The 42,066-nt window shown below is 32.6% G+C and carries 33 protein-coding genes and 1 pseudogene; 24 read left to right on the top strand and 10 right to left on the bottom strand.

All coding sequences use genetic code 11. The features are described from left to right. Positions 1-192: 192 nt before the first annotated feature. Entirely contained in the window at positions 193-1,566 is a 1,374-nt protein-coding gene (locus HMPREF2864_RS02350; protein WP_070544867.1) for an aspartate kinase, read from the bottom strand. 192 nt (positions 1,567-1,758) lie between these two features. Here HMPREF2864_RS02350 and HMPREF2864_RS02345 point away from each other — a divergent pair, with 192 nt between their 5' ends. Genes HMPREF2864_RS02345 through HMPREF2864_RS02330 form a run of 4 tightly spaced genes read left to right on the top strand, consistent with a single transcriptional unit; the run spans position 1,759 to position 5,877 of the window. After that, positions 1,759-3,036 (top strand): homoserine dehydrogenase, encoded by a 1,278-nt coding sequence (locus tag HMPREF2864_RS02345; RefSeq protein ID WP_002459219.1) that lies wholly within the window; start codon positions 1,759-1,761, stop codon positions 3,034-3,036. A 5-nt stretch (positions 3,037-3,041) separates the two neighbouring features. After that, complete coding sequence (gene thrC, locus HMPREF2864_RS02340; protein ID WP_002459218.1) at positions 3,042-4,103, top strand: threonine synthase; 1,062 nt, start codon at positions 3,042-3,044, stop codon at positions 4,101-4,103. Continuing rightward, positions 4,103-5,020, top strand: coding sequence for a homoserine kinase (gene thrB, locus HMPREF2864_RS02335; protein ID WP_060795599.1), 918 nt, complete (start codon positions 4,103-4,105; stop codon positions 5,018-5,020). The genes thrC and thrB overlap by 1 nt, the downstream gene beginning before the upstream one ends. Before the next feature lie 47 nt (positions 5,021-5,067). Further along, positions 5,068-5,877 carry a Cof-type HAD-IIB family hydrolase gene (locus HMPREF2864_RS02330; protein WP_002459216.1) on the top strand — a complete coding sequence of 270 codons (810 nt, stop codon included), beginning with the start codon at positions 5,068-5,070 and terminating at the stop codon, positions 5,875-5,877. 199 nt (positions 5,878-6,076) lie between these two features. Here HMPREF2864_RS02330 and HMPREF2864_RS02325 read toward each other — a convergent pair whose 3' ends face one another. Further along, positions 6,077-6,391, bottom strand: coding sequence for a hypothetical protein (locus HMPREF2864_RS02325; RefSeq protein ID WP_002459215.1), 315 nt, complete (start codon positions 6,389-6,391; stop codon positions 6,077-6,079). A gap of 178 nt (positions 6,392-6,569) precedes the next feature. Then, positions 6,570-8,015: an amino acid permease gene (locus HMPREF2864_RS02320; protein ID WP_070544866.1), complete on the bottom strand. Its 1,446-nt coding sequence runs from the start codon at positions 8,013-8,015 to the stop codon at positions 6,570-6,572. 220 nt (positions 8,016-8,235) lie between these two features. Here HMPREF2864_RS02320 and HMPREF2864_RS02315 point away from each other — a divergent pair, with 220 nt between their 5' ends. The 5 genes from HMPREF2864_RS02315 (at position 8,236) to HMPREF2864_RS02295 (ending at position 12,578) form a co-directional block, all read left to right on the top strand. Then, positions 8,236-9,741: a catalase gene (locus tag HMPREF2864_RS02315; RefSeq protein WP_002459213.1), complete on the top strand. Its 1,506-nt coding sequence runs from the start codon at positions 8,236-8,238 to the stop codon at positions 9,739-9,741. 79 nt (positions 9,742-9,820) lie between these two features. Continuing rightward, on the top strand, positions 9,821-9,970 hold the full coding sequence (gene rpmG / locus HMPREF2864_RS02310) for a 50S ribosomal protein L33 (protein WP_002459212.1): 150 nt from the start codon (positions 9,821-9,823) through the stop codon (positions 9,968-9,970). A 160-nt stretch (positions 9,971-10,130) separates the two neighbouring features. Next, positions 10,131-10,400 (top strand): 30S ribosomal protein S14, encoded by a 270-nt coding sequence (gene rpsN / locus HMPREF2864_RS02305; protein WP_002459211.1) that lies wholly within the window; start codon positions 10,131-10,133, stop codon positions 10,398-10,400. 163 nt (positions 10,401-10,563) lie between these two features. Then, positions 10,564-11,541: a GMP reductase gene (guaC, locus tag HMPREF2864_RS02300; protein ID WP_002459210.1), complete on the top strand. Its 978-nt coding sequence runs from the start codon at positions 10,564-10,566 to the stop codon at positions 11,539-11,541. 11 nt (positions 11,542-11,552) lie between these two features. Continuing rightward, positions 11,553-12,578, top strand: coding sequence for a CAP domain-containing protein (locus tag HMPREF2864_RS02295; RefSeq protein WP_070544865.1), 1,026 nt, complete (start codon positions 11,553-11,555; stop codon positions 12,576-12,578). Between the two features lie 213 nt (positions 12,579-12,791). Here HMPREF2864_RS02295 and lexA read toward each other — a convergent pair whose 3' ends face one another. Continuing rightward, positions 12,792-13,415, bottom strand: a complete 624-nt coding sequence (gene lexA, locus HMPREF2864_RS02290) for a transcriptional repressor LexA (protein WP_002459208.1) — start codon at positions 13,413-13,415, stop codon at positions 12,792-12,794. Between the two features lie 142 nt (positions 13,416-13,557). Here lexA and sosA point away from each other — a divergent pair, with 142 nt between their 5' ends. The 7 genes from sosA (at position 13,558) to sbcC (ending at position 21,884) form a co-directional block, all read left to right on the top strand. After that, positions 13,558-13,791, top strand: a complete 234-nt coding sequence (gene sosA, locus HMPREF2864_RS12205) for a DNA damage-induced cell division inhibitor SosA (RefSeq protein WP_002459207.1) — start codon at positions 13,558-13,560, stop codon at positions 13,789-13,791. A gap of 262 nt (positions 13,792-14,053) precedes the next feature. Continuing rightward, a complete protein-coding gene (locus HMPREF2864_RS02280; RefSeq protein WP_002459206.1) occupies positions 14,054-14,290 on the top strand; it encodes a DUF896 domain-containing protein in 237 nt (78 codons plus the stop codon). 110 nt (positions 14,291-14,400) lie between these two features. Next, the gene (tkt, locus tag HMPREF2864_RS02275; protein WP_002459205.1) at positions 14,401-16,389 is read left to right on the top strand and encodes a transketolase; all 1,989 of its coding nucleotides are present in this window, start codon (positions 14,401-14,403) and stop codon (positions 16,387-16,389) included. 258 nt (positions 16,390-16,647) lie between these two features. Then, on the top strand, positions 16,648-16,890 hold the full coding sequence (locus HMPREF2864_RS02270) for a YneF family protein (RefSeq protein WP_002459204.1): 243 nt from the start codon (positions 16,648-16,650) through the stop codon (positions 16,888-16,890). Between the two features lie 171 nt (positions 16,891-17,061). Further along, entirely contained in the window at positions 17,062-17,529 is a 468-nt protein-coding gene (locus tag HMPREF2864_RS02265; RefSeq protein ID WP_012990854.1) for a CcdC family protein, read from the top strand. 199 nt (positions 17,530-17,728) lie between these two features. Further along, positions 17,729-18,853: an exonuclease subunit SbcD gene (gene sbcD / locus HMPREF2864_RS02260; protein ID WP_002459202.1), complete on the top strand. Its 1,125-nt coding sequence runs from the start codon at positions 17,729-17,731 to the stop codon at positions 18,851-18,853. A gap of 4 nt (positions 18,854-18,857) precedes the next feature. Continuing rightward, positions 18,858-21,884 carry an exonuclease subunit SbcC gene (gene sbcC / locus HMPREF2864_RS02255; protein WP_070544864.1) on the top strand — a complete coding sequence of 1,009 codons (3,027 nt, stop codon included), beginning with the start codon at positions 18,858-18,860 and terminating at the stop codon, positions 21,882-21,884. 130 nt (positions 21,885-22,014) lie between these two features. Here the strand turns inward: sbcC and mscL are convergent, their stop codons facing one another. Next, positions 22,015-22,371, bottom strand: a complete 357-nt coding sequence (mscL, locus tag HMPREF2864_RS02250) for a large conductance mechanosensitive channel protein MscL (protein ID WP_037540403.1) — start codon at positions 22,369-22,371, stop codon at positions 22,015-22,017. Between the two features lie 204 nt (positions 22,372-22,575). On the opposite strand from mscL, the gene HMPREF2864_RS02245 reads away from it, so the two are divergent. The 3 genes from HMPREF2864_RS02245 (at position 22,576) to menI (ending at position 27,865) form a co-directional block, all read left to right on the top strand. Then, positions 22,576-24,216, top strand: a complete 1,641-nt coding sequence (locus HMPREF2864_RS02245) for a BCCT family transporter (RefSeq protein WP_002459199.1) — start codon at positions 22,576-22,578, stop codon at positions 24,214-24,216. Positions 24,217-24,470: 254 nt separating this feature from the next. After that, positions 24,471-27,176, top strand: coding sequence for an aconitate hydratase AcnA (gene acnA, locus HMPREF2864_RS02240; protein WP_070544863.1), 2,706 nt, complete (start codon positions 24,471-24,473; stop codon positions 27,174-27,176). A 215-nt stretch (positions 27,177-27,391) separates the two neighbouring features. Then, a complete protein-coding gene (gene menI, locus HMPREF2864_RS02235; RefSeq protein WP_070544862.1) occupies positions 27,392-27,865 on the top strand; it encodes a 1,4-dihydroxy-2-naphthoyl-CoA hydrolase MenI in 474 nt (157 codons plus the stop codon). A gap of 160 nt (positions 27,866-28,025) precedes the next feature. Here the strand turns inward: menI and HMPREF2864_RS02230 are convergent, their stop codons facing one another. Next, a complete protein-coding gene (locus HMPREF2864_RS02230; RefSeq protein WP_002478237.1) occupies positions 28,026-28,322 on the bottom strand; it encodes a HesB/YadR/YfhF family protein in 297 nt (98 codons plus the stop codon). 376 nt (positions 28,323-28,698) lie between these two features. Next, on the bottom strand, positions 28,699-29,307 hold the full coding sequence (gene plsY / locus HMPREF2864_RS02225; RefSeq protein WP_002459195.1) for a glycerol-3-phosphate 1-O-acyltransferase PlsY: 609 nt from the start codon (positions 29,305-29,307) through the stop codon (positions 28,699-28,701). A 205-nt stretch (positions 29,308-29,512) separates the two neighbouring features. Between plsY and parE the strand changes: the two genes are divergently transcribed. The 5 genes from parE to mprF all read left to right on the top strand — a co-directional run bounded on the left by parE (position 29,513) and on the right by mprF (position 39,820). Further along, positions 29,513-31,507, top strand: coding sequence for a DNA topoisomerase IV subunit B (gene parE, locus HMPREF2864_RS02220; RefSeq protein WP_161510815.1), 1,995 nt, complete (start codon positions 29,513-29,515; stop codon positions 31,505-31,507). Beyond that, positions 31,504-33,906: a DNA topoisomerase IV subunit A gene (gene parC, locus HMPREF2864_RS02215; protein WP_060795605.1), complete on the top strand. Its 2,403-nt coding sequence runs from the start codon at positions 31,504-31,506 to the stop codon at positions 33,904-33,906. The genes parE and parC overlap by 4 nt, the downstream gene beginning before the upstream one ends. 211 nt (positions 33,907-34,117) lie before the next feature. After that, positions 34,118-35,575 carry a glutamine transporter AlsT gene (locus HMPREF2864_RS02210; RefSeq protein ID WP_037542944.1) on the top strand — a complete coding sequence of 486 codons (1,458 nt, stop codon included), beginning with the start codon at positions 34,118-34,120 and terminating at the stop codon, positions 35,573-35,575. A 310-nt stretch (positions 35,576-35,885) separates the two neighbouring features. After that, positions 35,886-37,109, top strand: coding sequence for an AI-2E family transporter (locus HMPREF2864_RS02205; RefSeq protein ID WP_002459191.1), 1,224 nt, complete (start codon positions 35,886-35,888; stop codon positions 37,107-37,109). Positions 37,110-37,297: 188 nt separating this feature from the next. Next, positions 37,298-39,820 carry a bifunctional lysylphosphatidylglycerol flippase/synthetase MprF gene (gene mprF, locus HMPREF2864_RS02200; protein ID WP_002459190.1) on the top strand — a complete coding sequence of 841 codons (2,523 nt, stop codon included), beginning with the start codon at positions 37,298-37,300 and terminating at the stop codon, positions 39,818-39,820. A gap of 195 nt (positions 39,821-40,015) precedes the next feature. On the opposite strand, the pseudogene HMPREF2864_RS02195 reads toward mprF, so the two are convergent. The 3 genes and pseudogenes from HMPREF2864_RS02195 to HMPREF2864_RS12385 form a co-directional block, all read right to left on the bottom strand. After that, a pseudogene (locus HMPREF2864_RS02195) lies at positions 40,016-40,390 on the bottom strand (transposase); the annotation flags it as partial. 309 nt (positions 40,391-40,699) lie between these two features. Beyond that, positions 40,700-40,957 carry an SdpA family antimicrobial peptide system protein gene (locus HMPREF2864_RS12390; RefSeq protein WP_002459188.1) on the bottom strand — a complete coding sequence of 86 codons (258 nt, stop codon included), beginning with the start codon at positions 40,955-40,957 and terminating at the stop codon, positions 40,700-40,702. A 140-nt stretch (positions 40,958-41,097) separates the two neighbouring features. After that, positions 41,098-41,343 (bottom strand): SdpI family protein, encoded by a 246-nt coding sequence (locus tag HMPREF2864_RS12385; protein ID WP_037540376.1) that lies wholly within the window; start codon positions 41,341-41,343, stop codon positions 41,098-41,100. Positions 41,344-42,066 lie beyond the last annotated feature (723 nt).

The following is a 42,066-nucleotide window of genomic DNA, read 5'->3' as shown; positions in this document are numbered from 1 at the left end:
AGGCACCTCGTTAATTTAGTTTAGTGAAGTTTATGAAATTATACGAAAGTGCCTTATTTTTTAAAGTATGTTGATGTAAAATTATATATAAATACGAAGTATTCAATAAAAAAGAAGCAGTCAGATGAGTTGAATTCAATTCATCTGACTGCTATTTTTTGAGATTTATGTCCCAGCCTGTTTTGTCTTTGTTTAAACGTTATCGATGCATTTTCCGTGATAACAAAATTCATACGTTGCATGTACGGCTTTTTCAGCATCTTTAACTGAAATACCAAACATCATCGATATTTCAGAAGCACCTTGATTAATCATTTTTAAATTGATGTTAGCTTGTGCTAATGCATGCGTGATTTTATTTGCTGTTCCTACGGTCTGATTTATTCCTTCTCCTACAATCATTAAAATAGCTAAATCATGATCTACACTTAATTCATCAACTTCACACTTCTTACGTATTGCGTTTAGAACGTCTTCTTCTTTACCTTTAAGTTGATGTGAACGCATAATTATGCTGATACTATCGATGCCAGATGGCATATGATCAAATGAAATATTAAAGTCTTCTAATATTTGTAATATTTTTACAGTAAATCCAATTTGACGATTCATTAAATATTTTTTGATATTAATAACTGTAAAATCTTTATCACAGCTTATCCCACTAATGACATTATTTGCACTGATATCTCGGTCATGTTTGATAAAAGTGCCTTTATCTTGTGGACGGTTTGTATTTTTAATCACGACAGGTATGCGATGTTTGTAAAGTGGCTGAAGTGCTTCGTCATGGAAGACACCAAACCCTGCATAAGACAGTTCACGCATTTCTCGATATGTGATTTCTTTAATAAGCTCTGGATGTTTAATAACATTAGGATTGGCTTTAAAAATTCCAGAAACATCAGTGAAGTTTTCATAAAGTGATGCATTAACTCCACGTGCGATGATAGCACCTGTTATATCCGAGCCTCCTCGTGGGAATGTGACAATATAGCCATGTTTAGAAACACCAAAGAAACCAGGAATAATGATTTTTCCTTTAATGTTACGTAATTGTGCAATTCGCTCATAAGCTTGCTCCAATATTTGGGCTTGTTGCGGTAAATCAGTGACTAGAATTCCTGCATCCTCAGGAGATAAATACGTGGTAGGTACCCCTTGCGTATTATTATAATCTGCAATGAGCTGTGCATTAAAATTTTCTCCACATGACAATAATGCATCATAGAGACGCGGTGGACGATTTTTTAATGAATGAATTAATTTTTCTAATGTCGTATCTATTGATTTGAGTATCTCGGTCGACATTTGAAGTTCATTAACAATGTCAGCGTATCGTTGCACAATTTGACGCTTCTTATCTTGATAATCTAAACCACTTGTTACTTTTTCATATAGTCGAATTAATAAATCTGTCGTTTTAATATCATTTTTATAACGTTTACCAGGAGCGGAAACAATGATAATTTTTCTTTCGTCATCAGCATTAACAATGTTTAATACTTTTTTTATTTGAGATGCATTAGCGACGGAACTACCTCCAAATTTAGCTACTTTAACCAATGGAACCAACCTTTCTAAAAAATCAGAAAATTCTATTTAATTTTCTGATAGCACGTGATAATATATAGCTATATATTTGGAGTGAAGTTTTAAACATTGAAATAATAAGAATTGATTTATATAATATACTATTATATAGTATTTTTCAACAGTACAAATGTATTTTAGAAAAAGACAAAAGGGGGATAAGTAATGAAAGAATTAAATATTGCGTTATTAGGGCTTGGTACAGTTGGCTCAGGTGTAGTTAAAATAATCGAAGAAAATAGGCAGCAAATTAAAGACACAATTAATAAAGATATTATTATTAAACATATTTTAGTCCGCAATAAGGCAAAGAAGCGTCCTATAAACTTTCAACAATATCATTTAACTGAAGATGTACATGAGATATTAAATGATGACTCAATTGATATTGTTATTGAAGTAATGGGTGGCATTGAACCAACAGTTGATTATATAAGTAGAACACTTAAAAGTGGTAAACATGTGATTACTGCAAATAAAGATTTGCTTGCAGTTCATTTGCGTTTACTTGAAGATTTAGCAGAAGCTAACGGTGTAGCGCTTAAATTTGAAGCAAGCGTTGCAGGTGGTATTCCAATTGTAAATGCAATAAATAATGGATTAAATGCCAATAATATTTCAAAATTCATGGGCATATTTAATGGTACCTCAAATTTTATTTTAACTAAGATGTTTCAAGAGCATACATCTTTTGAAGAAGCATTAAATGAAGCGCAGCGTTTAGGCTTTGCTGAAGCAGATCCTACAGATGATGTAGAAGGTATTGATGCAGCTAGAAAGGTAGTTATAACTTCATACTTATCATTTAATCAAGTGATTAAATTAAATGATGTTTACATAAAAGGTATTAGTGAGACAACACTTGATGATATTCTTGTGGCTGACAAGTTAGGCTATAAGATTAAATTGATAGGTAAAGGCATTTATGAACATGGAAAAGTACATGCGTCTGTTGAACCAACATTGATACATAAAAGTCATCAATTAGCCTCTGTAGACAATGAATACAATGCTATTTATGTTATAGGTGATGCTGTAGGAGACACGATGTTCTATGGCAAAGGTGCAGGTAGTTTAGCGACAGGTAGTGCTGTAGTAAGTGATTTATTAAATGTGTCGTTATTCTTTGAATCTAATTTACACACGCTACCTCCTCATTTTGAACTTAAAACAGATCAGACTAAAGAGTTAATGGATCATGAGCATTTAGTTACACTACAAGAAAAATATAGTTACTTTGTTGTGGTTAATAGTAGTGAAACATTAGACAAAATAAAAGAAATAATCAAGTCTAATCTGCCTTTTCATAAATCTTTTGACATTATAAAAAGAAATGATACTACATATGCTGGAGTTATTACAGGTGTTGATGTATCACCAGAACAATCATTAAAGCAAGCAGGTATTGATATAATCAAAGTTTATCCTGTAGAAGGAGTTTAAATATTATGAAAAGATGGCAAGGATTAGTAGAAGAATATCGGTCTTATTTACCGGTTAATGAAGAGACGCCTCAACTTACACTAAATGAAGGAAATACACCATTAATTCATTGTGACTATCTGTCACAAAAATTAAATATAAATCTATACGTAAAGTATGAGGGAGCAAACCCTACTGGTTCGTTTAAAGACCGTGGTATGGTTATGGCTGTGACAAAAGCAAAAGAACAAGGGAAAAAGATTGTGATATGTGCTTCGACAGGAAATACATCTGCTTCTGCAGCTGCATATGCTGCTAGAGCAGGCTTAAAAGCAATTGTAGTTATTCCAGAAGGTAAAATAGCACTCGGAAAATTATCACAAGCTGTCATGTATGGTGCTGAAATAGTGTCAATTGAAGGTAACTTTGATGAAGCGTTAGAAATTGTTAAAGAAATTGCGAAAGATGGTGAAATTGAATTAGTTAATTCAGTTAATCCATTCCGCATTGAAGGACAAAAGACGGCATCATTTGAAGTTATTGAGCAATTAACAAAAGCTCCAGATATTTTAGCTATACCGGTTGGTAATGCTGGTAATATTACAGCATATTGGCAAGGATTTAAGGAATATCATGATAAGCATGGTGTAACATTACCACGTTTATTTGGTTTTCAAGCAGAAGGTGCTTCTCCTATTGTTCAAAATAAAGTCATTAAAAATCCAGAAACAATAGCGACTGCGATTCGTATAGGAAATCCTGCGAGTTGGACTAAAGCAACCGCTGCATTAAATGAATCTCACGGATTAATTGATAGTGTAACTGATGAAGAAATTTTAGAAGCTTATCAAATTATGACTTCAAAAGAAGGCATATTTAGTGAGCCGGCAAGTAATGCATCAATTGCAGGATTAATTAAATTACATCGTGCTGGACAGTTGCCAAAGAATCAAACAGTTGTAGCTGTATTAACAGGTAATGGACTTAAAGATCCTGATACGGCTATATCACTTCTAGATAATCCGATTCAACCTTTACCTAATGATAAACGAAGTATTATTGAATATATCAAAGGGGTTCTTAAATAATGGAGGACTATTTACATTTAAAAGTGCCTGCATCTACTGCTAATCTCGGTGTGGGTTTTGATTCAATTGGCATGGCGATTGACAAATATTTACATTTATATGTATATAAAATTGCAGGTGAAAATTGGCAGTTTCATTATTTAAATAAAGAGTTAGATAGCTTACCTAAAAATAAAAATAATTATATTTATCAAGTTGCGCAAGAGGTTGCAGAACGTTATCAGGTTAAGTTGCCGGCATTAAGAATTGATATGAGAAGTGATATTCCTTTAGCGCGAGGTTTAGGTTCATCTGCTTCTGCTTTAGTAGGTGCATTGTACATTGCTAATCATTTCGGGAATATACAGTTGTCCAAATATGAACTTTTACAACTAGCAACCGAAATGGAAGGTCATCCAGATAATGTTGCGCCAACTATTTATGGAGGATTACTTGCGGGGTATCATAATCCAGAGACTTTAGAAACTGATGTGGCACATATTAACATACCTAAAGTTGACATTATTTTGACTATTCCACCATATGAGTTAAGAACTGAAGATGCAAGACGTGCACTTCCACAGTCTTTTGGTCATAATAATGCCGTTCAAAGTAGCGCTATTAGCAATACAATGATTTGTGCATTAATACAACATAATTATGAGCTTGCTGGAAAAATGATGATGCAAGATGGCTTTCATGAACCGTTTCGTCAGCAACTGATTCCAGAATTTGCAAAAGTTAAAGAAATTGCGCTAGCATATCATGCATATGCTACGGTTATTAGTGGTGCAGGGCCCACGATTTTAACACTTAGCAGAAGGGAATATAGCGGTGAAATTGTGAGACAATTGCGCCGAGCATGTCCACATTGTATTTCTGAGCTCTCCTATATCAATGAAACAGGAGTATTTGAAGAAATTGTGTTTCAACATTAATTTTATTGTAAAATAAAATTGAGATAGAGAAAGGAGAGACAACTTTTATGACTACATATCAAGTGGTTGTGATGGACATGGATGATACTTTATTAACACGAGACAATAAGGTTGATCCAATTACGAAGCAATATTTAATTGATATTCAAAATCAAGGAATTAAAGTAATATTAGCTTCTGGGAGACCAACGGAAGGGATGTTACCGACAGCGTATGAATTGAAGTTAGACATGCATAAAAGCTATATCATGAGTTATAATGGCGGACAAACGATAAGCGTTGCTGATGAATCTGTCGTTGCTGAGCAGTCAGTTCGCAAAGAGGATTTTGATGCTATAGTGGATTATTGTCGTCAAAATAACTTTTTTGCTATGACTTATCAAGATGGATACATTATTTATGATGACGACCATGAATATATGAATATTGAATCAGAAATAACTGGATTACCTATGAAACGTGTTAATGATTTAAAGCAATATATACAGCAAAATGTTCCGAAAGTGCTTGCAGTTGATTATGAGGAACATATTACAAAAGCACGACAACATTTAGCAGGGTCGTTTAATGATAATGTTGACGTAACTACGAGCAAACCATATTTTTTAGAATTTATGGCTAAAAATGTGTCGAAAGGTCATGCTATTTCGTCATTTTGTGATAAATCAAATATTGACCTAGCTCAAGTTATCTGTTTTGGCGATAGTCCGAATGACATGTCAATGTTTAAAGTAGTAGGTCATGCCGTAGCAATGGGAAATGCTACTGATGATTTAAAAGCAATCTCAGATGAAGTTACATTAGATAACAATGCTAATGGTATTCCACATGCGTTAAAACAACTACTAAACATATAAAGCAATAAGATTATCATGTTTAGTAATAATAAATGGTCTGGGACATCATTATGTATTAGGCTATGAGTTAAATATTGACAGTAGTTAACTGGATTGAAAATACGCTTATACCAAGCTTTTTTCAATCCTAGTCAAGCTTGATGGAGCGGAACAAAATTCATTATGAATTTTGTTCCGCTCCATTTGTGATTTATTAAAATTATTTAGCAGTATGCGTCCATTCATTCTTCCCTCTGTAACGTTTGATGTGTGCATAGACCTGATCTGCAGCGTAATCAAGGTTTGTATAAACTGTTATGGTAAATGCAGACTGATTCTCTTCAAAGGGTTCTTCTAAAAACACTTCTTTTAAATGATTGAATAAATTATTCATCTGATTATGATCTAAACTAGGGTATTCTCTTAAAGTACGTTTGATTAAGCGTCCTTTGCTATCCTCTAGGGATTGCACTACGATAACAAATCTTTCATCTTTCTTCAATACATCATCGAATAAATTAGTTTGTCCTATCATATAATCCACCTCGAAACCTTAGTCTTTAACTACATTATACATAATAAAGCCTTTTCAGAAAATAATACATTTAAAAAAGCGCAACACTTTTAATGTATAAGCATACAAAATTAGCGTTGCACTTCGACGATATTTATTAAAGATATAGTAAATTAATGTGTATTATTACTATGATATATTAGTTAATTTCATGTTGTGATAAATCCATATCTTCCAATTTGACATATTTTGTTTTTCTAATCAGTTTATGAATAAAGAAAATGATTGCGAGTACGATAAGTGGTAAGAAATTGATAAATACACCACTGAATTGGCCAGCCATCAATTTGCCGAATGAACTACCGAATAACAGGAAGATCAACATCAAGAATACAATAATTGGTCCAAGCGGATATAAAGGAGAACGATAAGGCAATAATGTTGAAATATCTTTTCCTTGTTTTTTAATTGCACGACGCAATCTTACTTGTCCCCATGTACTTGTACCCCAAACTAAAATAACCATTGAGCCAATGATATTAAGTAAACTAAATACTGCATTGGCATTAAAATTAGCATAAATAATAACTAAAACAATGAAAATATATGTCGTTATTAATGCACGCAAAGGTAATTTGGTAGTTGGATTTAACTTTCCTAAAAATTTGGGTGCTTGGCGATTATCACTAAGTGAATACAACATGCGACTTGTAGTATATAAACCAGAATTCGCTGCTGATAACAATGAAGTTAAGATAACAGCATTGATGACTGATGCAGCAAAAGCAATTCCAATACGATCAAAGACAATCGTAAACGGACTTTGTGCGACTGATTCATGTTCATTTAATAGCAATGAATCTGTATAAGGAATAATTGCTGAAATAACAAAAATTGACAATACATAAAATAATAATATTCTCCAAAAGACTTGCTTAACAGCTTTAGGCATCGTTTTACTTGGATTATCAGATTCACCAGCGGTAACAGCAACGACTTCAGTACCTCCAACAGAGAATCCAGCTACAAGTAGTACGCTAAGAATGCCTGTGATGCCACCTACAAATGGTGCATTACCTTTTGTAAAGTTATCAAAACCATATGCATGTCCACCAAGTATGCCAAATATCATGAGAAAACCAATAATTATAAATACAATAATTGTAATTACTTTAATTAATGAAAGCCAAAACTCAGTTTCTCCAAAAGCCTTAACCGTAAATATATTAAGTAATAAAAGTAATGTGATGAATATTAAACTCCAAGTCAATGGACTGAAGAAATGGAATACATTCCAGTAATGTATAACACTAGCTGCAACCATAACATCGACACTCGAAACTAAAGCCCACATAATGTAATATAACCATCCCATGGTAAAGCCGAGTGATGGGTCAATAAATCTCGTAGCATATGAACTAAATGAGCCAGATACTGGATAAAAAGTTGCGAGTTCTCCAATTGAAGCCATTAGAAAATAAAGCATAACTCCAATTAATAAGTAGGCTAAAATTGCACCACCAGGACCTGCTTGAGCAACGACACTTCCGGTTGCTACAAAGAGACCAGTTCCAATTGCGCCACCGATGGCTATCATAGATATGTGTCTGGAACTAAGACCACGTTTCATATTATTATCTTCCATATGAGTTCTCCCATCTATTTTATAAATATACACATCATTTTAATCCTTTTAAATCAAGTATTCAATAGATTTTGAGAATATTCCGCATAAATATTTTAAATTTTCTGATATTTAATAACGGAGATATACAAGTTTGATAATGATTAAATTGTGGGTATGTTAACTATAAGCTAAATTATAATTATTATAATGAAGCATTAGTCTTGAAAGGAGCATATCTATGTCAAAAGAGGATAAAAAATTAACTGATCTTTTTGGGCACCCCGTTTCAGATAGAGAAAACAGTATGACAGCTGGTCAAAGAGGTCCACTTATGATGCAAGATATTTATTACTTGGAACAAATGGCACACTTTGATCGTGAAGTAATTCCAGAACGCCGTATGCATGCGAAAGGATCAGGGGCGTTCGGAACGTTTACAGTTACGAATGACATTACGAAGTACACATCAGCTAAGATTTTTTCAGAAGTCGGTAAACAAACGGATATGTTTGCACGCTTTTCAACGGTAGCTGGTGAAAGAGGGGCAGCAGATGCTGAACGAGACATTCGTGGGTTTGCGCTTAAATTTTATACTGAAGATGGAAACTGGGATTTAGTGGGGAATAATACACCGGTCTTTTTCTTCAGAGATCCTAAACTCTTTGTTAGTTTGAATCGTGCCGTAAAAAGAGACCCTCGTACCAATATGCGTAGTGCACAAAACAACTGGGATTATTGGACAGGGTTACCTGAAGCATTACATCAAGTGACAATACTAATGTCTGATAGAGGCATTCCTAAAGATCTTCGGCATATGCACGGCTTTGGATCACACACCTATTCGATGTATAATAATGAAGGTAAACGTGTTTGGGTGAAATATCATTTTAGAAGCCAACAAGGTATTGAAAATTTAACCGATGAAGAAGCGGCAGATGTGATTGCACAAGACCGGGATTCATCACAAAGAGATTTATATAATGCTATTGAAAATGGAGATTATCCTAAATGGAAAATGTATATTCAAGTGATGACTGAAGAACAAGCAAAAAATCATAAAGATAATCCATTTGATTTGACTAAAGTTTGGTATCATGGTGAATACCCATTGATTGAAGTCGGCGAATTCGAATTGAATCGTAATCCAAATAATTATTTCCAAGATGTAGAGCAAGCTGCTTTTGCGCCAACGAATATTGTACCTGGTTTAGATTTTTCACCTGATAAAGTATTACAAGGAAGATTATTTTCATATGGAGATTCACAACGTTACCGTTTAGGAGTTAACCATTGGCAAATTCCAGTGAATCAACCTAAAGCTGTCGGAGTAGAGAATCTATGCCCGTTTAGCCGCGATGGACAAATGCGTGTCTTAGATGATAACCAAGGTGGCGGACCACATTATTATCCAAATAATCAAGGCGTATACGCTTCTCAACATGAATATAAAAAGCCACCATTCCCAACAGATGGTGATGGTTATGAATATAATTATAGGGAAGACGATGATAACTACTTTGAACAGCCAGGAAAACTATTTAGATTACAATCGGATGAAGCAAAGGAAAGAATGTTTATAAATACAGCTAATGCGATGGATGGCGTAACAGAAGATGTTAAAAAGCGACATATTCGTCATTGCTATAAAGCTGATCCAGACTATGGAAAAGGCGTCGCCAAAGCACTAGAAATTGATATCAATACAATAGATTTAAATGATGAAAACGATGAGACACATGAATAGCTAGAAGATATTGCATCCTTGTAAAAGTTGTGTTAAAATTTTAAATCGTAAGTATTCCTAACAAGAAAGGGTGTTTAACGTGCGCGTAAATGTTACATTAGCATGTACAGAATGTGGCGATCGTAATTATATTACTACTAAAAATAAACGAAATAATCCTGAGCGTATCGAAATGAAAAAGTATTGCCCAAGATTAAAAAAACACACATTACATCGTGAAACGAAATAATCACTTACCTTTAAATACGACAATTTAAAGTTTGACATAAGAGCTGTGGAATGCAATCCATAGCTCTTATTTATATAGTAAAAACTTATTCTTGATTTAATTAGAAAATATGCTAAAATATAAAACGTAATAATTACGATTTAAGGAGCGTTTTTAATATATGGCTAAAAAATCTAAAATTGCGAAAGAACAAAAAAGAGAAGAATTAGTTAATAAATATTATGAATTAAGAAAAGAACTAAAGAAAAAAGGTGATTATGAGGCTTTACGTAAATTACCTAGAGATTCATCGCCAACACGTTTAACGCGTAGATGTAAAGTAACAGGCCGTCCTAGAGGCGTGTTAAGAAAATTTGAAATGTCTCGAATCGCATTTAGAGAACACGCGCATAAAGGACAAATTCCTGGTGTTAAAAAATCAAGTTGGTAAATTTTCAAAAGTACAACTCAAGTCCATTTACATTGACAATAAAAAATTGTAAAGTATATGAGGGTAGAAAATATGAATGATTATCAAGTGTTTTGATTTAATCATTCGTGATTTACCCTCAGTTTTTTATTTTTATACTTAATTATAAGGGGCTTATAAATAAATGAAAATTTTTGATTATGAAGATATCCAATTAATTCCGAATAAATGTATTGTTGAAAGTAGATCTGAGTGCGATACTGCAATTCAATTTGGCCCACGTAAATTTAAATTGCCAGTTGTGCCTGCTAATATGCAAACAGTTATGAATGAAAAATTAGCACAATGGTTTGCTAAAAATGAGTATTTTTATATAATGCATCGTTTTGATGAAAAGTCTAGAATACCATTCATTAAAAATATGCATGATCAAGGATTATTTGCGTCTATATCAGTTGGTGTTAAAGCACGTGAATTTGACTTTATTGAGCAATTACAACAAGCTGATATCGTGCCTGAATATATAACGATAGACATTGCTCATGGACATTCTGATTTAGTTATCCGTATGATTAAACACATCAAGCAACATTTGCCACAAGCTTTTGTAATTGCTGGAAATGTTGGTACACCTGAGGGCGTAAGGGAATTAGAAAATGCCGGTGCAGATGCGACAAAGGTTGGTATTGGACCAGGAAGAGTGTGCATTACCAAAATAAAAACTGGATTTGGAACTGGAGGCTGGCAACTCGCTGCACTCAATTTGTGTAGTAAAGCAGCACGTAAGCCGTTAATTGCTGATGGAGGCATTCGCACGCATGGTGATATTGCAAAATCGATACGTTTCGGAGCTTCAATGGTTATGATAGGTTCATTATTTGCTGCACACGAAGAATCTCCAGGAGAAACAGTTGAGTTAGATGGTAAACTGTACAAAGAATATTTTGGAAGTGCTTCAGAATTTCAAAAGGGTGAACGTAAAAATGTTGAAGGTAAAAAAATGTTTGTCGAACATAAAGGCTCATTAGAGCATACACTTGTAGAAATGCAGCAAGATTTACAGAGCTCTATTTCATATGCTGGTGGCAAAGATTTAAAATCTTTAAGAACTGTCGATTATGTAATTGTTCGAAACTCAATATTCAATGGGGATCGAGATTAAATTTTTGGTAGGTGAAAACCATTAAAAAATTTTTAAGCATTAGTTTAATTTTACTATGTATTATTATTATCTTTCCAATTAGAGAAAGTTCTCTAGTCGTACACATGCAGCAAGACGTCAGAAGTTTTATTGATCAACAAGTATTCAATAAAGAAGATGAAAATGAAGAGACACTTAAAGTACCTCAAGAACAACCTTTTGCTGTTAATAATGTTCAGTTAAATATGAAAAAAGGTAATGTAGAAGAAAAATATGGTAAAGCCAAAAGAATAACCACAAATGAATATGGTACAAAATGGTATGCATACTATGATGGCGATTATCAAAGATTTGTAATGATTGCATATTTAGATAATAAAGTGCACGCTTTGTATACAAATCAAAACATAATAACTTCTAAGTCTAAGATTAAGTATGGGACACCCAAGCAAGTTGTTAGACAAAGGTTGGGTCAACCTATAACTGAAATGGATAAACAAAGGTTGCGTATTGCAATTAAAAATAGTGAATATGATGTCTTTCATTCAAATCATGTGTATACAACGATATTTTATGATAAACATGAACAAAATGGTGTAACAGCATTAATGCAAGTTAGTGATAAAATGGAAAAGTGTTTAACAAAACAATATGCAGCACCGTCTAAATCATTAGCTAAAAGTTATGAAATGCAAAATGTAGATTTAATTAATTCAGAAAGAAAGCAACATCAATTAGCTACTTTGTCATATTCAAGCAACATTTCAAACACGGCACGCAAACATAGTGAAGATATGGCGAAGCATCATTATTTTGATCATACGAATTTAGACCAAGAGTCACCATTCGATCGGTTAAAAGCAGATCACATTGAATTTAATGCGGCCGGTGAAAATCTGGCTTATGGTCAAGTTAGCAGTATTTATGCCCATCAAGGATTAATGAATTCATTAGGACATCGAAAAAATATCTTAAATGAACATTTTAACACGGTTGGTGTGGGTGTAGATTTTAATGATGAAAGGCAGCCTTATTGGACAGAAAATTATACGGGTTAAGCGTTTAATAATGACTAGTAATGGGTAAAATTTCTGTGAAGGAAGTCGATGAATATGACATCAAAACAGAATAATAATCAAAAAGAGGATATTTTGGAAAAAGTAAAAGATATCCTGCATAAAAGTAATCAAAAAGAAGCTAGGCACTAGTTGCTTAGCTTCTTTAACTTTATATAAGAGAATTACTAACAATAAAATGTTTTATTGACACAATTAAAGTTCACGGTACAAGCCGATAACTTTACCTAAAACAGATACTGAATCAAGGTAAATTGGCTCCATGGAACTATTTTCCGGTTGTAAACGATAATGATGCTTTTCTTTATAGAATCGCTTAACAGTAGCCTCATCTTCGTCTGTCATAGCTACAATTATGTCCCCATTTTCTGCAATGGTTTGACTTCTAACTATTACTTTGTCTCCATCAAGAATGCCAGCTTCAATCATACTTTCACCAACTACATTTAAAATAAAAATGTCACTATTATGTGTAGAGGTTAAATGCTCAGGTAATGGAAAATACTCTTCAACATTTTCAACGGCAGTAATAGGAATACCAGCAGTTACTTTACCAATGACAGGTACGTGAATAGTCCCTTCCATATCGATAGCGGCATCATTATGCTCTGATACAATTTCAATAGCTCTTGGTTTTGTAGGGTCTCTGCGGATATAACCTTTTTCCTCTAGTCGAGATAAATGTCCATGCACCGTAGAACTTGAAGCTAATCCTACAGCTTCTCCTATCTCACGAACACTAGGCGGATAACCTTTTGTTTGAACAATATGCTTAATGTAATCATATATTTCACTTTGACGTTTTGTTAATTCTCTCATATATAGGCACTCCCTAATTTTATTTATTTTTATTATATCATTTAGTAACAAATAAAACAAACATTTGTTCGTAAAAATGTTGACATAGAACATGAGTTCTGATAAATTGTAAATACAAACAAATGTTCTAGGAGTGTTTAACATGATTTTAAAATATAAAAGTCAAATAGCTACTTATATCATAGTTTTTATAATATCTTTGCTTGTTTTCTCTTTATTTTTCACGACGGCATATCAAAATTCTAAAGTAGAACAAACGTACGAAATGGCAGATCATAATATCTCACAACATTACAAAATCAACTCTGAAAGCAAACAACAATCTATATCTAACAGCGAACAAAATCACACAAGTGTGTTCGCATATGCGAAATAATCACGAACAACATATTTCATATTTATTATATTTAGGTAAAGCAATGCGGTAATTTTTATCAACAGTGCGATTTAATTAGAAAAGTAATATACAATTTTGTGATGGGCTAAGTTGAATTATTGTAATGATGCTAATAAATATTAATGATATATCATGAAAGGTGAGCGTAACGATTTGGTTACATTCACCTTTTTGTTATATTCTTTATAAGTTAGGTACTATTTAAATGTGAAATATGTATATATAAAGGTGGGTAAATTCAATGACTAAAAATAATTTGAACATCGATAGAATTAATCAATTAGCAAGAAAGAAGAAAGAGCAAGGCTTGACAGAAGCAGAGGCAAAAGAACAAGCTAAGTTACGTAAAATATATTTAGAAGAATTTAGAAAGGGCTTTAAACAGCAAATTGAGCACACTAAAGTTATGGATCCTGAGGGTAATGATGTAACGCCTGAAAAGCTAAAACAAATTCAAAAACATAATAAAAATAAATAGTTTCTGCAAACTACAGAAAATTTAGTAATTTTAAACGAATATTTATGAATTTATCTATAATTAAGGTATAATAATAGCAACATTTATTTCTAGAAGGGAAGACATAAAAAATGTTTAACGAAAAAGATCAATTAGCAATAGATACCATTCGTGCATTAAGCATTGATGCAATTGAACAGGCTAACTCTGGGCATCCGGGTTTACCAATGGGAGCTGCACCAATGGCATATACTTTATGGACAAGACATTTGAATTTTAATCCACAGTCTAAAGATTACTTTAATAGAGATAGATTCATTTTGTCTGCTGGACATGGATCTGCATTACTTTATAGTTTATTACACGTCTCAGGAAGTCTTGAGCTTGAAGAGCTTAAACAGTTTAGACAATGGGACTCAAAAACACCAGGGCATCCAGAATATAGACATACTGATGGTGTAGAAGTAACAACAGGACCATTAGGACAAGGATTTGCAATGGGAGTAGGGATGGCATTAGCTGAAAGTCATCTTGCAGGTAAATTTAATAAAGATAATTTTGATATTGTTAATCACTATACTTATGTATTAGCTTCAGATGGCGATTTAATGGAAGGAATTTCTCATGAAGCGGCTTCATTTGCAGGCCATAATCAATTAGATAAACTCATTGTCTTATATGATTCAAATGATATTTCATTAGATGGAGAATTAGATAAAGCTTTTTCTGAAGATGTAAAAAAACGTTTTGAATCATATGGTTGGAATCATATTTTAGTTAAAGATGGTAACAATTTAAACCAAATAGACAAAGCGATTACTACTGCTAAGTCTCAGCAAGGTCCAACTTTAATTGAAATTAAAACAATTATTGGTTATGGTTCACCTAACAAAAAAGGCACAAACGGTGTCCATGGTGCACCTTTAGGCGCAGAAGAAAGAAAACTAACATTTGAAAACTATGGTTTAGATCCAGATAAAAAATTCTATGTTCCTGAAGAAGTATATGAAATTTTCCAAACAACAATGTTAAAACGTGCTAATGAAAATGAAGAATCTTGGAATGATAAATTAGAAGCATATTCTCAACAATATCCGCAATTAGCAGAAGAATTTAAATTAGCTGTCAGCGGTAAGTTGCCATCAAATTATAAAGAAAAATTACCAAGATTTGATTTGAATCATAATGGTGCTTCTCGTGCTGATTCTGGAGAAGTTATTCAAGCTTTAAGTCAATCTGTTCCATCTTTCTTTGGTGGTTCTGCTGACTTAGCTGGTTCAAATAAATCAAACGTTAAAGAAGCTAAAGATTATGACAAAGATACACCAGAAGGTAAAAATATATGGTTCGGTGTACGTGAATTTGCTATGGGCGCAGCAGTCAATGGTATGGCTGCACATGGAGGCTTGCATCCATATGGAGCGACATTCTTTGTATTTAGTGATTATCTAAAACCAGCATTGCGTTTATCTGCAATAATGGGTCTTAATTCAACATTTATTTTCACGCATGATTCAATAGCTGTCGGAGAAGATGGTCCTACGCATGAACCAATTGAACAACTCGCTGGCTTAAGAGCGATTCCCAATATGAATGTTATTCGCCCAGCTGATGGTAATGAAACACGTGTAGCTTGGGAAGTTGCACTTGAATCTGAACAAACGCCAACATCATTAGTATTAACTCGTCAAAACCTCCCTGTCCTTGATGTAACAGAAGCACAAGTAGAAGAAGGCGTTCGTAAAGGTGCTTATACAGTATTTGAAACAGAAACAGCAGTTGAGTATTTATTATTAGCTTCAGGTTCTGAAGTAAGTTTAGCTGTTGAAGCTGCGAAAGATCTTGAAAAGCAAGGTAAAGGTGTAAGAGTTGTATCAATGCCAAACTGGTTTGCTTTTGAACAACAATCTGATGATTATAAAGAATCTGTCATTCCAAAACATATTACGAAACGTGTTGCGATTGAAATGGCATCATCACTTGGTTGGCACAAGTATGTGGGTACTGATGGCAAAGTCATTGGTATAGACGAATTTGGGGCAAGTGCGCCAGGTGGGCTAGTAGTTGAAAAATATGGTTTCACTAAAGAGAATGTATTAAATCAAATACAAACGTTTTAAATAAATTAAGTTTTATAAAGATTGAGGCATTTGAAGTTAACGATTTGACTAACTTTATTTTCTCTATGTCGACTATTTCGGCATAGAAGTTTAACAAATCTTAATTGCGCATGCCTCATTTTTCTGTTAAAAAAGGTATCATTTATATTATGTTTTTTGTTATGATCGTAATTGTGGATGATTTACGCTCAAACTCAAGCTTGAAATACTAATTATAATTTAGTAAAATTCAGTAGGATATAGAAAGCGGGTGAAACAATGGCAACATGGATAGCAATTATATTAATTGTATTAGCATTAATTGCTGGATTAGCAATTGGCTTTTTCCTAGCAAGAAAATATATGATGGATTTCTTGAAGAAAAATCCACCAATTAATGAAGAAATGCTACGAATGATGATGATGCAAATGGGACAAAAACCATCACAAAAGAAAATCAACCAAATGATGACAATGATGAACAAAAATATGGATCAAAATATGAAAAATCCAAAAAAATAAGTTGATAATCATAGGATTGTAGACAGTTACTTGTTTACAATCCTTAAATTATAGCAAGTTAAACTGAATAGTATATATTTAAATCGATATGCGTTTTAATTGCATAGTGATGTACTATCATGTGAAAATAAATAGAAATAAAGTTTCGACATAAATAAGAGGGTGTCAATGTTGGCGTATTTAATTTTTTCAATTGTGTTTGCATTTATCATGGGTATCGCAGTCATTATTATTAGAATGAAAGCACAAAAATTTCCAGTTAATGAAAAAAAGATTATTTTACCACCGTTTTTTATGGCTACAGGTGCTTTTATGTATGTGATTCCATATTTTAGATTAACAGGGGCTGAAATGCTTGAATCCTTGGTTTTAGGCGTATTATTTTCTTTAGTCTTAATTTGGACAACACATTTTGAAGTACAAGGTACGAAAGTTTATATGAAGCGTTCAAAAGCATTTCCAATTATTTTAATTTCACTATTAGTTATTAGAACTGTAATTAAAATATTTATTAGTAGTGAAATAGATCCGGGAGAAATAGGCGGCATGTTCTTCTTGTTAGCCTTCTGCATGATTGTTCCTTGGAGATTGGCTATGCTATATAAATTTAAAAAAATCGAGAAAGAACTTGTTAATTAATAAAATTTCTTTAAAAACTGAGACTCAAAATGACACTTAATGTCGTTTTGAGTCTTTACTTTTATTGCAATGACAAGCAGTGAAATCTACTTTGTGTGCCTAAGTTATAAAGTTTTAAATATATATCATTAAGACTTGATAGTTTTTCAAATGCATCTTATAATTAAAACGAACAAATGTTCTGTATTTGGAGGTAACAATGAAAATCATTCATACTGCGGATTGGCATTTAGGAAAAATACTAAATGGCAAATCCTTACTAGAGGATCAAACATATATATTAAAGCAATTTATTGATCAAATGTTAATTGAAAAACCAGATATTATCGTTGTTGCAGGTGATTTATATGATACATCTTATCCAAGTAAAGATGCCATAAAGCTCTTAGAACAAACGATTTATCAGTTAAATATAGAATTAAAAATTCCAATGATTATCATTAATGGTAATCATGATAGCAAAGAAAGATTGAATTATGGCTCACCTTGGTTTCAACTTTCCAACTTACATATAAAAACATCTTTAGACGATTTAACATGCCCAATAACATTTGGAAATATTAAATTTTATACAATGCCATATGCCACAGTCAGCGAAGTAGCTCACTTCTTTGATGATGAGACGATTCAAACACATCAGCAAGCTACAGAAAAATGTCTAGAAATCATGTCGAATAAATTAAACAAACAAAATATAAATATTATTATTGGTCATCTTACGATACAAGGCGGTAAAAAATCAGACTCTGAAAGGCCTTTGACAATTGGTACTGTAGAAAGTGTTAATAAAAAGGTATTCGAAGCATTTGATAAAGTATTACTTGGCCATTTACATCATCCGTTTAGTATTAATGACGATAAAGTCAATTATAGTGGATCATTATTACAATATTCATTTTCTGAAGTTGGGCAAGCTAAAGGATATCGTGTAATTGAGATTGACACTAATAGTAAAATTCAAGATACATTTAAACAGCTACAACCATTAAAAGAGTTAGAAGTTGTTGAAGGACAATATAATCAAGTCATTGCAGAAGAGATAGCAGTAAAAAACAAAAATAATTATTTTCATTTTAAATTGAAAGGTATGTCTCATATTACCGACCCCATGATACATCTTAAAAAAATCTATCCTAACACACTTGCTTTAACGAATATCAGTTATCAAACTGATGATGTAACAACACGTCATGCAATAACAAAATTAAAGGATGAAGATATTATTAGCGAATTTTATAAAGAAATGACAAATGAACCCTTAACAAATGTACAAAGTCAAAAAGTTGAATACATTCTAAACCATCTTTTGACTAAGGAGGATTGAAGCGATGAAACCTTTGACTTTAACGTTGTCTAACTTTGGACCATTTTTAAATGAAACGATTGATTTCAAACAAGTATTCGAAAATCAATTATTTCTTATTAGCGGTAAAACAGGTTCCGGTAAAACCATGATTTTTGATGGAATTGTTTACGCTTTATTTGGTGTAGCATCTACGAAGAGTAGAACTGAAAGCGATTTGCGAAGTCATTTTGCTGAGGCTAAGGAACCTATGAGCGTAACGTTTGAATTTGAAATTAATCAGCGACAGTTCAAAATTTTTAGACAAGGTTCATATATAAAAGAAGGCAATAAAACTAAAACGCCTGGAAAGTTAACTGTCTATGAATTTGATGGAGAAGTGTTTGATTTGCGTGAAAGTAAAATACATGAAGGCAATTTATTTATACAACAACTCTTAGGCGTTAATGCAGAACAATTTAGACAGTTGTTTATTTTGCCTCAAGGAGAATTTAAACGATTTTTAGTTTCAAGTAGTTCAGACAAGCAAAGCATTCTACGTACATTATTCAATAGCCTCCGTTTTGAGCAAATACAGGATATATTAGCTGACGAGGTGAAAAATGAGAAACAATTGATCGAACAAAGATATAACAAAATAGCAATGGTATGGGAAGAAATTGAAGATTTTGAAATTGAAGATTTGCAAGCACTGAAACAAATAGAAAGTATACAAATACAAAAGCTTGTAGATGCTATACCTATTTTTCAAAAATATGGTAGTGAACAATTGTTAGCAACAACAAAATTAAAACAAGCAGAAAAATGTCAAACAGAAAAGCTTCATAAAGCATTAGTGGCAAATAATGAATTAGAAAAGCAATTAAATGATTTAGCTGATTATACTCAACGCTTTGAATTATTGCGGCAAGAGCAAGAAAATATAGATAAACTTAAGCATAAAATTACTCAATTGAATGAAATTCGAACTTTAAATACACTTGTTCAACAGCGAGAATCACAAATAGCAAAATTAAACGATTTTAACAATGCTATCACATCAAAAGGTAAAGATATTGAGTCCATACAAGAGCAACAAAAGCAGCTACAAGAACAAATGCAAATACTAATAAAAAGTGAACATGCTATTAATCAATACAAAGAATATATTGATAAGTGTCACATAATTTATCAAAAGATAGAAAGCCACAGAAAAGCTATGGCAGAAAATGATAATGTAAAAAAACAATTAAGTGAAACGCAGCAGAAGATAAAGCAATATAATGAGAAACAAACTAAGCTTAAAAAGCAAAAAGCAGAAAATGATATAGATTATAATAAAATTGTTGAATTAACAGATGAATTGGCACATATCAACAAATTAATAGATAAGTCTAAAGAAACTTTAAGCAATAACCAAAAGTTTAAGGAATTAAAAAATGAATATATTGAAGATAAGAAACAGTTAAAAATGATTGAAAAAGAATTTGAGCATGTTTCAAATCATATAAATAAGTTGACTGCAAAGAATTTAGACTTAAATGACAAAGAAAGTTTTATTAACGAGCTTCAATCAGCATTATCTATTGGAGAAATTTGTCCTGTATGTGGTAGTGAGATTCAATCTTTAGAAAAACATATTAACTTTGAAAATATTAAACTACAAAAACATCAATTAGATACACTTGAAAAAGAAAAGTTGTCACTTACAGAGCAAAAAATTAAACTTGAAACCGAAATGTCACACGCTCAAGATAAAATGAAAGAAATAAAGGTTGATGAAGAACCACTTGATCTTGAGTCGTTGCAAGTACAATATAATGAAAAAGAACTAGAAAAAGCTTCTTTTAAAGAAAAATATGCGATGACTAAACAAATTGAAACACAAATAAATGAGTATAAAAAAGATATACATCAGATGGAACTACAATATAAGGATTTATCTCATCAGAGGAACCAAAATGAACAACTTATAGGAGAATTTATATCAACAACCCAGACTAAAGATATCGATTCATTTATACAACAGTTTGAAAGCTATAAAAAACAAATAGAAATATTTGAAAATTCGAAAGAACAATTAACAAATGAAATTATTACAGCCGATCAGCAAAAGCAATTAGAAAGTAATAATTTAATCAATATACAGAACCAAAAACACATTGCAGAAAATGAGTATCAAAGTGTTGATAAAGATATACAAACTGAAATGAGACGATATGCGATTAAGGATGAAAAAGCGTTATTTAAAATATTAGAAGACATGCATCTTAAATCAGATTATGAACAACAAGTCGAAGCATATAGCAAGAAATACGCAGCACTTGAGCATGAAATAGGGCGTTTAAAATCATTGACTCATGATAAAGTTCTACAGGACACAAAACAATTAGAAAATTCATATCAAGTTCAAAGTGAAAAATTAGATAAAGTTATAGAACAAGAAAATACATTGAAATATCAATTGAAAAAGAACGATCAAAAGTTTGATGTACTTTATGAAAATATCAATTATCTGACTAAAGAATTAAAATCGCAACAAGAAATTTTTAATTTAGCAGAAATTCTTTCGGGAAAAAATAGTCAGAAGTTAACGCTGGAAACTTATGTATTAATTTATTATTTGGAACGCATTATCGCACAAGCAAACTTAAGATTAGCTACAATGAGTGGTCAACGGTATCATCTGCAAAGAAGAAAAAGTTTATCACACGGTTATAGTGGTTTAGAAATAGATGTCTTTGATTTTCATTCTAATAAATCTAGACATATTAGTTCATTATCTGGTGGGGAAACATTTCAAGCTTCGTTAGCTTTAGCGCTTGGTTTAAGTGAAGTTGTTCAAGAAGAATCAGGTGGAATAACACTGGAATCTATGTTTATTGACGAAGGATTTGGTACTTTAGATCAAGAAACACTTGATACAGCATTAGATACGCTTGTTAACTTAAAATCATCTGGTCGTATGGTAGGAATTATTTCACATGTAACTGAGCTTAAACAACGTATTCCGCTCATATTAGAAGTAACTTCTAAACAGTTTCAAAGCGCTACACAATTTAAGTTTAATTAACAAGCTTTGATGAATGAAACTAGATGAGCGTTTATAGTTCAGCCTATATATAAATACTTTTAAGTGTTGGCCATACAAATAACATAAAAAAGACAGAGGCTAAAAATTTTTAACCTCTGTCTAAAATATATTAATTTTTTTCACGAAGTAAATCGCGAATTTCTGTAAGTAATACTGTGTTTTCTTCAATAGTCTCTTCTGGCTCTTCTTTTTTCATTAAAGTATTTGCAATTTTAACAAATACAAATAATGCAAAAGCAACAATTAGGAAGTCAATGATAGATTGAATGAACAATCCGTATTTAATGCCCCAGAATTCCCAATCTTTTGCAAAATCAACAGAACCGAAAATTTTACCAATTAATGGCATGATGATATAAGTTACTAATGAAGTAACGATTTTATTGAATGCTGCACCCATAACGACTGCAATTGCTAAATCTAATACGTTGCCTTTTAATGCAAATTCTTTAAATTCTTTCAACATAACTTTTATATCCTTTCTAAACATAATACACCTCATTATACAATATATAATTTATTTAGAAAATACTTTTTCTAAACAAATTTGATAAAAGAATTTAGGTTTGATATCCTTATAGGTATCGTTTGAGGTATAGCGTTGCTTTCTAAACGTAGTATATCTCGCGCATTGAAAATTTAATACTATAATGAAGGGAGTTATTTATTTATGAATTCTTCTTCTCAAAAAAATAGTAGCGGAAAGAAGTTTTCACCTGTATTTATTTATAGCGCTATTCTTGTTGCGATTGTAGTGCTAGTTGGAGCGATTTTTCCGACTAAATTTGGCAGTGTTACAGGCGCAATCAGTGGTTGGATTACTGATAAATTAGGTTGGTATTACCTTATTTTAACTACAATCATTGTTTTCTTCTGTATCTTTTTAATTTTCAGTCCTATAGGTAAATTAAAATTAGGTAAACCCAATGACAAACCTGAATTTAACACTGTTTCTTGGTTTGCTATGCTATTTAGTGCAGGTATGGGTATTGGCTTAGTGTTTTATGGAGCTGCTGAACCTATGTCACATTTTGCATCACCACCAGATGCTGATCCAAAGACAACACAAGCATATACTGAGGCACTACGCTCTACATTTTTCCATTGGGGCTTTCATGCATGGGCTACATATGGAGTTGTCGCATTAGCGCTTGCGTATGCGCAATTTAGAAAAAATGAACCAGGTTTACTGTCTAGAACCTTAAGACCTATTTTAGGTGATAAGGTGGAAGGTCCAATTGGTACAATTATTGATGTTTTATCAGTCTTTGCAACTGTCGTTGGTGTAGCAGTATCACTTGGTATGGGAGCACTACAAATTAATGGTGGTTTAAATTATTTATTCAACGTTCCTAATACGGTATGGGTACAATCAATTATTATTGTTGTAGTAACAGTACTATTTATTGCGAGTGCATGGTCAGGTTTAAGTAAAGGTATTCAATATTTAAGTAACTTAAACATTGGTTTAGGAACAATATTAATGATTGCTGTCCTTATTATTGGGCCGACAGTGCTTATTTTAAATATGTTTACGAGCTCGACTGGTAGTTTGTTTAATACATTTTTATTTAACAGTTTAGATACTGCTGCTTTAAATAGCCAAAAAAGGGAATGGATGTCTACTTGGACATTGTACTATTGGGGCTGGTGGTTAAGCTGGAGCCCATTCGTTGGTGTATTTATTGCCCGTGTATCTAAAGGTCGTTCTATTCGAGAATTCATTTCTGGTGTATTACTTGTTCCAGCAATCGTAAGCTTTATCTGGTTCAGTGTATTTGGCGTTTTAGGTATTGAAACAGGAAAAAAACATCCAGAATTATTTAAAATGACACCTGAAACACAACTTTTTGGTGTGTTTAACGAAGTGCCATTAGGTATGTTATTATCCATTATTGCGCTTATTCTTATTGCATCATTCTTTATCACTTCTGCCGATTCTGCAACCTTTGTGCTGGGAATGCAGACTACGTTTGGTTCTCTTGAGCCAACAGGTTTTGTGAAAGTCACATGGGGCGTAGCACAATCACTGATTGCATTTATTTTATTACTTGCCGGTGGTGGAGATGGTGCAGCAGCATTGAGTGCCATTCAAAGTGCTGCAATTATCAGTGCCTTTCCATTCTCCTTTGTCGTCATATTGATGATGATTAGTTTCTATAAAGATGCTAACCAAGAACGTAAATTCTTAGGTTTGACGTTGCAACCAAACAAGCACCGTTTGCAAGAATATGTTAAACATCAACAAGCTGATTATGAAGCAGATATTTTAGAGAAACGTGAAGCACGGAGAAATACTGAAAAAGACTAATAATTGATAATTTATTGTCCTTATTGCTTAAAAAGTGATAAGGACTATTTTTATTGAAAATCATTCTCAATTAATAACTATTTCTTATTGAACGTATGCTTAATGATAACTTTTACTTATATAGTCCGATTAAAAAAGGAAATCCTAAAAACGCCTATTTATAGCGAATTGCAGTTGTTTTAAAATTTAGTTAATTATACAATTTAAGTAACGGCATATAAAAATATTATGATTTAGTTCAAGGGGGAAATACTATGGCTTCTAACATGAAATCACATGCTAAAAAGACATTTAAAGTGAACGACAAATCTTATGTGTATTATGATTTGAAAAGTTTAGAAGAACAAGGTTTAACTACGGTATCTAAATTACCATATTCCATCAGAGTATTATTAGAATCTGTATTAAGACAAGAAGATGATTTTGTTATTACGGATGATCATATTAAAGCATTAAGTCATTTTGGGGGAGAAAATAACGAAGGTGAGGTTCCATTTAAACCTTCTCGAGTGATTTTACAGGATTTTACTGGAGTTCCAGCAGTAGTGGATTTAGCATCATTGCGTAAAGCAATGAACGATGTTGGTGGCGATATTAATAAAATTAATCCAGAAGTTCCTGTTGACTTAGTCATTGATCATTCTGTTCAAGTAGATAGTTATGCAAATCCAGATGCGCTTGAACGCAATATGAAATTGGAATTTGAACGAAATTATGAAAGATATCAATTCTTAAATTGGGCAACTAAAGCATTTAACAACTATAATGCAGTACCGCCTGCAACTGGTATTGTACATCAAGTGAATTTAGAATACTTAGCTAATGTCGTTCATGTTCGTGATGTTGATGGAGAAGAAACAGCATTTCCAGACACACTAGTAGGTACTGACTCTCATACAACTATGATTAATGGTATCGGGGTATTAGGATGGGGTGTTGGTGGTATTGAAGCAGAAGCAGGTATGCTTGGACAACCCTCTTATTTCCCAATTCCAGAAGTTATTGGTGTCAGATTAACTAACACATTACCTCAAGGCTCAACCGCTACGGACTTAGCTTTAAGAGTGACTCAAGAATTACGTAAAAAAGGTGTAGTTGGCAAATTTATTGAATTCTTTGGACCAGGTGTTACAGATTTACCACTAGCTGATCGTGCAACTATCGCAAATATGGCGCCAGAATACGGTGCTACTTGTGGCTTCTTCCCAGTTGATGAGGAATCACTAAAATATATGAGATTAACAGGACGATCAGAAGAGCATGTTGCATTAGTTAAAGCATACTTGGAACAAAACAATATGTTCTTTACTGTTGATAAAGAAGACCCAGAATACACTGATGTTATTGACTTAGATCTATCTACGGTTGAAGCATCATTATCAGGGCCAAAACGTCCCCAAGACTTAATCTTTTTAAGTGACATGAAATCAGAATTTGAAAAATCAGTTACTGCACCTGCGGGTAACCAAGGTCATGGATTTGATAAAAAAGAATTTGATAAAACAGCTGAAATCCAATTTAGTGACGGTTCAACTGCAACTATGACAACAGGGGATATAGCGATAGCAGCAATTACTTCATGTACAAATACATCAAATCCATATGTCATGTTGGGGGCAGGTCTAGTTGCTAAGAAGGCTGTCGAAAAAGGGCTCAAAGTGCCAGAATTTGTTAAAACTTCATTGGCTCCAGGTTCAAAGGTTGTAACAGGTTATTTACGTGATTCGGGTTTACAAGAATATCTTGATGATTTAGGCTTCAATCTAGTTGGTTATGGTTGTACAACATGCATTGGCAATTCAGGTCCACTTTTACCTGAAATAGAAAAAGCAATTGCTAAAGAAGATTTGCTTGTTACGTCTGTATTATCAGGTAACCGTAATTTTGAAGGTCGTATCCATCCATTAGTTAAAGCAAACTACTTAGCTTCACCGCAATTAGTTGTTGCTTATGCTTTAGCTGGGACTGTTGATATTGATTTGCAAAATGAGCCACTTGGAAAAGGAAAAGATGGCGAAGATGTTTATTTAAATGATATTTGGCCATCAATAAAAGAAGTTGCAGACACAGTAGACAGTGTAGTGACGCCCGAGTTATTCTTGGAAGAATACAAAAATGTATATAATAATAATGAAATGTGGAATGAAATTGATGTGACTGACGCACCATTATATGACTTCGATCCTAATTCAACATATATTCAAAATCCTACATTTTTCCAAAACTTATCTAAAGAACCTGGCACAATTAAACCTTTAAAAGATTTGCGTGTTATGGGTAAGTTTGGAGATTCAGTTACAACTGACCATATCTCACCAGCTGGTGCAATTGGTAAAGATACGCCAGCAGGTAAATATTTACTTGATCATGATGTACCTATTCGTGATTTTAATTCATATGGTTCAAGACGTGGGAATCATGAAGTTATGGTACGTGGCACATTCGCAAATATTCGTATTAAAAACCAATTAGCACCTGGAACTGAAGGTGGCTATACAACTTATTGGCCAACGGATGAAGTGATGCCTATCTATGACGCTGCTATGAAATATAAAGAGGACGGTACTGGTTTAGCTGTATTAGCTGGTAATGATTATGGTATGGGTTCTTCACGTGACTGGGCTGCCAAAGGTACTAACTTATTAGGCGTTAAGACAGTTATTGCTCAAAGTTATGAACGTATTCACCGTTCTAACCTAGTCATGATGGGGGTATTACCATTACAGTTTAAAGATGGTGATTCAGCAGACTCACTTGGCTTAGATGGTAAGGAAGAAATTTCTGTAGATATCAATGAAGATGTTAAGCCGCAAGATACTGTTAAAGTTCATGCTAAAAAGGAGAATGGTGAAGTAGTTGATTTCGATGCAACTGTTCGCTTTGATTCTTTAGTAGAGTTGGATTATTATCGTCATGGTGGTATTTTGCAAATGGTTTTACGTAATAAACTTGCACAATAAACAAGGCGAAATACAGTCTGGGACATCATTATGTTTTAGGCTAGGAACTAATTATTAGCAGTAGTTAACTGGATTGAAAATACGCTGATACCAAACTTTTTCAATTCTAGTCAACCTGGTTGGGGTGGGACTACGAATTCATCATGAATTCTGCTCCGCTCCTTTTTTATGTTAGAATTGATAAGAAAGTTATATTGAAAGAAGGATATTTGATTATGATATACAGTATTACTGAAATCGAGGCTAGATACCAAGAAACAGATAAAATGGGTGTGATTTATCACGGCAACTATGCTACATGGTTTGAAGTAGCGCGCACAGATTATATTAGAAAATTAGACTTTAATTATGCTGACATGGAAGCGGTGGGCATTATATCTCCTGTTACAGATTTGAATGTGAAGTATATCAAATCCATTACATATCCTGAAACTGTTAAAGTTAAGACTTGGGTGGAAAAATATTCGCGGCTACGTTCAATTTATAGCTATGAAATATATAATGAGCAAGGAGAACTTGCTACAACAGGGACTACTGAGCTAATTTGTATGAAGGCAGATAATTTTAGACCTATTAGATTAGATCGCCATTTTCCAGATTGGCATGAAACATATAGTAAAGTTGAAGCATTAAATAAAAATAATATTGAGTTAGAAGTAACGAATAAAGATGATTTAAATCATCTTTAAAATTAAGCGGAACGAATATATTACAAAATAGTTTTTAAACCTTTGAAATGATAGCTTAAAGCAAATGAGCTATTTTTATAAAAAAATAGCTATGAAGACTGATATCTTGAGTAAAAGTCTCATAGCTATTTCTTATTATTCTATTAAACTGCAATTGATGTTACTTTGTAGTATAAGCTATTTCATCTTCGTGATTAACGGTATCAACTTCAATAATATCGTCTTTAAAGTACCACAAATCGTCTTCAGCAACTACAACTTTAAGGTTATTATAATTTTCACTGTAACCAATATCTATGTCATCTTCATTTTCAACGCGAAAAGCAGGACTGAAGCCTTGTTTTAATTGGAATTCTCCACCGTAGCGGACATAGAATTGTAAAACTTTATTGTTGTCTGGCAAATCTAATTCATCTTTAAACCAGTTGATAGCTTGTTCAGTTAATTGTATTTTCAATTTATAACCTCCTAATAGCTCATTCATCAATACCCATAAATAATTTATCTTCGCAAGTAGGATTATAGCATAGTAGCTATTAAAAATATTTGAATATGCTTAATGAAATAGTTAACGATAACTCAAGAATAATATTGAGGCTGGTGCATCATTATGTTTAAAGCTACGAACTATATATTGGCAGTAGTTGATTGGATTGAAAATACACTGATACCAGGCTTTTTTCAATTCTATTCTGGACTACGAATTCATCATGAAATCTGTTCCACTCTCGTTTTCCAATTTTAAGTTGTTATTGTATTATAAAAACCGCAAAAGCTTATACAAGTCTTGTTGCGGTCGAAAAATAGCAATAATTTTAAATTGTTGAGCTTAATTACATCCATTTAATTTTAGGTTCTTCACCCTTGACAATTCTGATAATATTAGAACGATGTCGTACAATTAATATAACTGAAACAAGCAAACTGACACCAAGTAATACATAGTCATGTATGACAAATGCACCAACAACACAACTAATCGCAGCAATAATACTTGATAAGGACACAAATTTAGATAGGTATAAAATAATAAAGAAAATCAATGCTAAAATTAGCAACAATATAGGATTAACCCCTAGTACGACACCTGCACTTGTAGCTACTGCTTTGCCACCTTTAAATTTAAGATAGACAGGATAAACATGGCCTAGAATTGCAAATAAACCAACGATGAGTCCATGGGTAAAAAAGGTGCTTAGTGGGCCATCTGCATGCACAGGCAACCAAATTGGAAAGAATACAGTTATGAATCCTTTAAAAATGTCTAGAAATGTTACTAAAAAACCAGCAGGCTTGCCAAGTACTCGAAAGCTATTTGTTGCACCAGTGTTGCCACTTCCAAATTGTCTTATATCTTTTTTAAAAAAGAGTTTTCCAACAACATAACCACTTGGAAAAGCTCCTATGAGATAGCTGAGTAACAACATGAGGACTATCATCATAATAATTACACATCCTTTTATAACTTAGCTCTATTTTACCATAAACTGATTATTTTTTACGACAATAAATTTAAAACAAATGTTATGGTAAATAAATAGCCTTGTTTTAAACTCAGACTTGCAATTTAAGCGGATTTATATAAGAATAACTATTGTATAGAAAAAATAACGAACGTACGTTTGTAGGAGGAAAATTACATTGACAGTGAATAAAAAAAACAATTATTCAGATGATTCAATACAGGTTTTAGAAGGATTAGAAGCTGTGCGTAAAAGACCTGGTATGTATATTGGCTCCACTGATAAGCGCGGGCTCCACCATTTAGTATATGAAGTTGTTGATAACTCTGTTGATGAAGTATTAAATGGCTATGGTGATGAAATCAACGTCACAATTAATAAAGATAATAGCATTACTATTGAAGATAATGGTCGAGGTATGCCAACAGGAATCCATGCTTCAGGTAAGCCGACGGTACAAGTTATTTTTACCGTTTTACATGCTGGAGGTAAATTTGGTCAAGGTGGTTATAAAACATCTGGTGGCTTGCATGGTGTGGGTGCATCAGTAGTGAATGCGCTTAGTGAATGGCTAGAGGTTGAAATACATAGAGATGGAAATATCTATAAACAAAGTTTTAAAAATGGGGGTTTGCCTGCCACTGGTTTAGTCAAAGCAGGAAAAACTAAAAAAACTGGCACTAAAGTAACTTTTAAGCCTGATCCAGAGATTTTTAAAGCGTCAACGACATTTTCTTTCCAAACATTAAGCGAGCGTTTACAAGAGTCTGCATTTTTATTAAAAAATCTAAAAATTAAACTAACCGATTTACGCAGTGGTAAAGAACGTGAAGAACTATACCATTATGAAGAAGGTATTAAAGAATTTGTAAGTTACGTAAATGAAGGTAAAGAAGTATTACATGATGTAACTATGTTTTCTGGCCAATCTCATGGCATTGAAGTCGATGTGGCTTTTCAATATAATGATCAATATTCTGAGAGTATTTTAAGTTTTGTTAATAATGTACGGACTAAAGATGGTGGAACGCATGAAGTAGGATTTAAAACTGCTATGACCAGAGTATTTAACGATTATGCACGACGCATTAATGAATTAAAAGAAAAAGATAAGAATATTGATGGTAATGATATACGTGAAGGACTAACAGCCATTATTTCAGTGAGAATTCCTGAAGAATTATTGCAATTTGAAGGACAAACAAAGTCTAAACTTGGAACAACAGAGGCTAGAAGTGCAGTAGATTCTGTCGTAGCTGAGAAATTACCTTTTTATTTAGAGGAAAAAGGGCAGCTTTCCAAATCTTTAGTTAAAAAAGCAATTAAAGCACAGCAAGCACGTGAAGCAGCTCGCAAGGCCCGCGATGATGCCCGTTCTGGTAAAAAGAATAAACGTAAAGATACATTGTTATCTGGAAAACTCACACCTGCACAAAGTAAAAATACTGAGAAAAATGAATTGTACTTAGTCGAAGGTGATTCAGCAGGTGGTTCTGCCAAGTTAGGACGTGATCGCAAATTCCAAGCGATTTTGCCACTTCGAGGTAAAGTAATCAACACAGAGAAGGCGCGCTTAGAAGATATATTTAAAAATGAGGAAATTAACACGATTATTCATACAATCGGTGCTGGTGTAGGTAACGATTTTAAAATTGAGGATAGTAATTACAACAGAGTTATCATCATGACCGATGCGGATACTGATGGTGCTCATATACAGGTACTGTTATTAACGTTCTTCTTCAAATACATGAAACCTTTAGTTCAAGCAGGACGAGTGTTTATTGCTTTGCCGCCACTTTACAAACTTGAAAAGGGTAAAGGAAAAGCTAAGCAAGTTGAATATGCCTGGACGGATGATGAATTAGACAAACTTCAACAATCACTAGGAAAAGGATTTACGTTGCAACGGTATAAAGGTCTAGGTGAAATGAATCCCGAACAATTATGGGAGACGACGATGAATCCAGATACAAGAACATTGATTCGAGTACAAGTTGAAGATGAAGTGCGATCTTCTAAACGTGTTACTACATTAATGGGTGATAAAGTCGCACCAAGACGTGAGTGGATTGAACGCCATGTTGAATTTGGTATGCAAGAAGATTTGAGTATTTTAGATAATACAGAGGTTCAAGTATTAGACAATGAAAATTATACTGAGGAGGAAACAAATTGAGTGAGATAATACAAGACTTATCACTTGAAGATGTTATTGGTGACCGCTTTGGTAGATATAGTAAATATATAATTCAAGAACGTGCTCTGCCAGATGTAAGAGATGGACTTAAACCAGTACAACGCCGTATTTTGTACGCTATGTATAGCAGTGGTAATACGTATGATAAGAATTTCCGTAAAAGTGCCAAAACTGTTGGGGATGTCATTGGACAATATCATCCTCATGGCGATTCATCAGTATATGATGCGATGGTACGTTTAAGTCAAGATTGGAAATTACGTCATGTACTCGTAGAAATGCATGGGAATAATGGTAGTATCGACAATGATCCTCCTGCTGCAATGCGTTATACAGAAGCTAAGTTAAGTCAATTAGCTGAAGAATTATTGCGCGATATTAATAAAGAAACAGTATCTTTTGTCTCTAACTATGATGATACAACCCTTGAACCTATGGTGTTACCGGCGCGATTTCCTAATTTACTAGTTAATGGTTCTACTGGTATTTCAGCAGGTTATGCTACTGATATTCCACCTCATAATTTAGCTGAAGTCATTCAAGCAACCTTAAAGTATATAGATAATCCTAATATATCAGTAAGTCAGCTTATGAAATATATTCAAGGGCCAGATTTTCCAACTGGTGGCATTATTCAAGGTGTTGATGGCATAAAGAAAGCATATGAAACTGGTAAAGGGAAAATTGTAGTTCGTTCAAAAGTTGAAACAGAAGCATTAAGAAATGGCAGACAACAATTAGTTGTGACCGAAGTGCCATACGAAGTAAATAAAAGTTCGCTTGTTAAGCGAATTGATGAATTACGAGCAGATAAAAAAGTAGATGGAATTGTCGAAGTTAGAGATGAGACCGATCGTACTGGTTTGAGAATCGCTATTGAATTAAAGAAAGAAGCTAATAGTGAGGCTATTAAAAATTATCTATTCAAAAATTCTGACTTACAAATTTCATATAATTTCAACATGGTGGCAATAAGCGACGGTAGACCAAAATTGATGGGTATTCGTCAAATTATTGATAGTTATTTAAATCATCAAATTGAAGTTGTTGTCAATAGGACTAAATTTGATTTGGATCATGCAGAAAAGCGTATGCATATTGTAGAGGGATTGATGAAAGCTTTATCTATTTTAGATGAAGTTATCGCCCTTATCCGAGAATCGAAAAACAAACGAGATGCTAAAGATAATTTAGTGGCAACATATGGTTTTACAGATGCTCAAGCAGAAGCGATAGTTATGTTGCAATTATACCGTTTAACAAATACGGATATTGTTGAATTGAAAAATGAGCACGCTGAGCTTAGTGAACGCATTAAAGAATATCGTCATATTTTAGATAACCATGACGCTTTGCTAACTGTTATTAAGAACGAATTAAAAGATATTCGTAAGCGTTTTAAATCTGAAAGACTGTCTGCAATTGAAGCAGAAATTGCAGAAATTAAAATCGATAAAGAAGTAATGGTTCCTAGTGAAGATGTCATTATGAGTGTTACTGCTCAAGGATATATTAAACGTACTTCAACACGAAGTTTTAATGCGAGTGGTGTTTCAGAAATCGGGCTTAAGCAAGGTGACCGATTATTAAAATATCAAGAGGTAAATACACAGGATACGATTCTTGTCTTTACAAATAAAGGCAGATACTTGTTCATTCCGGTACATAAATTAGCAGACACGCGGTGGAAAGAATTAGGGCAACACGTGTCACAACTTGTAGCAATCGAAGAAGACGAATATATAATCAATGTATATAATGAAAAAAATTTCCAACAAGAGGCATTTTATATTATGGCTACACGTAACGGTATGATTAAAAAAAGTCATGCTGGATTATTTAAAACAACACGTTACACTAAACCATTAGTTGCTATGAAAGTGAAACCGCAAGATGAAATTATAAGTGTACAACGTTTGACAGAAGATCAAATTATAACGGTACTAACGCATAAAGGTATGTCATTAACATATAACACTAATGAGTTATCTGACACAGGTTTGAGAGCTGCTGGTGTGAAATCTATCAATTTAAAGGTGGAAGATTTCGTAGTTATGACCGAAGTTGTTGAAGCTGGACAAACGATCATTATGGCTACCCAACGTGGGGCTATGAAACGTATTGACTTTAAAGTTTTACAATTGGCAAAACGAGCTCAACGAGGTATTACTTTATTGAAAGAATTAAAGAAAAATCCACATCGAATCGTTGCTGGTCATGTGGTAACAGAAAATCAATCTGAATATATAATCTATTCAGAGTCACATGTTGAAGAAGGTCTTATTGTTGATATTCATAAATCTGAACAATACACGAATGGTTCATTCATCGTCGATACGACTGAGTTTGGAGAGGTAATTAATATGACTATTCAATAATGTTTTTAGTGATTTTATTTTCATAGTTAAAATAAAATGATAAACTTAGAATTGTTATTTATTTTTTAACTTGTATAAAAGCAAGAGATTTACATTTAATAGGAGTAAGTTCATTGTTCCATTTTCAATGAATCATATAACCTAAACTATAAATGTAAATCTCTTAACGTATTCACTAGATAAATTTAGATAAATGTGAGGTATGGATAGAGTGAGAGATTTTGATAATTTGATTCCTGGCTGGTTTAAGACAATTGTGCAAGTCGGAAACGATTTAATATGGTCACAGTACCTAATTGGTCTGTTACTAACGGTTGGCTTCTTCTTTACTATTAGTTCAAAATTTGTACAACTTAGAATGTTGCCAGAAATGTTTAGAGCGCTCGTTGAGAAACCAGAAACATTAGAGTCTGGAAAGAAAGGTATTTCACCATTTCAAGCGTTTGCGATAAGCGCCGGCTCACGTGTGGGTACGGGGAATATTGCAGGTGTTGCTACTGCCATTGTTCTTGGTGGCCCAGGTGCAGTATTTTGGATGTGGATTATTGCTTTTATCGGAGCAGCAAGTGCGTTTATGGAAGCTACACTTGCCCAGATATATAAAGTTCATGATAAAGAAGGTGGGTTCCGTGGAGGACCTGCATATTACATAACAAAAGGACTTAATCAAAAATGGTTAGGTATTTTATTTGCGATTTTAATTACAGTGACATTTGCATTTGTATTTAATACGGTGCAATCTAATACGATTGCAGAATCATTAAATACACAGTACAATGTCAACCCTGTGATAACAGGCGTTGTATTAGCAGTTATTACTGGGATTATCATTTTTGGTGGTGTTCGTAGTATTGCAACACTATCATCACTAATAGTACCTATTATGGCTATTATTTATATTGGTATGGTTTTAGTTATTTTATTGATGAATTTAGATCAAGTTGTTCCAATGATTGGCACAATTATCAAGAGTGCTTTTGGCATTGAACAGATTGCTGGTGGTGCGTTAGGAGCTGCTATATTACAAGGTATTAAGCGTGGTTTATTCTCAAATGAAGCTGGTATGGGTTCAGCACCAAATGCTGCAGCGACAGCGGCTGTTCCACATCCAGTTAAACAAGGTTTAATTCAATCTCTTGGTGTTTTCTTCGATACAATGCTCGTATGTACTGCTACAGCGATTATGATTTTACTTTATTCAGGTTTGAAATTTGGCGATAGTGCGCCACAAGGTGTTGCTGTCACACAATCAGCTTTAAATGATCATTTAGGATCTGCTGGCGGTATCTTTTTAACTGTAGCTGTGACTTTATTTGCATTTTCATCAGTTGTAGGGAACTATTATTACGGACAGTCTAATATAGAGTTTTTATCAACGAATAAAATAATCTTATTTATTTTTAGATGTTTAGTTGTGATATTAGTGTTTGTTGGTGCTGTAGTTAAAACGGAAACAGTATGGAGTACAGCAGATTTGTTTATGGGACTTATGGCCATTGTGAATTTAATATCGATTATTGGTTTATCCAATGTAGCTTTCGCAGTGATGAAAGATTATCAACAACAACGTAAAGAAGGAAAACATCCCGTGTTCAATCCCGAAAATTTACAAATAAATTTATTTGGCATTGAATCTTGGGGACGTGAAAATAAATCTAAAAAATCATAGTGTAAACTTTTAAAGTTTGAGATATTTTAAAATGAGTAAACTTGTTAAATTATATTTATAATAACCGTTTAAAATTGCGTTGTGCTATTTAAAAACAATTTGTGTTGCTCACAAACTCTGTAAAATAGGGGTAGGAAATTAAGTCATAACTATTGGCTTTTTACCTGCTCCTATTTTATTGTATTGATGCATTTTCAGTTAAAATAATCTATAATTTATGACAAGTATGGTATGATATAGATTAGTAAAATACAATCAATTAAAAAAATATAGTTACAAATAGAGAATACGAGTTAAGGTTTGGTGAATAATGATGTTGGATGATAAAAAGAATACAGCTGAAAAGAAACCAGGTAAATTAAGTTTTTCTGAAACAAGATTTATGCGATTTTTTGGTGGTAAGGATCTTATATTTGCACTTAGTGCATTGGTATTATTAGGTATTGTTATATTTATTTTTGACAAAGTCTCATATGTATTTGAGCCTTTTATCATTGTCTTTAACACTATTGTAGCACCAATCATTCTATCGTTAATTTTGTTTTATTTAATCAATCCAATCATTAACTTGATGGAGCGTTATAACATTCCAAGATTGCTGGGTATTGTTATAGTATTTTTAGCTATTGTTGGACTTATTGCACTCATCGTTAATTTATTGATTCCGGTCATTGGCAGTCAGGTAACACGCTTAATACATAATGCGCCTGCATATGTGACTAAATTTAATGATACTTTAGATAAGGTAACGCACTTTTCGTTCTTGTCCTCATTTTATGATCAAATACAGACCAATTTAGATTCTTTATCTAAAAAGATTCCTAGTATTGTTACAGACTATTTTGATGGTTTTGGAACTAAATTAAGAACATTTGCTGAAGCTATTGTAAATGTTGGCGTAGTTTTAATAACAACACCATTTGTACTGTTCTTTATGCTAAAAGACGGTCATAAATTTAAAGAGTACACGACTAAAATTATGCCACCTAAATTTAGAAAAGATTATCATGACTTATTAGAAAAAATGAGCGTTCAAGTGGGTTCTTATATACAAGGACAAATTATTGTGTCATTTTGTATTGGTATTTTATTGTTTATTGGCTATACGATTATTGGTCTAGATTATAGCTTAATATTGGCAAGTATCGCTGCAGTAACAAGTGTTGTACCTTATTTAGGACCAACGATCGCTATTTCACCTGCAATTATTATTGCGCTAATAACCTCTCCGTTAATGCTTTTAAAATTAGCTGTTGTATGGACATTAGTTCAATTTATAGAAGGTCATTTTATTTCTCCAAATATTATGGGTAAAACATTAAAAATACATCCATTAACAATTATTTTTATTTTGCTTAGTGCAGGGAACTTGCTAGGGATTGTAGGTGTCATTTTAGGTATTCCAGCTTATGCGATATTAAAAGTACTGGTGTCTCACATATTCTTAATTTTTAAACGCCGATATAATAAGTATTATGGTGATGATGCTGGAGACTATGATATTCCTAAAGAAGATTCGAAAATAGCAGAATAGTATAGTAGCCGATGAAGTAGGACAGTTTGGGATTGCTTTATCGGCTTTTATTGCATATGTGAATCAATTCAACGGTTTAGTGCACCTTAGTATATTACAAATCTGTTAGGAAGATAGTCATGTTCAATCACAGGCAGTTATGATATATTTTCAGTAACAAAAGAATTAATTAGAATTGATGTGAAAAAATGAATCAGGAAGTTAAAAATAGAATTTTATCTATATTAAAAATTACTTTTGCAACAGCATTGTTTTGCATTGTGGTATTTACACTCTATCGTGAATTATCACATATTGATTTTAAAAATACAGTTACCGTATTTAGTAAAATCAATCGCTGGATGCTCGTTGGACTATTTGCTTGTGGTGGTGCATCATTACTCTTGCTCTCTATGTATGATGTCATCTTAGTCAAATCATTAAAGATGGAAATGCCTTTATTTAAAATCATTCGAATAAGCTACATTATCAATGCTTTTAATGCCATTATAGGTTTTGGTGGTTTTATTGGTGCTGGTGTGAGAGCAGTTGTATATAAAAATTATACGGAAGACAAGAAAAAATTAGTACATTATATTTCAATCATCTTAATCTCTATGCTCACAGGATTAAGCTTATTATCTATCTTGGTTGTGTTACATGTATTTAATGCATCACATATGATTGACAAAATAAGTTGGGTACGTTGGATATTATATGTCGTTGCTTTATTTTTACCTATCTTCATCGTATACACGATTATGCGCCCAGCAGATAAAAAGAATAGATTTATGGGTGTGTATTGCACATTAGTTTCAAGTGTTGAATGGCTAGCAGCTGCATTAGTATTATATTTATCTGTATTAATAGTCGATATCCATATTTCATTTATGACTTTAATAGGCGTCTTTATTATTGCAGCTTTATCAGGATTAGTCAGCTTTATTCCTGGTGGATTTGGTGCCTTTGATTTAGTTGTACTTCTTGGTTTAAAATCATTAGACATCCCTGAGGAACAAATTTTATTAGCGCTGTTACTTTATCGTTTTGCCTATTATTTTGTACCTGTCGTTGTGGCACTATTACTCTCTACGTTTGAATTTGGATCAACTGCTAAACGTTACTTTGAAGGTTCTAAATACTTTGTTCCGGCTAAAGACATCACCTCTTTTGCAATGTCTTATCAAAAGGATATTTTAGCAAAAATCCCATCATTATCGGTGGCTATCCTTGTTTTGATAACAAGTATCATGTTTTTTATAAATAATATGACGATTATTTATGATGGTTTATTTGATGAAAATCATCTTGTGTATTACATTGTGTTATCAATTCATACAAGTGCCTGTTTATTACTATTGTTAAATGTGAAAGGGATATTTAAACAAAGTAGAAGAGCTATTATTTTCGCAATGATCTCGATTATATTAATTTTTGGAGCAACAATTTATACATATGCATCTGCCTTATTATTAAGTTGGCTTATTGTTATGTTTGCTATATTGGTTGCTGCATACCGTCGTGCGAAAGTATTAAAGCGCCCATTCAGATTACATCAATTTGTAATGTCATTTATTATGAGTGTTGTTGTGCTTTATGTGAATCATTTTATTATCTCACAAACTTTTTATGCGTTGGATGTATATCAAATAGAAATGAATACATCTGCATTGAGATATTATTTCTGGTTAACCATTCTAGTGATTATACTTGTTGTAGGTATTATTGCCTGGTTGTTTGATTATCGATTTAATCGTCCACATCAAATAAACGACTATAAACAATGTGAAACTATTATTGATTCATATGGGGGTAACTATTTAAGCCATTTGTTATACAGTGGTGATAAAGATGTTTTTATGCATGATAATGAACAAGCCTTTTTAATGTATCGTTATAAAGGTAATGCGCTTGTTGTATTAGGTGATCCTATTGGAGATACTCAAAGCTTTCAAACGCTACTCGAATCGTTTTATCAATATGCTGAACGCTTAGGCTATGACGTTATCTTTTATCAAGTAAGTGATCGATTTATGCCACTCTATCATAACTTTGGTAATCAATTTTTCAAATTAGGTGAGGAAGCTATTATTGATTTAACCCAATTTACTATTTCAGGTAAAAAGCGTAGAGGCTTCCGCGCAACACTTAATAAACTTGAAGAGCTTGAGTTTAAGTTTGAAATTCTTGAACCGCCATTTTCTAACAACCTGATGAGTAGTTTAAAAGAAATTAGTGATATGTGGCTGGATGGTCGTCAAGAAATGCACTTTTCTGTAGGACAATTTACGACGGAATATTTATCCAAAGCACCGATTGGCGTTATTAAAGATAAAGATGATAAAATCATTGCTTTCTGTAGTTTAATGCCAACATATTATAATGATGCTATATCAGTTGATTTAATACGGTGGTTGCCGGAAATTGAATTACCACTAATGGATGGCTTATATTTACACATGTTATTGTGGAGTAAAGAAAAAGGTTACGGTGCCTTTAACATGGGTATGGCCACGTTGTCTAATGTTGGTCAAATGGATTTTGCTTTTGTGAGAGAAAGAATTGCTGGACGTGTTTTTGAACATTTTAACGGTTTATATCGTTTCCAAGGATTAAGACGTTATAAAGAGAAATATAGTCCTAGTTGGGAACCAAGATTTTTAGTTTATAGAAAAGATAGTTCTTTATGGTACAGCATGTTAAAAGTAATGCGTGTCATACGTCATAAATAATAAAACTAGGTGAACATTCTCTCAAGAAAAATTCAGGATAGAATATAAAGCCCAAAATAAACATATAAGATTAGTCAAGCCCTTTAAAATAAGCATTATTAAATTAGTCCGTTCAATTTAAATTTTTTGAATAAGGTGTTAAACTATATTTGATTGTACGTTTGACTCATGTGGAGACATTTGATAATCGTACAATTACCGATTCGATACTAAATAATGAATCGTTTTTAATAGTCGATTCATACATGCGATGACGGCAGTCTTATGAGCTTTCTCATTAGGCTGCTTTCTTAATTTATAGTAATAATCGACGACATGGTTATCATAATGACGTTGTCCCCTAATAATATTCATAACCACCCAAAATAAAAGTCTTCTCTCTTTTTTATTGTCATTCTTGGTAATCGTATCTCTACTGTGTGTACGACCTGATTGATATCGTGTAATATCTCCGATTTCGCCAATAATCATAGCCGTTGTTAATTCACCAATTCCAGGTATTGAATGAATATTTTCAAAACAATTAAGTTGCTTTGCTAACTGAATCATAGCTTCATCTAATTGTTTGAGAAGTTGAAACTTTACTTAACCTTTCTCATTTCATTTTCCTATACACGGTTTCAAGAACCCAACATACTACAAACGAATTTCAAAAGGCGAGAGTAAAGCTGACTAGTTTTTAATACGGGTTTAAAACCAAAGAGACCGTACAGTCTACTCCTCTCTATAACTATAAAAAATAGCTATGAAGAAATCTATGACGATAGATTTCTTCATAGCTAATCTTAGTATGTTTCCAAGGAATAGGATCACTATAATATATGATAATATCTCCTCTTTACTTTTGGATTTAATTGATTGTTAACCATTTTGATTTTTTCATTTTTCGACCAAATTTAATAGGATTACTAGTAGTGTCTTTCCATTTTTTTCGTTTATTTTAGATATTAGTCTTCCAACTTCTACATCTTTTAATCTGCCATATCTAGATAAACCAAAATAGTTATTTGGGCTAGCGTTTGGAAATTGTGTTGCTCGTTCTCCTGTTTTTGTGTTGATAACTCTATATGTATTATCTCTAGGATTTCTACTATAAAAAGCCCATCCTTGAGGAAGTACTCTAAAGACAAGAAGCATTAATTATTTGTGTTTTATCTTTAGTAGGGTTATTAGGCATTATACTTAATATAGAACTAATAAATATTAAAAAATAAACAAGAAATACTGATATCAAAATCATGGTAGTTTTATTGAATGTAAGATCTTCTTTTTTGTTATTATTCGACCATTTTTTTCACCTCTTTTTCAGTGATTATTATAATTACTATAATGAAAGTGATAAATAGGATGAATTGTATTATTAAAGAAGTGATAGAAATACCAAATATTATGTCAAATATAGTCCATACTATCCCTAAAGGTAAAAACCAATAGCTAAATTTAATACTAAATTTAACAAAAAAATCTTGAGTCAATTTCCAATTCTTTTTATTTTTCATTGAATTTTTAGTTCGCAGGCCCATAAAATAGTTAACTTGATCTCCAACATTATTTTTTAAAGATTTTTTAAAAAATAATGTTATTATTAAATTAGATAAAACTGTTAATAGTAAAATTATAATTAACCAACTCCTTTTTTTAATATAGCAAACGGTTGAAATAAAAACCAATCCTATTTTTAAAACTTTAATTTTTAATTTAACTTTAGAAATAATTTGATGAATACGCTATACAAAACGATTACCTATAATCGTTAATTATGTTAACTAAACTAAAAGGCATAAACGTTGATTTAACAGCGTTTATGCCTTTTGATTATTTATTATCCATTATGCAGGTTTTATACATACTTCCAATGATACGTTTTCATATATTTTGATCAAGAGAAATTTTGTATCTTTATTCAGTTCTTAAGCGTCTAAAAAATAGACGGGGAGCATTCAATTTGATTTTTGATGACGATGATACAAATTTACTATACGTACTTGAAAAGATGTATGTGTTTAATACAACTTTAAAAACAGTCGGGGACATAAATCCTAGAAAAATAGCCAATAAATGACTTTTATAATTTTATTTACTGGCTTCTTTATTTACAATATTTCGTATTGTTGGCTCGCTTTCTTAGGGGACAGCTTCAGCTTGTCCTGTTCCCTCAAAAGTCTCACCAAAATACGGTGTATTTATTTGTAATGATACATTGAAATACTTTAAAAAATAAGGCACTTTCGTATAATTTAATAAAC

This window comes from Staphylococcus sp. HMSC059F04 (assembly GCF_001812565.1).
In the GTDB taxonomy this organism is placed as follows: domain Bacteria; phylum Bacillota; class Bacilli; order Staphylococcales; family Staphylococcaceae; genus Staphylococcus; species Staphylococcus lugdunensis.
Note: the sequence above shows the minus strand (reverse complement) of the source record. Positions and strands in the feature narration are given on the sequence as shown.

Coding starts and splice junctions, on each gene's coding strand:
- HMPREF2864_RS02345 (WP_002459219.1), top strand. CDS start 1,759: ATGAAAGAATTAAATATTGCGTTATTAGGGCTTGGTACAGTTGGCTCA.
- thrC (WP_002459218.1), top strand. CDS start 3,042: ATGAAAAGATGGCAAGGATTAGTAGAAGAATATCGGTCTTATTTACCG.
- thrB (WP_060795599.1), top strand. CDS start 4,103: ATGGAGGACTATTTACATTTAAAAGTGCCTGCATCTACTGCTAATCTC.
- HMPREF2864_RS02330 (WP_002459216.1), top strand. CDS start 5,068: ATGACTACATATCAAGTGGTTGTGATGGACATGGATGATACTTTATTA.
- HMPREF2864_RS02325 (WP_002459215.1), bottom strand. CDS start 6,391: ATGATAGGACAAACTAATTTATTCGATGATGTATTGAAGAAAGATGAA.
- HMPREF2864_RS02320 (WP_070544866.1), bottom strand. CDS start 8,015: ATGGAAGATAATAATATGAAACGTGGTCTTAGTTCCAGACACATATCT.
- HMPREF2864_RS02315 (WP_002459213.1), top strand. CDS start 8,236: ATGTCAAAAGAGGATAAAAAATTAACTGATCTTTTTGGGCACCCCGTT.
- rpsN (WP_002459211.1), top strand. CDS start 10,131: ATGGCTAAAAAATCTAAAATTGCGAAAGAACAAAAAAGAGAAGAATTA.
- guaC (WP_002459210.1), top strand. CDS start 10,564: ATGAAAATTTTTGATTATGAAGATATCCAATTAATTCCGAATAAATGT.
- lexA (WP_002459208.1), bottom strand. CDS start 13,415: ATGAGAGAATTAACAAAACGTCAAAGTGAAATATATGATTACATTAAG.
- sosA (WP_002459207.1), top strand. CDS start 13,558: ATGATTTTAAAATATAAAAGTCAAATAGCTACTTATATCATAGTTTTT.
- HMPREF2864_RS02280 (WP_002459206.1), top strand. CDS start 14,054: ATGACTAAAAATAATTTGAACATCGATAGAATTAATCAATTAGCAAGA.
- tkt (WP_002459205.1), top strand. CDS start 14,401: ATGTTTAACGAAAAAGATCAATTAGCAATAGATACCATTCGTGCATTA.
- HMPREF2864_RS02270 (WP_002459204.1), top strand. CDS start 16,648: ATGGCAACATGGATAGCAATTATATTAATTGTATTAGCATTAATTGCT.
- sbcD (WP_002459202.1), top strand. CDS start 17,729: ATGAAAATCATTCATACTGCGGATTGGCATTTAGGAAAAATACTAAAT.
- sbcC (WP_070544864.1), top strand. CDS start 18,858: ATGAAACCTTTGACTTTAACGTTGTCTAACTTTGGACCATTTTTAAAT.
- mscL (WP_037540403.1), bottom strand. CDS start 22,371: ATGTTGAAAGAATTTAAAGAATTTGCATTAAAAGGCAACGTATTAGAT.
- HMPREF2864_RS02245 (WP_002459199.1), top strand. CDS start 22,576: ATGAATTCTTCTTCTCAAAAAAATAGTAGCGGAAAGAAGTTTTCACCT.
- acnA (WP_070544863.1), top strand. CDS start 24,471: ATGGCTTCTAACATGAAATCACATGCTAAAAAGACATTTAAAGTGAAC.
- menI (WP_070544862.1), top strand. CDS start 27,392: ATGATATACAGTATTACTGAAATCGAGGCTAGATACCAAGAAACAGAT.
- plsY (WP_002459195.1), bottom strand. CDS start 29,307: ATGATGATAGTCCTCATGTTGTTACTCAGCTATCTCATAGGAGCTTTT.
- HMPREF2864_RS02205 (WP_002459191.1), top strand. CDS start 35,886: ATGATGTTGGATGATAAAAAGAATACAGCTGAAAAGAAACCAGGTAAA.
- mprF (WP_002459190.1), top strand. CDS start 37,298: ATGAATCAGGAAGTTAAAAATAGAATTTTATCTATATTAAAAATTACT.
- HMPREF2864_RS12390 (WP_002459188.1), bottom strand. CDS start 40,957: ATGCTTCTTGTCTTTAGAGTACTTCCTCAAGGATGGGCTTTTTATAGT.
- HMPREF2864_RS12385 (WP_037540376.1), bottom strand. CDS start 41,343: ATGGGCCTGCGAACTAAAAATTCAATGAAAAATAAAAAGAATTGGAAA.